Here is a 55,457-nt window from a genome sequence, read left to right as displayed (position 1 = left end):
ATCCAGCCGTCGACCGGCGACGTCCTCGCCGTCGCGCAGAACACGGCCGCGGACCGGGACGGTCCGGTGGCACTCACCGGCCTGTACCCGCCCGGTTCGACGTTCAAGATCATCACCGCCGGCGCGGCGATCTCCTCGGGTATCGCCACCCCCGACACGATGGTGCCGTGCCCCGGGCGCATCGAGATCGGCGAGCGCAGCGTCCCGAACTACAACGAATTCGCGCTCGGCACGGTGCCGATGGCCACGGCATTCGCCCGCTCGTGCAACACGTCGTTCGCGAAACTCGCCAGCGAGATGCGGCCCGACGCGCTGACCGTCGCGGCGTCGCAGTACGGAATCGGCCCCGACTACGAAGTGGTGGGCCTGCCCACGGACTCGGGTTCCGTGCCGCCCGCCGACGACCTTGTGCAGCGGACGGAGGACGGGTTCGGGCAGGGCAAGGTGGTGGTCAGCCCCTTCGGGATGGCGTTGGCTGCCGCGACCATCGCCCATGGTTCGACGCCCGTGCCCCGGCTGATCGCCGGGCGGGAAACCATGATCGACGGGGATCATCCGCAGATCAGCCCGGAGATGGTCGACGGGCTGCGCGGCATGATGCGGCTCGTGGTGACCAGTGGAACCGCCGAGCGGATCGAGGATCAGGGCGAGGTGTACGGCAAGACGGGTGAGGCCGAGGTCGAGGGCGGCTCGCACGCCTGGTTCGTCGGCTACCGCGGCGACCTCGCGTTCGCGACGCTGGTGGTGCGCGGCGGAAGTTCCGACAACGCCGTCGCCGTCACCCGCGACATGTTCGCCGCGCTGCCCGAGGGGTACTGACACCGCCGCTGTCCACCGATCGGGGGACGGGGAATTCATCCTGTTCAGGAGCCGATCGGTGGACAGACGCTGCCGCCGGGGCGGTCCATAGTTGGTTGCAGACGGAAGAACCCGCACAGGCGGGATCGAAAAGCCAACGTGGACAGGAAGTCAGACCATGACGATCAGTGCAGACGTGAACTGCGTGGAGACCAGGAACGGCACCCGGCGGGTGTTGTTCGTCGGGAGCCCGGGCACCGGTACCGAGCTGACGCAGTGGGCTGTGTTGCGGCAGTGGGCTTCCGACCGCGGTATGGAATCGATCAGCGAATATGAGGGCGACGTTGTCTGCGCGATCGCGACCGAGGACGTTCTGGACGGACTCTGCACGCCATCGGATGCGATGGCCATGCAGCTGGCGCGGGCTCGAGGGGTGCCCTGCGTCGGCGTTCGCGACGCACATCTTCTCGAGGCGGCGATCTGACATGGCCTTCGAGATCATGGAGCGCGGCGAGACCCTGGTGGCCGGTCTGCCGGTACGAAGTCCTCAGCGGGCGCTGGGCAAACTGAGCGACCCGCGCCTGGACCGGGCGTGGACGAGGGTCCTCCACCACGAAGTCGGGGGACCGCTCGCGTCCACCTACATCGATTTCGCGCCCGACGTCGAGTCCTACTACACCCAGATCGTCGGGTACGAGTGCGCGACCGTGGACGATGCGACTCGGGGGCATGTCGTTTCGCGGATACCGCCCGGCACGTACGCCAAGTTCTCCGCCAGGGGAATGTTTCCCGACGTGATGTTGCGGCTGTGGGCGCAGGTCAGCGAGGCGGAGTCGAACGGCGACATCGAGCGGGCGTATACCGGCGACCTCGAAGCGTATCCCCACGCCTACGCCGTGGATCTGTACATTCCGATTCTCGTGGACGAGTCCCACGGTCCGTCGAGCGCACAAGGTGAGAAGAAATGATCGAGATCGTCAAGAGGCAGACCGAATCGTTTGTGGGCCTGACCATTCCGGAGGGAAAGCCAGGTCGTCCCGGACCGGGCCGGGAACTCGTCGACTACACGGTGGAGCGGATCAGGGATCGGGGGATCTCCGAAATCTTCGTCGTGTACGCGGCGTCCCCGCCTCCGCGCACGTTCACGGTGGTCGTCGGGTACCCGTGCGATTCGACCGACAAGATGGAGCCCGGTGACGTCCTGGTGCGGGTGAACTCCGGCTACTTCGCGCGATTCGTGTGCGAGGACGAATCCGAACCGGAAGGGCTCGCCGAGACCTGGAGCGTCGCCGACTACGCCGCGGCGCGCGGTCGGATCGAACGAGGTTTCGCCGAGGACCTCGAGGTGCACCATCCGGACGGATCCGCCGAACTGTTCCTCTCGCTCTGCTGAACCGCAACCGGGTTACTCGTGCTCGGCGAGTTTCTCGGGGTCTATTTCGGGACCGCCCTTGCCGAGCCTCTTGTTCACGAGGACGGTCCCGGCCCACAGCACCACACCGATTCCGAGGAGGATGCCCGCGATCTGGTATTGCACCGCCGGGCGGTCGGCGATAGGAGTGACGAGGAAGCCACACGTGAGGGCGCCGATGATCGGCAGGATGGTCGGCACCCGGAAATGCTTGTGCTCCACCGGCTGCTTGCGCAGGACGAGCACGGTGATGTTGACGATGGTGAACACGCCCAGCAGCAGCAGCGCGGTGGTGCCGCCGAGTTCGGGGACCTCACCGACGAACGTGATCAGGCCGAAGGCGAGGATCGTGGTGAAGACGATGGCGACATACGGCGTGCGCCGCGTGGCGTGAACCTTGCCGAGAGGGGGAGGCAGGACGCCCTCGCGGCTCATGCCGTACAGCAACCGGCTCGCCATCAGCATGTTGATCAGCGCCGTGTTGGCGACGGCGAACATGGTGATGAACGCGAAGATCCCGATCGGGAACGCGGGCGCCCCGGCCTGAACGACCTTGAGCAGCGGAGTGTCACCCTCGCCGAGTTCGGCCACCGGCACGAGGGCGATCGCGGTGATCGACACGAACACGTAGATGCAGCCGGTGACGATCAGGCCGGTCAGCAGGACCTTGGGGAAGATGCGGCTCGGTTCCTTGCATTCCTCGGCCATGTTGACCGAGTCCTCGAAGCCGACCATCGCGAAGAACGCAAGGGCGGTTCCCGCGACGACCGCGCCGAGTGCGGATCGGTCGCCGGTGTCGAACGTGGCCACCCGGGAGAAATCGCCGTCGCCGACGCCGAGGGCCCACAGCCCGATCATGATGATGATCAAGAGACCGGACAGCTCGACGCAGGTGAGTACGACGTTGGTCTTGACGCTCTCGCTGACCCCGCGGAAGTTGACGAGCCCCACCAGGGTCATGAAGCCGAGACCGAGCAGGGTGATGCCGATTCCGGTGGAGAAGTCGAGGTGGAACGCTTCGACGAAATTGGCGGCGAACGCCCGCGACGCCGTCGACGCGGACGTGATTCCCGAGCACATCACCGCGAACGCGACCATGTACGTGAGGAAGTGCACCCCGAACGCCTTGTGCGTGTACAGCGCGGCGCCGGCAGCCTTCGGGAACTTGGTGACGAGTTCCAGATAACTGAATGCGGTGATGATCGCGACGACGAACGCCACCAGGAACGGCAGCCATACCGCGCCCCCGACCTGGTTGGCGACCTTGCCGGTGAGCGCGTAGATCCCGGTGCCCAGGATGTCGCCGACGATGAACAGCAGCAGCAACCCCGGGCCCATCACCCGTTTGAGGCTCGGCTGTTCGGGCGAATTCGAATCGGGCGCGTTCGAACTCGTGGCGTCCGCTGTCGATCCCATGACCCACCGCCTTTCGCTACCGCCTGCGTCCCTCGTTCGAGTGGACACGTGTCGCTAGGGGAGCAGCCCGAGCCTGCGCGCGGTGACCACCGCCTCGTGCCGCGACCGGGCGTCGAGCTTGCTCATGGCACTGCGCAGGTAGCTCTTCACCGTCTCCGGGCCCACCGAGAGGCGCTGTGCCGCTTCGCTGTTGGTGCATCCCAGCGCAACGTGGGACAGTACGTCGATCTCGCGCGGAGCGAGATGGATGCCGGGGTCGTCGTCGGCGCCGTCGTCGGTGCCGGGCCGCAGAATCCCCGCCAGTCGCTGCGACAGCCCGCGGAGGCGGGCCTGCAACGACGAATCGGTGACGGTCTGCGCGACGCTGCGCAATTCCGCGTGGATGTCGCGGAGTTCCTCGGAAGTGGCACCACCCGCGGCGTTCACGTCGAGCGTCGTCATCATCTCGAGGCGGCGATCGACCTCGTCGCGGATGGCGATCTCGGTGCCCAGCCGCCGCGACGCCGCGACGACGATGTCGGCGGTGCGGTCGCCGATCGGCGCGCAGTCGCGGATGGCGGCGTACAGGACGGCGCGCGAACTCCCCCGCACCATGACGGGCACCGCGAGGATGGACCGCAGTCCCTCGCTGAGGACGGGCCGGTCGTAGTGGTGGGTGATGGTCGAGGAGTTGCCGTAGTCGTGGACCGACACGGGTGTGCGCTGGGCGACGACCCGACCGCCCAGTCCGGAACGCGGGGGGATGGCCAGGCCCTTGAGGTTGTTGGTGCGGGTGCCGACGAACTCGCTGAGGTGCAGGGTGTCGTCCTGGACCTCGCCGCCGAAGAGGACCGGCGCGACGCCGTGAGCTGCGATGGAGCGCAGCTCACCACGGAGTGCGTCCCCGTCCCGGGGGCGCAGCAGCGAGGGTGCACGAGCAACCAAGTCGGTCACCCCTTTCCGGGGGTAGTCACGGCGGTCTGTGAGCTAGATCATAACCGTAGAGAGTTCGGGCGACGGCCCGACCATCTGTACCGGGCCATGAGAACACAAGGAGTACCGCATGACCACCGATCCCACCGCACGCGTTCGTGAGCTGCTCGACCAGTACGACACACCGACTGCGTCCGCCGCGGAACTGCTGTGTGATCGTCACCCCGCAGACGACGTGGCGTTCACCGTCGTCGAATCGGACCTGTCGTCGACAGACCTGACCTTCGGATACCTTCGCGAACAGTCGACGCGGTTCGCGGCCGCGCTCGCGGACCTCGGCGTCGAGCCGGGCGATCACGTCGCGACGCTGATGGGCAAGTCCGCCGAACTCGTCGTCGCGCTGCTCGGCATCTGGCGGCGGGGCGCCGTCCACGTCCCACTGTTCACTGCGTTCGCACCGCCCGCGATCGCGTTCCGGCTGGGTGCGAGCGGTGCGAAGGTCGTCGTCTCCGACGCCAACCAACTCGACAAGCTGACCCCCGGGGAGGACATCCCCGCGGATGCGTCCTGGCAGGTCGTCGTCGTGGGTGGAACCGGCACCGATGCTCTCGAGTTCGCGACGCTCGTGGACGCGCACGACGCCGCGGACGCGACGGGTGCGGCGGTCACGGTGGGCGGCGACGGGCCCCTCGTCCAGTTGTTCACCAGCGGCACGACCGGAACCCCGAAGGGTGTGCCGGTGCGGCTGCGGGCCCTCGCTTCCTTCCACGCCTACCAGGAGTTCGGCCTCGACGTCCGCAAGGACGACGTGTTCTGGAACGCTGCGGACCCCGGCTGGGCGTACGGCCTCTACTACGCCCTGCTCGGTCCCCTCGCCGCGGGCACCCGCAGCATCCTTCTGCACGCCGGGTTCTCCGCGCCGCTGACGTGGCAGGTGATGGAGCGTTTCGGCGTCACCAACTTCGCCGCCGCGCCCACGGTCTACCGCAGCCTGCGGGCCGACCCCACGCCGATCCCCGAGACGGTGAAGCTGCGCCGCGCGTCGTCGGCGGGTGAACCGCTCACTCCCGACGTGATCTCGTGGGCCGAGGCCAACCTGAATGTGTTCGTCCGCGACCACTACGGCCAGACCGAGCACGGGATGTTCATCGCCAACTCCTGGGCCGACGGACTGCGGGAAGAGGTGCGTGACGGGTCCATGGGTAAACCGCTGCCGGGGTGGGCGTGCGCCGTCCTCGAGGACGACTCCGACGCGATCGCGTCGCCGCGCACGCCGGGGCGGGTCGCGATCGACACACACAACAGCCCACTGATGTGGTTCACCGGCTACGTCGACGCCCCGGAGAAGACCGCGCAGCGGTTCACCGCCGACGGTCGCTGGTACCTCACCGGCGACGCCGGGCAGACCGACGAGGACGGCTTCTACTTCTTCTCCGCCCGCGACGACGACGTGATCATCATGGCCGGCTACCGGATCGGGCCCTTCGACGTCGAGAGTGTGCTCGTCATGCACGACGAGGTGGTCGAGGCTGCGGTCGTCGGGATGCCCGACGAGTTGCGGGGTGAGGTGCTCGAGGCGTTCGTGGTCCTGCGCGACGGCGTCGACGGGACCGACGAACTGGAGGTCGAGCTGCAGACGCTGGTGAAGAAGAAGTTCGCGGCGCACGCCTACCCGCGCACCGTGCACTTCGTCCCCAACCTGCCGAAGACCCCCAGCGGCAAGGTGCAGCGCTACCTGCTCCGCAAGAAGTAGGCGGCTACGCCGCCCGTGCGTGGTTGACGAGTCCAGAGACCCGTCGACCACGCACGGGCGCGTCAGCGCCTGCGGAGGCGGCCGACGACCAGCAGGGCCAGGAGCGTGACCGCCAGCAGTAGCGTGGTGTCGGCCGCGGCGAGGAACACCTGCCCGCGGTCGGTGAGCCCGAAGATGCTCACCGGCAACGTCTTCCAGGTCGCCGGGTACACCATCACGGTGGCGCCCAGTTCGCCCATCGACAGTGCGATCGCCAGGCCCGCGGCGGCGCCGAGCGCGGGGAGCAGGAGCGGCAGTGTGATCCGCAGCAGGACGCGGGTGGGACCGGCGCCGAGGGATTCGGCGGCCTGACGGTAGGCGGGATCGAGTCGGTCCAGCGCCGCGGAGACGGCGCTGAACGCGAAGGCGAGCACGAGAACGGTGTGCGCCAGGATCACGATCCATGTGGTTCCGCCGAGCAGGATCGGGCGCTCGTTGAAGGTGATCAGCAGACCCAGTCCGACGGCCACCGACGGGACGGCGATCGGCAGGTGGAACACCGCATCGGTGAGGCGCCGCAACCACGCCGGCGCCTCCCGCGCAGCCAGTGCCGCCCACGTCCCGATCACGAGCGCCAGTGCGCCCGCGATGAACGCCGTCTGCAGGCTGACGGTGAGACTGGCGAGATTCTCGTCGGACAGCGCTGCCTCGAAGTTCCGGCCCCCGAGGTCCGCGGGCAGCGGGCCGGTCCAGGAACCGGCCAGCCCGGCCGCGACCACGGTGGCGATCGGTGCCGCGAACACGACGGTCACCACGAGGGCGAACCCGCCCAGGACCAGCGCCCTAGATCTTCTCGTCCACAGCAGCACGGCTGCCTCCCGTCAGTCTCGCGAACACGAATCGGTACGTGCAGTACAGGCTCAGCGACAGCGCCAACTGGACGGTGGCGATCACGGCCGCGCCCGGCAGGTCGAACGTGACGATGCCGCGCGTGTAGATCAGGACGGGCAGCGTCACCACCTCCTTGGCGCCCGTGAACAGGACGATGCCGAACTCGTTGAGGGTGAGCAGCAGCACCAGTGAACCGCCGGCCAGCAGCGCGGGCCACGCCTCGGGCATCACCACGGTCCGCAGCACCCGCAGCGGCGACGCCCCGAGGCCGGCGGCGACGTCGAGTTGCTCACGGGGGATCTGGGTGAACGCGGCGAGAAGCGGCCGGACGACGAACGGGGTGAAGAACGTGATCTCGGCAGCGATCACCCCGAGCGGGGTGCTGAGGAAGTTCAGCGGTCCGGTGTCGTCGCCCGTGATCCCCGAGACGAGCGCATTGACCGCCCCGGCCGTGCCGTAGAGGAACGTGAACGCCAGGGTGATCAGGAACGACGGAAGCGACAGCACCGCGTCGATCAGCCGTCCCATCACCTTCGATCCCGTGAACGGCACGAACGCCAGGACGAGTGCGAGGAAGGTGCCGAGGATCAGGCAGCCGAGGGTGGACAGGGCGGCGATCTGCACCGTTCGCCACAGCGCTGTGCGGAACAGTTCGGAACCGAGCACACCGGACCACGTGTCCAGACCCGAGCCGGTGTCGGAGTGGAGTGATTCGGTGAGGACCCGCGCCATCGGGTAGACGGCGAACCCGAGGACGAGCAGCAGCGGCGGAAGCGTCCACGCGATGCTCCGCCAGCCGAACGGTTCGGGCCGGGGTGGCGCGGTCGCGGCGGGTGGACGGTCGAGGGTAGCGGTCATGTCGCGGGCACCAGGACGCAGCCGTCGGACGGGAACTGCACGCCGACGACGGTGCCGGGTGCGCGCCGGTCGTGACCGGACACGGCGACGTCCACCTGCACTCCGGCGACGTCGTCGACGGTGGCGCCGGTGTCGACGGTGTCGACGGTGTCGACGGTGTCGACGGCGAGCGTGATCCGCGTGGTCGACCCGCGCCACACGCTGGAGACGATCCGCGCCGAGAACGAACCCCGAGATCCGGGTGCCGTCACGGTCACCTCGTGCGGCCGGACGCAGAGGAACGCGCGCAGGTCCGATTCCCACTCGACGCGCCCGATGTCGGGTTGCGGGGCGGTGGCGGTGACGGGAATTCCGCCGACCGACACGAGTGCCGACGTTCCGATCACCCGGGTGACGGTGCACGGCAACAGGTTGGCTCCGCCGAGGAACTGCGCGGTGAAACTGCTCGGCGGCCGCTTCCAGAGGTTCTCGGCGGTGTCGACGTCGGCGAGCCGGGAGTCCCGCATGACGGCGATCCGGTCGGCCAGCGCCAGCGCCTCGCTCTGATCGTGCGTGACGTAGAGCATGGCGGTGTCCGGCAGGGCCGCACGCAATCCCGCGAGCTCACCGAGCATGCTCTGCCGCAGCTGAGCGTCGAGTGCGGCGAGCGGTTCGTCGAGCAGCAGGACCGCAGGCCGGATCGCCAGCGCCCGTGCGATCGCGATGCGCTGCTGCTGTCCGCCGGACAGCTCGCGCGGCAGACGCTTGCCGAACGCGGCCATGCCGACCATGTCGAGGGCCTCTGCCACCCGTGCACCGATCTCGGCGCGTGGCACCCGGTGGGAGCGGAGCCCGAACGCGACGTTGTCGGCGACCCGCATGTGCGGGAACAGCGCGTACGACTGCACGACGACGCCGATTCCCCGTTTGGCGGGCGGTAGGTCGGTGACGTCACGGGTTCCGAGGCGTACGGAACCCGAAGCGGGACGGACGAATCCGGCGAGCGCCTTGAGTGCGGTCGACTTTCCGGAGCCGCTCGGGCCGAGCAGGGCCACCGTCTCGCCGCGGGCGACGCGCAGGTTGAAGTCGATCAGGGCGTGGGTGAGTCCCTTGCCGCGGCCGTAGCCGACGGTGACGCGGTCGAAGGTGATGGCCGGTGCGGAGTGGTCGGTTGCCCCGCGGACCGCAGGGGTGTGTGACGGGTGTGCCCGGCTGGATCGAATTCCCGACACGATCAGCTCCCGGTGACCTTCTGGTATGCGGCGACGTCCGAATCGAGTTCGGTGAGAACGTCGTTCCAGTTCGGCGACCACACCTGGACGCCCTGCAGTGCGCGCGCCGGTGCGTTCTCGCCTGCCGCGGCGCGCACGTCCTCGCGGACCGACACGCCCAGTGCCTCGTCGGCGATCGTCTTCTGGGATTCCTCGGACAGCAGGAACTCCATCAGTTTCGTGCCCTGCTCGCTGCGCGGTGCGCCCTTCGCGAGGCCCATCACGTAGGGCAGGGCGACGGTGGTGCGGGTGCCGTCGGCGGCGGCGGGGAAGAAGAGGTCGAATTTCGAGCCGTCCTCGGCGATCGAGGTGAGATTCATCTGGACGTCGCCGTTGGCCACGAGCAGCTCGCCGTTGCTGACCTTCGGCTGCAACTTGCCGGTCGACGACGACGGCCCGACGTTGTTGGTCTGCAACTGCGCGAGATAGTCGAGTGCGCCGTCCTTGCCCATCAGATGCTGGAGGAGCAGCAGGACCGCGGTGCCGTCGCCGGCCTGTCCGGGCGTGGAGTACTGGAGTTTGCCCTTGAACTGGTCGGACAGCAGGTCGTCCCAGGTCCGGGGAGCGGGCGACGCAGCGGGGTTGGCGATGAACGACAGGTAGTTCTCGACGACGGGAATGTAGTGACCGGCTGCGTCCTTCTCCTCCGCAGGAACGGCGGACGTGTCGACACCGCTCGGCACGAGCAGTCCCTGGGAGTCGGCCTTCTGGATGAACGGCGGCAGCGTCACGACGACGTCGGCTTGGGGGTTGGACTGTTCCTTCTCGAGACGCGACACGACCTCGCCGGATCCGGCCTCCACGAGGTTCACGGCGATCCCGGTCTGTGCGGTGAAGGCGTCGAACCGTGACTGGTACCAGCCGGACAGGCCGTCGGCGCTGTACACGGTGACGGTGTCGGTGCCCGAGTCGGCGGCGGTGCCCGTTCCGCCGCACGCGGTTCCGAGGGTGAGGACTGTCGCGGCGAGGGCGGCCGCGGCGATCCGGGGGCGAAGACGCATGGCGTGCTCCTGACGATGAGGGGGACTGTGCGAGGAAGCTTGCCGTTTGGTCTAGACCATTGGGCCACCGTGAGGAGAACAGCCGGTGAACAATTGGTATAGACCATTTTTCGGGTACGCTCTGCCGCATGAACGACGACCGCATCGGGTCCGGGGAGTCCGTGCTGATCGATACTGCAGCGGCGCTGCGGTCGCTGCGCGACGTCTACGACGGGGAGGCGATCGACGAACTCGACCACGCCCTCCAATCCGCGGGGCGGGCGATGGACGACGGCGCCGACGACGAGCTGGTCCTCGCCGCCGCGCTGCACGACATCGCCCGCAGCCCCGCACTCGGATTGCCGGCCGATTGTGCGCACGACCGCGAGGCGCGCGACTGGCTCACCCCGCGCTTCGGGGCGCGGGTCGGATGGCTCGCCGGGGCGCATGTCGCCGCCAAGCGGTATCTCGTCGCCACCGAATCCGGTTATGCGGCAACCCTCTCCGCGCAATCGGTGACGACACTGGAAGTCCAGGGCGGCGCCGCCGTGGACGCCGCGTTCACCGGCCACCCGTACTGGCCCGACGCCGTCCGGCTCCGGCGCTACGACGACGCCGCGAAAGTCCCCGGGACTCAGACTCCGACCGTCGACGACGTGATCGCCGTCGCGCGCCGAGTGCGGCAGACGGTGATAGCCACGCGATGACGGAGACGCCGAACGTCCCCAAGTACTACCGGGTCCGCACCGAACTCGAGGCGATCCTGGCCGAACTCGAGGTGGGGGATCCCGTTCCGGCGGAGCGGGAACTGGCCGTGAGGTGCACGGTGTCCCGGGAGACGGTGCGGCAGGCGATCCACGAACTGCTGGTCGAGGGTCGCGTCGAGCGTCGCGGCCGCGGCACCGTCGTCGCCAGCCCCAAGCTCGTCCAGCCGCTGTCGCTGAAGTCCTACACCGAGGGTGCGGTCAGTCAGGGCCGGGTGCCCGGACGTGAACTGGTTGCGTTCGAGGAACTCGGGGCGGACGCGGACCTCGCCGAGGCGCTCGGCCTCGCGGTCGGGGCGCCGGTGATCCACCTCGAACGCGTCCTGCTCGCCGACGACGAGAAGATCGGCCTCGAGAGCACCCACCTGCCCGCCGACCGGTTCGCGGAGATGGCGCGCAGTTTCGATCCGGGCACGTCGCTGTACGCCGCGATCCGCGAGACGGGCGTGGTGTTCGCGTCGGCGACCGAGCGGATCGAGACCGTGCTGGCGTCCCCGCGGGAGGCCGCCCTGCTCGACTCGACCACCGCGATGCCGATGCTGCGCCTGCACCGCGTCTCGCTCGACACCGACGGCATCCCGATCGAGCGAGTGCGTTCCCTCTACCGCGGCGACCGGATCGCGTTCCTCACCACACTCCGGGAGTGACGCCGTTCGCACGACGGGTCCGGACGCGCCCGGGCCGCGCACGGGTCTAACCTGGTACCCATGTCTGTCCGCACAGCACTGAGCCCCGGAACCGTGTCTCCCGTCCTCGCCGTACCGGCGGGCATCGAGCGTCCCGAGTACGCGTGGAAGCCCACGGCGAAGGAAGGCAACGAGCCGTGGGTGCAGACCCCCGAGACCATCGAGGCCATGCGGGTGGCGAGCAAGATCGCCGCGCAGGCCCTGCAGGAGGCAGGTAAGGCGGTGGCGCCCGGCGTCACCACCGACGAACTCGACCGGATCGCGCACGAGTACATGATCGATCACGGCGCCTATCCGTCGACGCTCGGCTACAAGAGTTTCCCCAAGTCGTGCTGCACGTCGCTCAACGAGGTGATCTGTCACGGCATCCCCGACTCGACCGTGATCCAGGACGGTGACATCGTCAACATCGACGTCACCGCGTACATCGGCGGCGTGCACGGCGACACCAACGCCACGTTCCTCGCGGGGGACGTGAGCGAGGAGAACCGGTTGCTGGTGGAGCGCACTCACGAGGCGACGATGCGCGCCATCAAGGCCGTCAAACCGGGTCGCGCGCTCAACGTCATCGGCCGCGTGATCGAGTCGTACGCGCACCGATTCGGCTACGGCGTGGTCCGCGACTTCACCGGACACGGCATCGGCACCACGTTCCACAACGGTCTCGTCATCCTCCACTACGACGAGCCCTCCGTGGACACGGTGATCGAACCGGGGATGGTGTTCACGATCGAACCGATGATCAACCTCGGCGACATCGGCTGGGAGATCTGGGAAGACGACTGGACCGTGGTCACGAAGGACCGCAAGTGGACGGCTCAGTTCGAGCACACCATCGTGGTCACCGAGACCGGCAACGAGATCCTCACCCTGCCTTGAACGAGAGCCGGTGGAAGGGCGCCCTGCTCGTCGCCGGCACCACGTCCGACGCCGGCAAGAGTGTGCTCGTGGCGGGGCTGTGCCGGATGCTGGCGCGGCGCGGTGTCCGGGTGGCGCCGTTCAAGGCGCAGAACATGTCGAACAACTCCGTCGTCACGCTCGACGGGGGCGAGATCGGCCGCGCGCAGGCCCTGCAGGCCGCGGCCTGCGGACTCGCGCCGAGCGTCCGCTTCAATCCCGTGCTGCTGAAACCGGGCAGCGACCGCACGTCGCAACTGGTGGTGCGCGGCCGCGCGGTCACGTCCGTCGGCGCCCGCGACTACATCGAGCACCGCGAGCACCTGCGCACGGTGGTCGCCGAGGAACTGCAGTCGCTGCGCGCCGAGTACGACGTGGTGATCTGCGAGGGGGCCGGCTCTCCCGCCGAGATCAACCTGCGTGCCACGGACCTGGCGAACATGGGACTCGCCCGGGCCGCCGACCTCCCGGTGATCGTCGTCGGCGACATCGACCGCGGCGGGGTACTGGCCCACCTGTTCGGCACCGTGGCCGTCCTCGCACCGGAGGACCAGGCGCTGATCGCGGGATTCGTGATCAACAAGTTCCGCGGCGACGTGTCGCTGCTCGCGCCGGGTCTCGAGCAGTTGACGGCGATGACGGGACGCCCGACGCTCGGTGTGGTTCCCTTCGCCGAGGACCTGTGGCTCGACGCGGAGGATTCGCTCGGCGTGGTCGGGGACGCACCGGTCGGGCGTCCGGCACCCCCGGTCGGCGACGACTGGTTGCGCGTGGCGGCCGTCCGCCTGCCCCGCATCTCGAATTCGACGGACGTCGAGGCGCTCGCGTGCGAGCCGGGGGTGTCGGTGCGCTGGGTCACCGATCCGTCCCGGCTCGAGGACACCGACCTGATCGTTCTGCCCGGCAGCAAGTCGACGGTGTCGGATCTGGAGTGGTTGCGCCGCAACGGCATCGCCGACGCGATCGTGGCACACGCGAAACGCGGCGGCCCGGTGCTCGGCGTCTGCGGCGGCTACCAGATGCTCGGATCCGTGATCGTCGACGACGTCGAATCCGGCCGCGGTGCGGTGACCGGGCTCGGACTGCTCGACCTCGAGGTGGAATTCGCGCCGGATAAGGTGCTCGCGCAGGTGCGCGGCAACGCCTACGGAGTCCCGGTGTCCGGGTACGAGATCCATCACGGCCGGGTCCGGCGCAACGGCGACGCACCGCTGCTCCACGCGAGCAGCGGCGCCGCGGAAGGCAGCATCCGCGGCGCCGTCTACGGCACGCACTGGCACGGTCTCCTGGAGACCGACCGCTTTCGCCGGATCCTGCTGGACGACGTGGCCGAACACGCGGGGAGAACCGGCTTCGTCACCGCCCCGGACACGGACGTCGCCGCGATCCGGACCGCTCAACTCGACCTGCTCGCAGACTTGGTGGAACAGAATCTCGATCTCGGCGTCCTCGAGGCGCTGATCGGCGCCGGCGCCCCGCAGGGCCTCCCTGCTATTTCGTCGGATCTGGGACGTTAGGCCGTCGCGCGGCGGAGGATCGCCCACGCCGCGGTGATTCCCGCCGCCGCGACCAGCGCCGGCAGCCACACCATCGGCACCGACCGGGGCACGTCGGTGAACCAGTGGCCGATGTCCGGCCACCACTTCTGCCACGTGATCACGAACGCGGCGGCGCCTGCGGCGAGCAGGGTTCCGACGCCGAGTGTGAAGAGCCCCACCACCCGCCACCGGTGATGCAGTGCGCCCAGGAACATTCCGGCCGCCGCGGTCAGTGCCAGGAAGGCGAAGTACGTGGCCAGCTGAATCACCGGTGCGGAGGTGAAGTAGTGGGGAATCGCGAACATCCGCATCCCCACACCCCAGCCGCCGGTGGCCTCCTCGATCAGCGACAGCTCGTAGAGCAGCACCCCGAACACGACCACCTGCACCGCGGCGACCAGCAGGGTGGCCGCGAAGTAGTCGCGTCGGGTGACGCTCATTCCCAGGGCGAACGGGAACGTCTGCGTCATGGCCTGCAGGTAGAACACCAGCGCGAATCCGAACAGTGAGAAGACGCCACCGGTGAAGTTGGTGTCGCTGCCGGTGTCGCCGACCATCGCGAAGATGGCGGCACCGATCGTGAACGACGCGATCAGTATGCCCAGCGGCCAGGCGACGAGCAGGGGCCAGGCGACGGTGTGAATGCGGGAGACGGTCAGGACCCGGTTCGTCATCGTGCATCCTCCTTGGTGGCCGTGGTCTCGGTGGACGTGGTGCTGCGGACCACGAGTTGCTGAAGGCTGAGCGGTTCGAACCGCAGACCGTCGTCCACCGCCCGGTTCCGTTCGAGATCCGACAGGGTGGTCTGCACGGTTGCCCGTGCGTGATTGCCCAGCGATTCGCGGTGCAGGACAGTCTTGTTCGACGTGAAGTCCTCGACCAGCTGCGTCAGGCCGGAGACGACGAGTGCGCCCCCGCGGAGTGTGTCGGCGTCCTCGTCGAGAACGATCCGCCCCTTGTCGATGAGGATCACGTGTTCGATCAGGTCGCTGACCTCGTCGATGAGGTGGGTGGAGAGCACAACCGTGCGAGGGCGTTCGGCGTAGTCGGCGAGGAGCCGGTCGTAGAAGAGGTGCCGGGCCACCGCGTCGAGACCCAGATACGGCTCGTCGAACAGCGTGAGCGGGGCCCGGGAGGCCAGACCGACCGTCACCCCGAGCGCCGACGTCATGCCCCGCGACAGCTTCTTCACCTTGCGGCATACCGGCAGGTCGAAGTCCTTGAGAAGCGTCTGCGCCAGTTCCTCGTCCCAGTGGGGGAGCAGGTGACGCGCGGCCCTGAGGACGTGCCCGACCCGGAAGTCATCCGGGTACTTCTGGCTCTCCTTGACGAAGCAGACGTCGGTGAGTACCCGGGAATTCTCGTGCGGAGCCTGCCCGAAGATCTCGACCGTGCCCCAAGTCTGGAACTCCTGGCCGGTGAGGATCTGCATGAGTGTGGTCTTACCGGCGCCGTTACGGCCGAGGAGGCCGTATATCTTGTTCTCCTGCAAGGAGAAATCGATCCCGTCGAGTGCGACGAAGTCGCCGAATCGCTTGCCGAGGCCCCGCGCCGAGGCGACCGTCTTCGTGTCGAACGCTGTGCCGATCATCGTGCTCCCTCCCGTTGGTTGAGCATGGTCTTGAGTTCCGCGATGCTGACGCCGAGTTTGTCCGCCTCGGTGACGAGCGGATCGATGAACTGGCGCGCGAACCGCTCGCGTCGCCGGAAGCGCAGCGCGTTCCGGGCGCCGGAGGTGACGAACATGCCGATTCCCCGCTTCTTGTAGAGGATCCCGTCGGCGACGAGCTGGTTCAGTCCCTTGGCCGCGGTCGCCGGGTTGATCCGGTGGAAGGCGGCGAGCTCGTTGGTGGACGGCACCTGGCCGTCCTCGGGAAGGGTTCCGTCGATGATCGAGTTCTCGATGAGCTCCGCGATCTGCTGGAACAGCGGTCTGCCGTTGTCGATCATCGACGCCGGCCCCGTCGGTTGATCGGTTCATTACTCATGTAATGAACCATAGAACTAGGGAGGTCCGAGCGCAAGACGTCCCCCATCGCGTAGTTTTTAGCCATGGAACTGACGCACGTGGCGGTGGGAAATGGAAACTGCACGGTCCGGATCGACGGGCCGGCGAGCAAACACACCGTTCTCCTGCTCCCGGGGGCCGGCGACGGACCGGATGTCTACGACGGCGTCTGCGAGCGCCTGCACAATTCGGACCTGCGCACGATCGTGCCCGAGGACATCACCGGTCTCGACGAATCGACGGTCATGGCTCTGCTCGACGAACTGAAGGTGGGGTGGGTGAACCTCGTCGGCAGCCGGGAAGGGGCCGAGCTGGCCTGGTCGCTTGCGGCACGACAGTTCGGCCGCTTCGCCAGCCTGGTGGTGGCCGACCGAGGCCATCCGGCGGCACCCGACGCGCAGGGCGCGGTGCGCGGATCCGATTGTCCGGCGGTCGAACTCCCCACCACCGTCATGGTCGCCAGCCCCGACCGGCGCGCAGAGGCGGACGCGAGCGGACGCTTCGTCTACTCCGACTTCCGCGTCGTGCAACTCGACGGCGTCACCAACGTTCCGGCCTCGGCGGCCGCCGAGCTGGCCACCGAGATCGTTCTCCGCACCAGCCCCTGGTGAAACCCTGCCTCTAAAAACCTGGTAAATCCGGCCCCACGCCGGGCACGACCGTGCTCAGCGTGGGGCGTACATGATGACGGCCATACCCAGCAGGCAGATCAGGGCACCCGACACGTCCCAACGGTCCGGCCGGAACCCGTCGGCCACCATGCCCCAGATCAGCGAGCCCGCGACGAACACCCCGCCGTACGCGGCGAGGATGCGGCCGAAGTTTGTGTCCGGCTGCATCGTCGCGACGAACCCGTACGTCCCGAGCGCCGCCACACCGGCGCCGATCCAGATCCAGCCCCGGTGCTCGCGGACCCCCTGCCAGACCAGCCAGGCGCCGCCGATCTCGAACAGCGCGGCGACGGCGAACAGCGCGACCGACTTCGCGACCGTCACTCTGGCGGCAGGTCGAGACCGAGGAGAGCGTTCTCGACCACCTCGGGCAGACCCGGGTGAATCCAGTACTGCCCCCGCGCCATCTGCTGCGCCGTCTGGCCGAAGCTCATCGCCTGGATCAGCGGCTGGATCACCGTGGGCGCCTGGGCGCCGATCACGTGCGCACCCAGCAGTCGCCCGGTGCCGCGTTCGGCGATGACCTTGCAGAGACCCTCGTCGTCCTCCATGGCCCACCCGTAGGCGACGTCGCCGTATGCCTGCACCTTCACCGTGATGTCCCAGCCGGCCTCCCGGGCCTCCGCCTCGGTCAGCCCGACGTGCGCGATCTGCGGGTCGGTGAACACGGCCGCGGGAACGAACCGGTGGTCCGTCGAGCGCAGCCCCGAGGTGTCCTTCCACGCATCCTGCAGCAGATTGTGCTGGACGACGCGCGCCTCGTGATTGGCGACGTGCTTGAGCTGGAAGGGGGAGGAGACGTCGCCGAGCGCGAAAACGCCTTCGGCACTGGTGCGTTGGAATTCGTCGACCACGACGCGTCCCTCGTCGTCGAGGTCGATACCGCCGGCGGCGACCCCGAGGGCGTCCCCGTTCGGTTGCCGCCCGGTCGCCACCAGGAGCACGTCACCCGAGACGACGGTGCCGTCCTCGAGTTCGACCGCGACCCCGTCAGCGTCCCGGCGCACGGCCGCGACGGCGTGGCCGCGATGCACATCCCATTTCCTCTGGGCCAGATCCGTGAACCGGCGGGAGACGTCCGCGTCGAGGTGCCGCAGCAGGTGCGAACTTCGCGCGATCAGCGACACCCGGGTGCCCAGCGCGGAGAACACGTGCGCGAACTCGGCGGCGATGAATCCCGCACCGATGATCACCATGCGCTCCGGCAACTCCGGCAGCCGCATGATGTCCTCGTTCGTGTAGTACCGCACGCCCGACTCGCGCACCACGTCGGGAATGATCGGTCGCGACCCGGCGGCGATCACCACCTGATCCGCGGTGACGACCTCCCCGGTCCCGGTGTCGAGGGTTCGCGGTCCCACGAACGTCGCGTGCCCGCGGAACAGTGTGGTGTTGGGGCTGTCCTCCGCGCGGTAGCGCTCCCCGCCGGCCGAGATCGGATCGATGCGGCCGAAGACCCGCTTCACGATGTCGGGCCAGCGCACACCCTCGAGTTGCGCGTCGATGCCGTACTTCGAGGAACCCGTGACCGTGCGGGCCACCTCGGCGGCGTAGACGAACATCTTGGTCGGGATGCAGCCCACGTTGAGGCACGTTCCGCCGTACGTGCCCTCCTCGAGGATCGCGATCTTCTTGTCCGCGAACCGGTCGTCGGGCAGCGAGTTGCCGGACCCCGAACCGATGATGGCGAGATCGAAATGCGTCACCGTGTGGCCTCCGCAGAGTTGTGGCCGTGCAGCCAGTCGAGCCAGAGGTCCACCTCGGCGAACGCCTGGGCGCGGGGCTCGTCCGAGGACAGGAACACGTCGTGCCGGGCGCCCGGGATGGGCACGATCGTGGTGCGGTCGCCGAGGCATCCCGCCCAGCGCGCGATCTGCCGGACGTCGAGGACGGCGTCGGCCGTGTCGACCCGGGGGTCGTATCGCGGGGCGAAGTACGACGCCTTGGACCGGAGGATCAGGGCGGGAACACCGATGTCGAGTCCCCGGTGCAGCTGCGCGTGCCCGCGGCGCACCGCGCGCAGCCACCCGAACGTGACGGGGAAACCGCTCAGCGGCTTCCAGTCCAGGTTGTAGTTCCAGATGCCGTTGCCCTCGACGTGCAGGCTGACGCCGTACGTGTCGAGACCGGTCTTCGGGATGATCGACTTGCGCTTGACGCGACCGACCGCGTCGACCGCCACCGTGCCGACGTTCCGCAGGTACGACGGGCCCTGAAGATCGAACCACGGGCTGTTGAGGATGACCCCGCTGATGCCGAGGGCGGCGGTGCCACCGGACTTGCGCTGGAGGCGATGCAGCCACAGCGGCAGCACCAGACCGCCGGTCGAGTGCGCCACCAGCAGGACCTCGCCGTCACCGGTCTGTTCGCGGACCACTCGCAACGCCTCGTTCAATTCGGCGTCGTACAGCGAGAGGTCGGAGACGAAGTGCGCGGTCTGCCCCGGTTCGAGCGAGCGCCCGCACTTGCGGAGATCGAGCGCGAAGAACGCGTAACCCTGTTCGGCGAAGTGCTCGGCGAGGTGTTTCTGGAAGAAGTAGTCGGTGAATCCGTGGACGTACAGCACGGCGCGACCGGTCTTCTTCGTCTCCTGCGCCGGCTGGTAGCGGATCAGGGTGGCCTTCACCTCGCCCTCGCCGTCGGGGTCGGTCCCGAGAGGGATGGTCAGCTGTTGATATCCGTCGCCGAGGACGTCGGGAGCCCAGGTAGTCACAGATCACAATCTAATGTGCGTTTCGAGGGCGCGGGGAGGCGCACAATTGGGGCAGGTGATTCTCGCTCATACGCGCGGGTAACCTATCCGGCGAACACGGCAGGCGTATGCGCGTACGGCTATGGACAAGGAAGTCGATACTCCAGTGTCAGATCAGAATGCGGTAGAGACGAAAACGGATGTAGTGCTGGTTGGCGCGGGCATCATGAGCGCGACGCTGGGAGCGATCCTGCGTCAGGTGCAGCCCGATTGGTCGATCACCACATTCGAGCGGCTCGACGCAGTAGCCGCCGAGAGCAGCGACCCGTGGAACAACGCGGGCACCGGCCACTCTGCGCTGTGTGAGCTCAATTACACCCCGCAGAACGCCGACGGCACCGTGGACATCACGAAGGCCGTCAACGTGAACGAGCAGTTCCAGGTGTCGCGGCAGTTCTGGGCGCACGGCGTCGAGAGCGGTGTGCTGACGCAGCCCAAGGAGTTCATCAACCCGATCCCGCACGTGAGTTTCGTGCACGGCGAGGCCAACGCGAAGTACCTGCGGGCCCGCTACGACGCCCTCGCCGGTCACCCCCTGTTCGCGGGCATGGAGTACATCGACGCCCCCGACGAGTTCACCCGTCGCCTGCCGTTGATGGCGAAGGGCCGCGACTTCAGCGATCCCGTCGCTCTCAACTGGACCCAGGACGGCACCGACGTCGACTTCGGCGCCCTGACCAAGCAGCTCCTCGGTTACGTCGGCGCGTCCGGCGGCGTTGTCCACTTCGGGCACGAGGTCACCGACCTCACCAAGCAGTCCGACGGCAGCTGGGTGGTCAAGGTCACCAACCGCCGCAACGGTGCGAAAAAGGTCGTGCGCGCCAAGTTCGTGTTCGTCGGCGCCGGTGGCGGTGCGCTGCACCTGCTGCAGAAGTCCGGCATCGAGGAGGCCAAGGGCTTCGGCGGGTTCCCCGTGAGCGGCGCGTTCCTGCGCTGCACCAACCCGGAGCTCATCGACCAGCACCGCGCCAAGGTCTACGGCAAGGCCGCGGTCGGCGCACCGCCCATGTCGGTTCCGCACCTCGACACCCGCGTGATCGGCAACAAGCCCGGACTGCTGTTCGGCCCCTACGCCGGCTGGTCGCCCAAGTTCCTCAAGCAGGGGCGCGTCACCGACCTGCCCAGTTCGGTCAAGCCGAACAACCTGCTGTCGATGCTCGGGGTCGGCGTCAGCGAACTCGGACTCGTCAAGTACCTGATCAGTGAGCTCGCCATGTCCGAGGCCGGCCGGATCGAGACCCTGCGGGAGTTCGTCCCGAAGGCGCTCGGCAAGGACTGGGAGCTGATCACCGCGGGCCAGCGCGTCCAGGTCATCCGTCGAGCCAAGGGCAAGGGCGGTGTCCTCGAGTTCGGCACCGCGGTCGTCAACGCCGCCGACGGCAGCATCGCGGGACTGCTCGGCGCCTCGCCGGGCGCCTCGACCGCGGTGCCCGCCATGCTCGACGTGCTGCAGCGGTGCTTCCCGACCCAGTACGAGTCGTGGAAGCCGAAGCTCCAGGAAATGGTGCCGTCGCTGGGTGTGAAGCTCTCCGACGACACCGAACTGTTCTCGCAGGTGTGGGACTGGACGTCGAAGGTCCTGCAACTCGACACCAGCAAGGTGGAGGACGCGTCGGTCGCGGTCTGATGCACCGCCCGGCCTGGGTCGGCGGGCGCGCACACTCGCCGGCGCTGTGCGATAGTTGCCTGTCATGACGGCAACCGCAGCACTCAAGCGTTCGTGGGCTCTCGATCTCGACAACAAGACGCTCTACGAGTTGCTCCAGCTTCGCGTAGAGGTCTTCGTCGTCGAGCAGGCGTGCCCGTACCCGGAACTGGACGGTCGTGACCTGCTCGTCGAGACCCGCCACTTCTGGTTGGAACAGGACGGGCAGGTGGTGTGCACCCTCCGCCTGCTCGAGGAGCACGCCGACGGCAACAAGTCGTTCCGCATCGGGCGGCTCTGCACGTCGCGGCCGGCCCGGGGCCAGGGGCACACCACGCGTCTTCTGCGCGCCGCCCTTGCCGAGGTCGGGGACGCGCCGTGCCGGATCAACGCACAGACATACCTCGTGGACATGTACGCCAAGCACGGTTTCAAGCCGGACGGTGAAGAGTTCGTCGAGGACGGCATCCCGCACGTCCCCATGCGTCGCGGCGGCGGTGCCGCCTATGGGGTCGGCGGCGGTGCCGCGTACGAGGTGGGGGAGGCGGCCCCGTCGAGCGCGGGGAAGTGAGCGCCGACTAGGGTCGTCAGGTGAATGTCCGCGGGGAAGTCCTGTTCGAATCAGGCGCGGTCCCGCCACTGTGACGGATCCCCGTTTCGGCTGCCAGCACCCTGGTCGCCGTCCCGGCCTCCCAGCCAGATTGCCGCGGCGTTCGTACCGGCCAAAGCTCTCGGCGAGGAAACCGGGACGTGAAGGGATGCAGCGTGCGCACGGATCGTGAAGTGGACCAGGCTCGACCCGACTTTTCGTGGGGATTTCCGTTCAGTGCGGTGGTCGGTCAGGACCGGTTGCGGCTCGCGCTCGTCCTCTGCGCGGTCCACCCCGGAATCGGCGGTGTGCTGGTGCGCGGAGAGAAGGGCACGGCCAAGTCGACGGTGGTCCGTGCGCTCACCGCGTTGCTGCCCGCGGTGCACGACGAGAACGGGTCGCGGCCGGCGCGCCTGATCGAGTTGCCAGTCGGTGCCACGGAAGACCGGGTCGTCGGTTCCCTCGACCTCGAGAAGGTCCTGCGCGACGGCGAACGAGCTTTCCAACCCGGACTTCTGTCGGCCGCCCATCAGGGTGTCCTCTATGTCGACGAGGTCAACCTCCTGCACGACCACCTGGTCGACGTCCTCCTCGACGCGGCGGCGATGGGCCGTGTCCACGTCGAGCGTGACGGCATCTCGCACTCGCATGCCGCCCGGTTCGTGCTGGTCGGCACCATGAATCCCGAAGAGGGTGAACTCCGGCCGCAGCTTCTGGACCGGTTCGGGCTGGCCGTCGACGTGTCGGCGTCGCGGGATGTGGACGTGCGGATGGAGGTGGTCCGGCGTCGGCTCGACTTCGAGCGGGACCCGGCCCGGTTCGCCGAGCGCTACGCCGGGCAGGACGCCGCGCTCGCCGCCGCCATCCTGGAGGCCCGCGACCGGCTCGACTCCGTCGAACTCGACGATGTCGAATTGCGCCGAATCGCTTCTCTCTGTGCATCATTCGATGTGGACGGCATGCGCGCCGATCTCGTCCTCGCCCGGACCGCCACCGCACACGCCGCGTGGCGGGGCGCCGGGGCGGTCACCGCCGACGACGTGCGGGTGGCCGCGGAACTGACCCTGCCGCACCGTCGTCGCCGGGATCCGTTCGACGAACCCGGTCTCGACGAACAGCAACTGGACGACGCTCTCCGCCAGGCGGACGAGGACGCCAGGGCCGGTGCCGGCGAACCGGAGGAACCGGAACCCGGATCTCCGCCCGACAGCCCTCCGGGCGCCGAGGCCCCGGACCCGGATACCGACCCCGAGGGGCCCGACGACCCCGGACCCGGCGGCGGCGCCCCACCACCGCCGGAGCGTCCGGCCGGGCCGACCGGCACCCAGTTCACCACCAAGCTCCTCGAAGTACCCGGCGTCGGTGAGGGCGCACCGGGCCGGCGTTCCCGCTCGCGTTCGTCCCGCGGTCGCGCGGTGCGCTCCACCGCCGAGCAGGGGCACGGCCTCCATCTGGTCGGCACGCTGTTCGCGGCCGCAGGCCGGCAAGTGGACCGCGGCCGGACCAGCGGCCGGATGATCCTGGACTCCGCCGATCTGCGTGGGGCGATCCGTGAAGGTCGCGAGGGCAACCTCGTGGTGTTCGTCGTGGACGCGTCCGGGTCGATGGCGGCCCGTGATCGGCTGTCGGCCGTCACCGGTGCCGTCGTCTCGCTGCTGCGCGACGCCTACCAGCGCCGCGACAAGGTGGCCGTGATCACGGTTCGCGGACGAAGCGCGGAACTGGTCCTACCCCCGACGTCGTCCGTCGACATCGCGGTCCGGCGCCTGCGCGGAATGAAAACGGGCGGCAAATCGCCACTGGCAGAAGGTTTCCTGCGCGCCCGCGAGGTCGTGCTGCGGGAACGACTCCGGGATCCGCAGCGCCGCGCTCTCGTCGTCGCGCTGACGGACGGGCGGGCGACGGGCGGCAAGGACGCGCTGCACCGGGCCAAGGTGGCCGCGGGACTGCTCGCCGACAGCTCAGTCGCGTCGGTGGTCGTCGACTGCGAGACCGGCATGGTCCGGCTCGGACTGGCCGCGGAACTGTCGCGGCAGCTGCGAGGCGGGTACGTCCGCCTCGGCGAACTGTCCGCGCAGCAGGTCGCGGGTGTCGTTCGCGCCGCTGCATGATTCGGACACGAATTCGGTAGGAGAGAGACGAGACATGCCCAAGGGTGTTCCCGAGAACGTTCCCAACGACGGCCTCACCACACGACAGCGGCGCAACGCTCCCGTGCTCGCGGTCCACACCGGACCGGGCAAGGGGAAGTCGACCGCCGCGTTCGGCATGGCGCTGCGGGCCTGGAACCAGGGATTCGACGTCGGGGTGTTCCAGTTCGTCAAGAGCGCCAAGTGGAAGGTGGGGGAGGAAGCTGCCTTTCGCGCGCTCGGTCAGCTGCACGACGACACCGGAGTCGGCGGTGCGGTGCAGTGGCACAAGATGGGCGAGGGCTGGTCGTGGACGCGCAAGCACGGCAGCGAGGAAGACCACGCCGCCGCGGCCGCCGAGGGATGGCGCGAGATCGCGCGCCGGTTGGGCGCCGAGGAGCACCGGTTCTACGTGCTCGACGAATTCACCTACCCGCTGAAGTGGGGGTGGGTCGACGTCGACGAGGTGGTCGAGGTCCTGCAGAACCGGCCGGGCAACCAGCACGTGGTGATCACCGGGCGCGACGCCCCGCAGGCGCTGATCGACGCCGCCGATCTGGTGACGGAGATGACCAAGATCAAGCATCCGATGGACGCAGGCCGGAAGGGCCAGCGGGGCATCGAGTGGTGACGACGCTCCCCGCCGTGCCCGCGGTGGTGATCGCCGCCCCGGCATCGGGTAGCGGAAAGACCACCGTCGCAACCGGTGTGGTCGGAGCCCTGCGTGAGTCGGGCTGCGCGGTGGCACCGTTCAAGGTCGGACCCGACTACATCGACCCCGGGTATCACGGGCTCGCCGCGGGACGTCCGGGCCGAAACCTCGACCCGGTCATGGTGGGGGCCCGCCGGATCGCCCCGCTGTACCGGCACGGCAGTGCGGGCTGCGACGTTGCGGTGGTCGAGGGCGTGATGGGTCTGTTCGACGGCAAGATCGACGCCGCCTCGCACGAGCCTTCGGCGGAGGGGTCGACGGCGCAGGTGGCTGCACTCCTCGGCGCACCCGTCGTGCTCGTGGTCGATGCCCGCGGGCACAGTCAGAGCCTCGCCGCGGTCCTGCACGGCTTCTCGACGTACGACTCCGGGGTCCGCATCGGCGGGGTGATCCTCAACCGGGTGGGAAGCCCACGGCACGAGCAGGTGCTCCGGCAGGCGTGCGAGCGCGTCGGTCTACCCGTGCTCGGTGCCGTGCCGCGGATGGCGGAACTGGAGGTCCCGTCCCGCCACCTGGGGCTGATCCCGGCGGCCGAACACGGCGCCGACGCGGTGACCGCCGTCGACGCGATGACCCGGCTGGCCGCCCGCCACCTCGACCTGCCCGCCATCCGCGCGCTGGCCTCCTCGACCGTCGACGGCCCGGCGTGGGACCCGGCCGTCGAGGTCGGACCACCTCCGTCCGGTCCGCGCCCCACTGTCGCGATCGCCGGGGGCCGGGCGTTCACGTTCGGGTACGCCGAACACCGCGAACTCCTCGACGCCGCCGGTGCGCACGTGACCACGTTCGACCCCCTGCGCGACGCGTTGCCGTCCGGCACGAGCGGCGTGGTGCTGCCCGGTGGTTTCCCCGAGGAGCACGCCGTCGGCCTCGCGGAGAACTCCGCGCTCCTGACACAGATACGCGCACTCGCGACGGCGGGGGCGCCGATTCACGCCGAGTGCGCCGGGTTGCTCTATCTCGCGCGCAGCCTGGACGGTCACGCGATGGCCTCGGTGGTCGGAGTCGACGCGTCCTTCGGCTCACGACTCACGCTCGGGTACCGCGAGGCGGTGGCGGTGACGGACTCCACACTCTTCTCGGCGGGTGAGCGCGTGGTCGGCCACGAGTTCCACCGCACGTCGCTCGACACGGCCGAGGCGGTCGGCTTCGCTCCGGCCTGGGGCTGGCGGCCCTGGGACGGTGTCCCCGCCCGCGAGGGGTTCGTCCGCGGCGGCGTGCACGCCTCGTACCTGCACACGCACCCCGCGGGTCACCCGGAGGCGATCGCACGGTTCGTGGCCGCGGCCCGCGCCTTCTCCGCGCATGGTTGACGTCTGCGTCGGCGTCGGGTTCCGCGCGGCAGCACGCAGCGAGGACATTCTCGCCGCTGTCCGGCAGTTGCTGGTGTCCGCGACCCTGGACGCGGTGACGACGCTGCACTGCCTGAACACCCTCGACCGGAAGGCGGGGGAACCGGCCCTCCTGGACGCCGCGTCGGAGTTGGGCGTCCCCGTCCACGGATTCGCCGCCGGGGAACTCGCCGCCGTCGACGTGGCGAACCCGTCGGAGCGGGTGCGCTCGGCGACCGGATCGCCGAGCGTCGCGGAAGCGGCGGCGGTGCTCGGCGCGGGCGGCGGGCCCCTGATCCTGACCAAGTGGTCCGCGAATGGCGTCGTCGTCGCGGCAGCCCGTAAAGTTTCGTAGGTTCGAGACGAGACCTGCACGAATTTCTGGAGAAACGGGGAGAGCGCGTGACTGCTGCCACCGGAGACGAGACCAACTACCTGGTCGGACTCAACCTGGCCGATCGTCGTGTGGTCGTGGTCGGTGGCGGAACGGTAGCGCAGCGCAGGCTCGGTCTCCTCATCGCGTCGGGTGCGCGGGTGCACCTGATCAGCCGGGCGGTCACGCCGGCGGTCGAGGGGATGGCCACGGCCGGACAGATCACAGTGGAACTTCGCGAGTACCGGGACGGCGACCTCGCGGACGCCTGGTACGCCATCGCGTGCACCGACGAGCCGGACACCAACGCGGCGATCGTCGCCGAGGCCGAGCGGAACCGAGTCTTCTGCGTCCGCGCCGACAATGCCCGCTACGGCACTGCCGTCACACCCGCGAGCGCGAGCTACGACGGCATGAGCATCGGCGTGCTGGCGGGCGGCGACCACCGGCGATCCGCCGCTGTGCGCACCGCCCTGGTGGAGGGCCTGCAATCGGGTGCGATCGCGGACACCGCCGAGTCCCCGGCGGCCGGTGTCGCACTGGTCGGCGGCGGCCCCGGCGATCCCGACCTCATCACCGTGCGCGGCCGTCGACTGCTCGCCCGGGCCGATGTCGTGGTGGCCGACCGCCTCGCCCCACCGGAGTTGCTCGCCGAACTGGGCTCGGACGTCGAGGTGATCGACGCGGCCAAGATCCCGTACGGCCGCGCGATGGCGCAGGAGGCGATCAACGCCGCCCTCATCGACGGCGCGAAGGCCGGGAAGTTCGTGGTGCGGCTCAAGGGCGGCGACCCGTACGTGTTCGGTCGTGGCTACGAGGAACTCGAGGCGTGCACTGCGGCAGGTGTGCCCGTCACCGTCGTGCCCGGGATCACCAGCGCCATCTCGGTGCCGTCGGCCGCCGGCATCCCGGTCACCCACCGCGGCGTCACCCACGAGTTCGTCGTCGTCAGCGGGCACGTCGCGCCCGACCACCCGGATTCCCTCGTCGACTGGGCCGCGCTGGCCCGGTTGAAGGGCACGATCGTGTTGCTGATGGCCGTCGAACGCATCGAGGCATTCGCGACCGTTCTGATGCAGGGTGGCCGTCCCGTGGACACACCGGTCACCGTCATCCAGGAGGGGACGCTGCGGACGCAGCGCACCCTGCGCGCCGATCTGCAGTCCGTCGCCGCCCGGGTGAAGGAAGAGCAGATCCGTCCGCCCGCCATCGTGGTCATCGGGCCGGTGGCCGGGTTTTCTGTGGACGCTGGGTAACGTGAACGATCGTGTCTGATTCCGGAATGCCCGAAACCACCTCAGCGTCGAAGAAGTCTGCGGTGATTCCGACTCCCGCCACCCGTGTGATGGGCCTGGCGATCATCGTGCTGAGCGGGCTGCAGATGATGGTGGTTCTCGACGGCACCGTCGCCAACCTCGCGCTCGCACCGCTGCAGGCCGACCTCGGTCTCAGCGACAGCGGCCGCAACTGGGTGCTCACGTCGTACGCGCTGGCGTTCGGTGGCCTCATGCTCCTCGGCGGCCGGCTCGGTGACGCGTTCGGCCGGAAGAAGATGTTCGTCGGCGGTGTCGCCCTGTTCACCGTCGCGTCGCTGCTGTGTGGTCTCGCGGTGGGGGAGTTCATGCTGATCGCCGCGCGGTTCCTGCAGGGAGTCGGCGCGGCGGTGGCATCACCGACGGCGCTGGCGCTCGTCGCGACCACGTTCGCGGCCGGCCCTGCGCGCAACCAGGCCATCGCCATCTTCGCTGCCATGACGGGCATCGGGTCGATCGCAGGCCTCATCATCGGCGGCGCGCTCACCGAGGTGTCGTGGCGACTGATCTTCCTGATCAACGTGCCCATCGGTGTCGTCATCGTGGGGTGCGCGTTCGTGGCGTTGAAGGAGACGGCGGGCGAGCGCCTGGCCCTCGACGTTCCGGGCGCGGTCCTCGCGACGGTCGCGGCGACCGGGGTGGTCTTCGCGCTCACCGAAGGTCCGGAACTCGGCTGGGACAGTCCGTACGTGATCGGTGCGCTCGTCGCCGGCCTGGTGCTGTTCTGCGCGTTCCTGTACGTCGAACGCACCGCGGACAACCCGCTGCTGCCGTTCTCCCTGTTCACCGACAAGAACCGGGTGGCCACCCTCGTCGCGATCTTCTTCGCCGGTGCGGTCATGTTCACGGTCGCCGCGTTCGTGGCGTTGTTCGTCCAGGACATCCTCGGCTACAGCCCCCTCGAGGCCGGCCTCGCGTTCATCCCGTTCGCGTTCGGTCTCGGCAGTGCGGCGGCCGTGGCGTCCAAGCTCGCCGTGCGGATCCAGCCCCGGTGGCTCGTGGTCGCCGGCGCCGCCATCATGGTGGTCGGGCTGCTGTACGGCTCCACTCTCGACAGTTCCGCTACCTACCTCGGCAACCTGTTCGTGCCGGTCATCGGCATCGGATTCGGTGTCGGACTCGCCGTCGTCCCGCTCCCGCTGTGTGCCATCGCCGGTGTGTCGGAGACGGAGATCGGACCGCTCGCCGCCATCGCCCAGGTGGCGCAGACTCTCGGCGGGCCCCTCGCCCTCGCGGTCATCGGGGCGATGGCCACCTCGCGCACGCTGTCGCTCGGCGGCGTCTCCGGGAAGGTCGCCGACATGAATCCGGCGCAACTCGAGGCACTGGGCAACGGGTACACCTTCGCCCTCGTCGGCAGCGCCGGCTGCGCCCTCATCGCCGGGCTGGCCGCCCTGTTCATCCGCTTCACACCGCAACAGGTGGCCCAGGCGCAGGCCGCGGAGAAGGCTGCGCAGCAGGGGTGAGTGCGGTCGGGCCGGTTTCGGCCCCGTAGTCGGAGGCCGTCGATAGCATCCGGTCATGGACTACAAAATCGAGCTGATCATCCTGCCGGTGTCGGACGTGGACCGGGCCAAGGCGTTCTACGCAGACCAGGTCGGCTTCGTCGTCGACCACGACCACCGGGTGAACGAGAACGTGCGGTTCGTCCAGCTCACCCCAACCGGCTCGGCCTGCTCGATCGCCGTCGGCGAGGGCCTGGTCGACACCCCGCCCGGCTCGGTGCACGGGTTGCAGATCGTCGTCGCCGACGCCGACGCCGCCCACGCCGAGTTGTCCGCCCGCGGCGTTCCGGTCAGCGAGGTGAAGGATCTGGCGTGGGGGCGTTTCGTGTATTTCGCCGATCCCGACGGAAACGAGTGGGCGCTGCAGCAGCTTCCGCAACGCGGCTGACCCGGCGGCGCGTCCCGAATTCGGCCCGCCCGGTCACACGGAGCGGAGCATGATGGTCCTGTGGCCACGCCCTCCCGCACGAATGTCGCCGGGGCAGCCGCGGTGGGGTTGCTTCTGGTTGTCTGTGTGGCCGGGGGACCGGCTGCCGCCGCGCCTGTGTCCGCCGCACACGACCCTCGCGTCGGTCCGCTGTTTCTGGCCGGCACACCGATCCACGTCTGCACCGGATCGGTTCTGGACAGTGCGGACGGCGACCTCGTGCTCACCGCCGCACACTGCATCGCGGGGTCCGGGGGTGCGCTGTCGTTCGCGCCCGGCTACGACCGCGGCGTGTCGCCGTTCGGACTGTGGACCGTGTCCCAGATCTACGTCGACCCGGAGTGGCTGGAGTCGCAGGACCCGCAGCACGACTACGCCGTCCTGCGGGTGGCCCCGGCCGGGGTCACCCTGCCGACATCCGTCGAATCGGCCGTCGGCGGGGGATTCGAGTTGGCCACCACCCCGGCGACCGCGAGCACCGTGACGGTGACCGGCTATCCGACGCTCGGCGACGGTCCGGTGTCCTGCACCGCCCCCACCACATCGACGGACAGCTATCCCACGGTGGTCTGCGACGGTCTCGGCGAGGGAACGAGCGGTGGCCCGTGGGTGATGGGCTCGAGGGTCGTCGCCCTCGTCGGTGGCCTCGACCACGGGGGGTGCACCGATTCGGTGTCCTTTTCGCCGATGTTCGGTCCGGGAGCGCTCGCACTGCTCGACCGCGCGGAGAGCCGCGGCGCAGGCGATTCGACACCGTTCGCCCTCACCGGTGCCTGCACCCGATCCTGAAACGGAGCGTGTCAGCGTGGGACGGGTCGATACCGGCGCACGGGCCGGCCGGCGCCCCCGTATTCGAGCCGGACCTCCAGCAGTCCCTCGGACAGGTAGTGCTCGAGATACCGGCGCACACTGACCCGGGACAGTCCGGCGAGCTCGGCGCATTCGGTCGACGACAGTTCGCCTTTCGACCGCAGGATGTCGAGCACCAGGCGTCCGGTTTCGGCGCTGAGTCCCTTCGGGAGCCTGCTCGGTTCCGGGGTCTTGCTCTTGCCCCCGAACAGGGAGTCGATCAGGGATTGGTCTGCACCGGACTGCGATTCGAGTGCGCGGGCGCGGCGTCGGAAGTTCTCGAGTTTCTCCTGCAGCTGCGTGTAGTCGAACGGTTTGACCAGATAGTCGGAGGCGCCGCCGTGCAGTGCCCGGCTGACGGTGTCGATCTCCCGGGCGGCGGTGATCATGATGACGCCGACGGCGTTGCCCTCGGCGCGCAGTCGCTGCAGGACGTCCAACCCGGACATGTCCGGCAGGTAGACGTCGAGAAGCACGAGGTCGGGGTTGCCGGTGCGCACCGATTCGAGGGCCTCGGCGGCGGTACGTGCCACGCCGACGGTGGTGAACCCCGGTGTCTTGTCGACGAATCGGCGGTGGATTTCCGCGACCATGAAGTCGTCGTCGACGACCAGGACCTCATACATCGCCACGCCGTCCCGTCATGATCGGAGAGTCTAACTACGCGGAACGTGGACGGTGAACAAGGCACCGCCGGTGCCGGGCGCGTCGGAGACGGCCGCGGACCCACCGTGCTGGGAGCTGACGAGCCGGACCAGGGCGAGCCCGATTCCGCGGCCGCCCGGCGTGCCCGGCTTCGAGGTGACGCCTCGCGAGAAGATCTCCTCCCGCATCGTCTCGGGAACCCCGGGCCCGGAGTCGGCGACCTCGATGAGGATGCCGTCGTCGTCGGTGATCCGGATCGAGATCCGGGCGTCCTGCCCGCCTTCCGACACGTCGACGGCGTTGTCGATGAGATTGCCGACGACGGTGATGACGTCGGTGGCGAGCTCGGGGTCGAGGGCGTGCAGGTGCGAGTCGGGTTCCAGCATCAGCGACACCCCGGTCTCGGCGGCCAGCGACGTCTTCGCGATCAGTAGCGCTGCAACGGCGGGGTCCGAGATGCGTTGCGTCACAGCGTCACTGATCTCGGCGCGGCGGCGGGTGAGGGTGCCGACGAACTCGGTGACCGCGTCGTAGTCGCCGAGCTGGGTCAGGCCGGAGATGGTGTGCAGCTGGTTCGCGAACTCGTGCGTCTGCGCCCGCAGGGTGTCGGTGACGCTCTTGTGCGAGGAGAGCTGGCTCTGCATCGACGCCAGTTCGGTGCTGTCGCGCATCGTGGTGACGGTGCCGATCTTGTGGCCCTGGCTGGTGGCGGCGCGCCGGCTCAGCGCGAGCATGCGGGACGACGTCGACAACACCACGTCGCGGCCGTCCTCCCCGTTGAGGAGGTATTGCCGGACGGCGGGGTCGAGCGCGACGTCGTCGACATGTCTGCCGACGGCGTCGCCGGTGAGGTCGAGGAGTTCCTGGGCACTGTCGTTGAGGACGGTGATCACGCCGTCGGTGTTCACCGCGACCACCCCCTCGCGGATGCTGTGCAACAGGGCCTCGCGATGGTCGGCGAGGCTTGCGATCTCGGCGATTTCGAGTCCGCGGGTGTGGGTCTTGATCCGGCGGGACAGCAGCCACGAGCCGAGAAGCCCCAGACCGGCGCCGATTCCCAGGTACAGCAGCAGGCGAGCCCCGGCGCTGCTGAGCAGGTCCCACACGGACGGGTAGTCGTCGCTGACGGTGACGACAGCGAGCACGTCGCCGGTGGCGGACAGGATCGGGACGTGTCCGACGATGGCGCGGCGCCCGTCGACGTCCACGTCGCCCGACCAGGCGCGTCCGGTCATCACATCGCTGGCGCCGAGTTCCGCGGGTGCCCCGAGCCGGGTCGGATCGGACGACACGGACACGGTCCCGTTCGGCGCGACGATCTCGGCGAGCGTGGCGCCCGACAGGTTGACGGCGCGGTCGACCTCGGGTGCGAGCACCCGCTCGACCGAGCGGTCTGACAGCTGGTCGCGCACGACCGGCGTCGAGGCCACGTTCTCGGCCACCGCGATCATGCGTTGTCCCTGGAGGTCGCGGAACTCCACGGTCGACTGGTGGACGGACACCGCGGCGACGGCGAGCAGCACCACGCCGACGACGACGAGCTGAAGGAGCAGAACCTGGCCCGCGAGGCTACGTACGCGGGGGTGACGTGGTGACCACAATGAACTTAAGTTCCGTTTCGTTCGCATAGGTGACGTGCATCACCAATCGGGTCCAGTATTGCCGAAGATCACATTCATGGCGAAATGGGGAACGATGTCGAGAACAGGTAGCGGGAGCAGCGTACGCGCGCTGCTCCTGCTCGCGCTCGTAGGCCTCCTCGTGGCCGGCTGCGGCGTCACCCGCGGCGAGGACGAGGGCCTGCACAGGGTGCGGATGATGGTTCCGAACAGTCCGGGAGGCGGCTACGACCTCACGGCGCGGACCGCGGTGAAGATCATGGAAGACGAGGGCATCACCGGCCGCGTCGAAGTCTTCAACGTCATCGGCGCAGGTGGAACGGTCGCGATGGCCAGGCTGATGAACGAGGCCGGCAACGACGACCTCATGATGATGATGGGCCTGGGCGTCGTCGGCGCCGGCTACACCAACGGCTCCACCGCGCGGGTGTCCGACGCCACCGCCCTGGCGAAGGTGGTCGAGGAGCAGGAGGGCATCCTCGTGCCCGCGGATTCACCGTTCCGGACCGTCGACGACTTCGTCGCCGCGTGGCGCGCCGACCCGGCGTCGATCACCATCGGCGGCGGTTCGTCGCCCGGCGGACCGGATCACCTGTTCCCGATGGAGACGGCGCGCGCGGTGGGAGTGGACCCGAACGCGGTGAACTACGTGTCCTACGACGGCGGCGGCGACCTGCTGACCGCCCTTCTCGGCCAGAAGATCACCGCGGGCACGTCGGGACTCGGCGAGTACGTCGACCAGATCGAGGCCGGTCAGGTCCGGGTGCTCGCCGTGTCGGGGAACGAGCGGGTCGAGGGCATCGATGCGCCGACCCTCACCGAGGCGGGCGTGGACCTCACGTTCACCAACTGGCGGGGTGTGCTCGCCCCGCCCGGACTGTCGGACGGCGCCAAGGCCGACATGGTCGAGGCGCTCGAAAAGTTGCACGACACACCGGAATGGAAGGAGGCCCTGGTGAAGAACGGCTGGAGTGACGCCTTCACGACGGGACCGGAGTTCGAGCAGTTCCTCCGGGACCAGGACGAGCGGGTCTCGTCCACCCTGGCCGAATTGGGGCTGACATGACCGCGCCCGCAGAACCGTCCGCCGCCGCGGCGGACACGGCTCCGGCCCCGAAGCGGCGGGACCTTGCGCAGTTCGTCGTCTGCGCGGTGATGGTCGTGATCGGGGTGTTCCTCATCGTCGACGCGCTGTCGCTCAGCGACGGCTTCGCGAAGGTCGACCCGGTGGGTCCGCGACTGTTCCCGCTCGTCATCGGTGGGGGACTGCTGCTCTTCGCCGTAGTGCTCGCCGTCGCGATCATGAGGGGCTCTACCGGGGAAGCCGACAGCGGCGAAGACGTCGATCCGGAGTCCCCGGGTGACTGGAAGACGGTGGGCCTGCTCGTCGGGTTGTTCGTCGTGACCATCGCGCTCGTCGACTTCCTCGGCTGGGCGATCATCGGCACCATCTTGTTCGCCGGGGCCGCAACCATTCTGGGAAGCCGCCACTGGGTGCGGAACATCGCCATCGGGGCCGTGCTCGGATTCGGCAGCTTCTACGCGTTCTACGTCGGGCTCGGAATACCGCTGCCCGCAGGCATTCTGGACGGAATTCTCTGACATGGACAATCTGAACTGGCTGCTGCAGGGGTTCGAGCAGGCGGCCACCCCCATGAACCTGCTCTACGCGTGCATCGGCGTCCTGCTCGGCACGGCGGTCGGTGTGCTCCCCGGCATCGGCCCGGCCATGACCGTGGCCCTCCTGCTTCCCGTCACCTACAACGTCAGTCCGAGCGCCGCGTTCATCATGTTCGCCGGGATCTACTACGGCGGCATGTACGGCGGGTCGACGACCTCGATCCTGTTGAACACCCCGGGAGAGTCGTCCTCGGTGATCACGGCGATCGAGGGCAACAAGATGGCCAAAGCCGGCAGGGCCGCGCAGGCCCTGGCGACCGCGGCGATCGGGTCGTTCGTCGCCGGATCGATCGGCACGATGCTCCTGGTGCTGTTCGCGCCGATGGTGTCGAGTTTCGCGGTCACCCTCGGAGCCCCGTCCTACCTCGCGATCATGCTGCTCGCCCTCGTCGCCGTCACCGCGGTCCTGGGAAGCTCGAAACTCCGCGGATGCATCTCCCTGCTGCTCGGCCTCGCGATCGGCCTGGTCGGCATCGACTTCCTCACCGGCCAGCCGCGGGCCACGTTCGGTATCCCGCAGCTGTCCGACGGGATCGACATCGTCGTCGTCGCGGTCGCCGTGTTCGCACTCGGTGAGGCCCTCTGGGTAGCCGCTCACCTGCGCCGCAAGCCGGCCGAGGTCATTCCCGTCGGCAGGCCGTGGATGGGCAAGAGCGACTGGAAGCGTTCGTGGAAGCCGTGGTTGCGGGGCACCGCCTACGGATTCCCGTTCGGCGCACTTCCCGCCGGCGGCGCCGAACTGCCCACGTTCCTCTCCTACATCACCGAGAAGAAGCTGTCGAAGCACAAGGACGAGTTCGGCAAGGGCGCGATCGAAGGCGTCGCCGGGCCCGAGGCCGCCAACAATGCCTCGGCGGCAGGCACACTCGTGCCGATGCTGTCGCTCGGCCTCCCGACCAACGCCACGGCCGCGGTCATGCTGACAGCCTTCGTGTCATACGGAATCCAGCCGGGCCCGACACTGTTCGAGAAGGAACCGCTGCTGATCTGGACGCTGATCGCGAGCCTGTTCATCGGCAACTTCCTGCTCCTGGTGCTCAACCTTCCGCTCGCACCGCTGTGGGCGAAGCTGCTCCGCACACCGCGCCCGTACCTCTACGCGGGCATCCTGTTCTTCGCCGCGCTGGGCGCGTTCGCCGTCAACCTGCAGTGGCTCGACCTCGCACTGCTGCTGACGTTCGGGCTGATGGGTCTGATGATGCGGAGGTTCGGACTGCCGGTGCTGCCGTTGATCATCGGCGTCATCCTCGGGCCGCGCATCGAACGGCAGCTGCGCCAGAGCCTGCAGCTCGGCGGCGGCGACTGGGGCAGCCTGTTCACCGAGCCCGTCGCGATCATCGTCTACATCGTCATCGCAGTGCTCCTCATCGCACCCCTCGTCGCCAAGGTCGTCCGCGCGCACTACCCCGTCGCGGCGCCCGACTTCCCCGACGGACCGGCCGGCGGCGACTCCACCGACACCAGAGAGAAGGCACACGCATGATCGTCGTCGGATACACCCCCGACCAGTTCGGAGGGGCGGCCCTCGAACACGGCGTCGCGGAGGCACAGCTGCGCGGCACCTCGCTGCTCGTGATCAACACGTCGAAGGGCGACTCCCTCGCCGACCAGTCGTTCGCCGACAACGCGCACCTGCAGGAACTCGAAGGCAAGCTGTCTGCAAGCGGCCTCGAGCACGAGGTCCGGCAGATCGTGGGCGACGAGACCGTCGATGTGATCCTCGAGGCGATGACGGCGCCGAACGCCGAGCTGCTCGTCATCGGCATCCGCGACCGCACCCCCGTCGGCAAGCTGCTGATGGGCAGCACCGCCCAGCGACTGCTGCTGTCGTGCCGCAAACCGGTCCTGGCCGTCAAGCCTGAGTAAAGCTCCTGTGAGTACTTATCAACCGCCCGCGGTTGATAAGTACTCACAGGGGGGTCAGTCGGTGAGGATGATCAGCTCGCGGTCCGACGCCACCTCGACCCGCAGGCCGGCCTTCGACGCCACCCGCGCCACACCCCGGACATCCTGCGGTTCGGCGCGCGAGAGGGTGAGCGCGCGGGCCAGCAGACCCTTGTGATGCTTGTTGAAGTGACTGACGACGGTCCGGGTGCCGTCCGGCTTCTCGGTGAGCACGGTGGCGATCACGGCCTCGGGGATCGGTCCGAGTTGCTGGTACGTCCCCGACCGCAGGTCGACGACGAGTCCGTCCGCTTCCGCGGTGATCGCCCGGCTCAGTTCCGGCTTCCACAACGCCCGGAGCGTGCCCAGGGCGGGAAGCTTCGACCCGCCCGACAGCCGGTAGGCGGGGATCAGATCGCCTGCGCGCACCGCGCCGAACAGTGCGGATCCCATCGCCAGTCGCGACAGCGCCTTGGACTTCTGTGCCTTGGTGAACGACTTCGCGTCGAGCGCGTCGAACAGCACACCGGTGTAGCGCTCGAGCGCGGGGCGGGTGGGGGAGACCCACAGCTTGGCGTTCCGCTCGATCTCGTCGGCCTGCGTGGGGCCGAGGCCGAGCGCGACCTGCGACGCCTCCAGATCCGCCGCCAGCGCGACCAACGCCTGGACCAGCACTTCGCGGGTTTCGGTGAGCTGTGGCATCGACAGCTCGGCCAGGTCGAGGGGCGCGTCGGCGCCGCCGTCGGACTTGGTTTCGGAGGGGGGAAGTAGCACCAGCACGCAGGAAACCCTACCGACGCGCTCGGCTCGGTCCCAGCCGACTATTCTGGTATCCCGTGATTACCCGCCTGTCCCACCTGTTCCTCCGCACTCTGCGCGACGACCCCGCCGACGCCGAGGTCCCCAGCCACAAGCTGCTGGTCCGCGCCGGTTACGTGCGTCGCATCGCGCCCGGCGTCTACTCGTGGCTGCCGTTGGGTCTGCGCGTGCTGCGCGAGGTCGAGCGGGTGGTGCGGGAAGAGATGAACGGGATCGGTGCGCAGGAGATCTCCCTGCCCGCGCTGCTCCCGCGGGAACCGTACGAGGCCTCCAACCGGTGGACCGAATACGGCGACGGACTGTTCCGCCTCAAGGACCGCAAGGGTGGCGACTACCTGCTCGGCCCCACCCACGAGGAACTGTTCGCGCTCACCGTCAAGGGCGAGTACAACTCGTACAAGGATTTCCCGGTCACCCTGTACCAGGTGCAGACCAAGTACCGCGACGAGGAGCGCCCGCGGGCCGGCATTCTGCGCGGCCGCGAGTTCGTCATGAAGGATTCGTACTCCTTCGACCTCACCGACGAGGGGCTCACCGAGTCGTACCAGGCGCACCGCGACGCCTACGAGAGGATCTTCGCCCGGCTCGGCGTCAAGTACGTGATCGTGTCGGCGACGTCCGGTGCGATGGGCGGCAGTGCCTCGGAGGAGTTCCTCGCGGAGAGCGAGATCGGTGAGGACACCTACGTCCGCTGCCTGGAGTCGGGTTACGCCGCCAACGTCGAGGCCGTGAAGACCCTGGCTCCCGAGCCCGTGCCGTTCGACGGACTGCCCGCCGCGAAGGTGTACGACACCCCGGAAACCCCCACGATCGCGACGCTCGTCGACTGGGCCAACGGCGCCGACCTGGGCAGGACCGTCACCGCCGCGGACACGCTGAAGAACATCCTCGTCAAGACGCGGCAGCCCGGTGGCAAGTGGGAACTGCTCGGCATCGGCGTTCCCGGCGACCGCGAGGTGGACGACAAGCGGCTCGGCGCCTCCCTCGAGCCCGCGGAGTTCGAACTGCTCACCGAGGCCGACTTCGCGGCCAATCCCTTCCTGACCAAGGGATATATCGGACCGAAGGCGCTGCAAGCCAACGGAGTTCGCTACCTCGTCGACCCCCGAATCGTGGACGGCACCAGCTGGATCACCGGAGCCGACGAGAAGGGCAAGCACGTGGTCGGGCTCGTGGCGGGCCGCGACTTCACCCCGGACGGCACCATCGAGGCTGCCGAGGTCCGCGGCGGCGACCCGTCGCCCGACGGAGCCGGTGCGCTCGTCGCGGCACGCGGCATCGAGATCGGGCACGTCTTCCAGCTCGGCCGCAAGTACACCGACGTGTTCTCCGTGGACGTGCTCGGCGAGAACGGCAAGCCCGTCCGCCCGACCATGGGTTCCTACGGTGTCGGTGTCTCGCGCCTCGTCGCCGTGATCGCGGAACAGCACCACGACGACAAGGGCCTCCGCTGGCCGGCCGAGGTGTCTCCGGCGGATGTGCACGTGGTGATCGCCAACAAGGACGACACCGCCCGTGCGGGCGCCGAGGGGCTCGCCGCCGAACTCGACAAGGCCGGTCTCGAGGTGATCCTCGACGATCGCAAGGCGTCGCCGGGCGTGAAGTTCAAGGACTCCGAACTGCTCGGTGTCCCGCTGGTCGTGGTCGTGGGCCGCGGCTGGGGCGAGGGCAAGGTGGAGGTCCGCGACCGCTTCACCGGCGAGAGCCGTGAGGTGGCCGCCGAGTCCGCGCTGACCGAGATCGTGAAGACCGTCAGGGGCTGATCAAACCGCCCCATACCTTTCGTCCGGACTGTTAGCTTGGCCTGACACGTCCGGACGAAAGGCCTGTTGTGACGAACTCCCTGCTGTTCGATCCGACCTCCTACGATCCCGAACATTTCGATCCGGAGACGCGCAGACTGCTGCGGGCGCTGATCGAATGGTTCGAGGCGCGGGGCAAGAAGCGGCTGCTCGCGGACGATCTCGAGGCCGTCTGGCCCGACGACTTCCTCGAGTTCGTGAAACGGGAGAAGCTGTTCGCCACGTTCCTCACCCCCGCCGAGCTGTCGGGCGGCGATCCGGACAAGCGCTGGGACGCCGCACGCAACGCCGCCCTCAGCGAGATCTTCGGGTTCTACGGTCTGGCGTACTGGTACGCGTGGCAGGTCACCATCCTCGGTCTCGGTCCGATCTGGATGAGCGAGAACCGCGCCGCGAAGGAACGCGCCGCGAAACTCCTCGACGACGGCGGGGTGCTGGCGTTCGGTCTGTCGGAGAAGGAACACGGCGCGGACGTCTACTCGACGGACATGCTGCTCACACCGGCCGGGAACGACCCGGATCTCGCGTTCACCGCGACCGGCGACAAGTACTACATCGGCAACGGTAACGTCGCGGGCATGGTGTCGGTGTTCGGCCGCCGCACCGATGTAGAGGGCAGCGACGGGTACGTCTTCTTCGTCGCGGACAGTCGCCACCCGGCGTACCACCTGCAGGGCAATGTGGTGCACGGCCAGATGTACGTCAGCACGTTCCGGCTCGAGGACTACCCGGTGCGGGACGAGGACATCCTCCACACCGGGGTCGCGGCGTTCGAGGCGGCGCTGAACACGGTCAACGTCGGCAAGTTCAACCTGTGCACCGGCTCCATCGGCATCTCCGAGCACGCCTTCTACGAGGCGATCACGCACGCGCACAACAGGATTCTGTACGGCAACCCCGTCACCGATTTCGCGCACGTGCGCGGAAACTTCGTCGATGCCTACAGTCGGCTGATCGCGATGAAGCTGTTCAGCGCCCGCTCGGTCGACTACTTCCGCAGCGCGAGTCTCGACGACCGCCGGTACCTGTTGTTCAACCCGATGACGAAGGCGAAGGTCACCTCCGAAGGGGAGAAGGTGATTGCGCTCCTGCACGACGTGATCGCGGCGAAGGGGTACGAGAAGAACACCTACTTCCGGGAAGCCGCCCAGCTGATCGGCACCCTGCCGAAGCTCGAGGGCACGGTGCACGTCAACGTCGGCCTCATCCTGAAATTCATGCCGAACTACCTGCTCGATCCCGTGGAGTACCCGGAGATCGGCACCCGGCTCGACGCCGCCGACGACGCCTTCTTCTGGGCCCAGGGTCCGACCCGTGGTGCGGGCAAGATCCGGTTCCACGACTGGACGACGGCGTACGAGGCGCATTCCGACATCCCCAACGTCGCCCGGTTCCACGAGCAGGCGACCGCGCTGAGAGAACTGCTCACCACGGCCCCGCCCGACGCGGACCAGCAGAAAGACCTCGATTTCCTGCTCGACCTCGGGCACCTCTTCTCGCTCGTGGTCTACGGGCACCTGATCCTCGAGCAGGCCGATATCGCCGGTCTCGACCGCGACCTCCTCGACCAGATCTTCGACTTCCAGATCCGCGACTTCTCCGGCTATGCCGTTGCGCTGCAAGGCAAATCGTCGTCCACCGAGGCGCAGCAGAAGTGGGCGCTCGGGGCGATTCGCCGACCGGTCGTGGACGCCGCGCGATTCTCCCGGGTGTGGGCGCAGGCGGAAAACTACGACGGGGCATACGAAATGCGACCGTAGAGAGGGCTCGACAGGGGTGGGCGGGGGTCATCCCTCGGGGTGCCGGTTGCTCCCCCTGGGGTACCTGTTTCGGTGGGTGAATACACCGCATTCTTATGTGGCAAGCAAAACCCCCACCCACACAGGGAGATTCACACACATGGCACACACCCTCAAGCGCACTCTTTCCGCTCTCGCCATCGCGGGCTTCGCCCTCACGGCCGGAGCGGGAATCGCCTCCGCTGATCCGGCTCCCGGTGGAGCCGGCGGTGCCGGAGGCTCGGGTACCTCGCAGGGCGGCGCCGGCGGCGCAGGAGGCAGCGCCAATGGCGGATCCGCAGATGGCAACGTCGACAACTCCGGCGGCGTCATCATCGGTGGCGCGGCAGTCGGAGACGGTGCCACGGTGAACACGAACGTGGGCAACGGCGGCAACGCCAACGGTGGCAGCGCCAACGGCGGTGCCGGTGGCAGCGCGGGTCCTGCCACCGGTGGTGCGGGTGGCGGCGGCGGGGCAGGTGGAGAAACGACCACCACGGACAACACGCAGAACTGCGGGTTCATCATCTGCTGGTGACCGGGTCGCGATGACGCGATCTTCCTGAACAGTCCGAGGGGCCGTCACCCGAAGGTGCCGGCCCCTCGGGTCCAGTACTGCCCTCCCCGACACCACGCACTGTGAAAGGTTCTTCCATGTCGATGTCCTTCGACTTCTCCACTGCTCTGACACGCACGGGTGCCACCGTTGCGGCCGCGTTCTTCGTCCTCGCCGCCGGCGCCGGCATCGCGTCGGCGGCCCCCGACGCCCCCGCCGACGACCCCTCGGTGAGCAACCTCGCGCCCGGACAGAATCCTCAGGGCGGCACAGTGACCATCGGCGGAGCGGCTGTCGGCACCGTGATCGCCATCGACGGCATCAACGCCGGTCCGGACGGCGCGAGTGTCGGCGGTTACGACTTCGGGGGCGGTCAGGGGCAGCCCTGGGGGTGACGGGTCCCCACCCCCAGGGTGCCTGGCCCCGCCGAGACGGACGCTCCATTCTGAAGTCGCGGCACAGATTGCTCCGGTCGCGAGCGACCCGGACCGGTCGCCGCGTGCTCGACGGTCGGTGCATCGGGCAGTTCCGCCGATGGGAAGCCCCCTCTGCGAGGGGGCTTCGGCGTGTCTGCGTCTACCCACCTCAGGGGTGGAATGGGCAACACCTCAGGGTGCACCGGCCACCACTGGGGGTCCTGTTCGGGGCAGCGCAGGGGCGGCACAGTAGAGGACGAGCAAGAACGTAACGCTTCACCGGCCGCGAGCGAAGAAACCGAGGAGGACCTCATGTCGAACACCCCGGTTGCACACGAGCACGAAGGTCGTCGTCTCACGGTCAGGACCGACGACGGCGTCCCTCTTGCGGTTCGCGAGTTCGGTTCGCCCGATGCGGCCACCACGGTGGTGTTCGTTCACGGTCACTGCCTGCGCACCGAGTCCTGGTGGGCGCTGCGGGAGCAGCTGGTCCGTTTCTGGCGCAACGACGTTCGCATGGTCTTCTACGATCACCGCGGGCACGGCGAGTCCGGGGAATCGGCGGCCGCCACCTACACCATTGATCAGCTGGGCCGCGACCTCGGGTCCGTGCTGGACGCCGTTGCACCGCACGGTCCGGTCGTCCTCGTCGGGCACTCGATGGGCGGAATGACCGCACTGTCCTACACCCGGCAGAACCCGCACACCATCGGTTCGCGGATCGTGGGCATGGCCCTGATCTCCACCGCGGCGTGCGATCTCGCCGAGGCCGGTCTCGGACGGCATCTGCGCAGCCCCGCAGTGTCGCTGTTCCGCACCGCGGTGCGCCGCGCGCCCCGGGTGGTGCACGGATCGAAGCGGGTCGGTCGGACCGTCTGCACGGCGATCGCACGCGCCGCAGGCGCCCGTAATCGGGTGGTCGATCCTCGCCTGGCGGCACTGGTCGCGGCGATGGTTAACACCACGTCCATCGTGACCATGTCGAGTTTCCTCGAATCCCTGCTCGGATTCGACGAGCGGCATTCCCTGGCTGCGTTGGCTCACATTCCGTCGCTGATCCTGTGCGGCTCGGTGGACATGCTCACCCCGTTCCAGCATTCCGTCGCGATGGCCTCGAAGCTCCCCGCTTCGGAGCTCGTGAGCGTCGACGGGGCGGGGCACTCCGTGATCCTCGAGCGTGCGGCCGATGTCGCGCTCGCCATCATCGGACTGGTCGAGCGGATCGCCCACGGTGAGACCGCCGTGCTCGACCGCGAACTGATGGCTGTCGGTTGATCAGAGGTCGCGCTCGTTGATGATGCCGCTGCGCATGGCCCGCTCGGCCAGGCTGACCCGCTTCTGATTCTGGGGGAGATCGCCGACGCCGAACTTCGCGAACAACGCGCGAAGGTGGGTCTTGATCGCGTCGACGCTGAGGAACAGCTCCTGGGCGATCTGCTGATTCGAGGCGGGATTCGCGAACGCGGCGCCGTGCTTGTACGGCCGGCACAGTGCCGTGAGAACCGCCCGCTGGGTGTCGGTGAGCGAGCGGACGTCGGGCATGTCGGAGCCCATCCGGGTGGCCTCGTCGAGTGCGCCGCCGAATTCCAGATACCGGATCTTCGTGCCGCCGATCCGGATGCTGTCGCCCTGCCGGAGTCGTCGACGCCCCGCGAGCCGCTCGCCGTTGACGAAGGTGCCGTTGCGGGAGAGCCCGTCGTCGAGGATGGTCCAGTGCGAGCCGACGCATTCGAGGACGGCATGGAGCCGTGAGACCTCGTCGTCCTCGGTCAGGAGCAGATCGGAATCCGGCGACCGTCCGATCGTGACGCGCGCCGACGTGGGGGAGAGGTCCACGGTGTGGTGGTGACCCTCCCGGTCGGAATAGCTCAGTCGAGACTCAACGGCTCGGTCCACGGCGACGCCCCTTCCGCACGCTTCCATCGTGCCCCGCCGCCTGTCCGATGAGCAAGATCAAGAGCGGAAATCGCCGATCACGGATCAGTTCTCGGAGGCCGCAGCGTCCAGGGTGCTGCCGAACGCGCACACGGCCAGTTCCTCGAGCGCCGGATCCTGCCCGGCATGCTCGGGCACTTGCATGGCGAGCAGGGTGTTGAGCAGCATTCCGTTGGCGATGAAGGTGCGGGCCCGTTCGGGGCTGCACCCCGTTCGTGTTCGGATCTGCGTGTAGAGCCGGGACATCCAGTCGCGCGCCAGGGCGCCGATCTCCGGGTTCGCGCCGGACGTAAAGCCGTGCATCATGACGAGCAGGAGGTCGCGGTCTTCGAGCAGTTCGGTGTACGCGATGCCCATCGGAAGCCACGACTCGTCGTTCTCGGGGTCGGCGGCGACATCGTCGAAACAGGGCTCGAAGGCGTCCATGATCCGACGCATCGCCCGGTCGAAGACGTCGGCGAACAGTCGCGACTTCGAACCGAACATGCGCACCACGTAGGGCTGGGACACCCCCGCCTCGCGTGCGACGGCGTCGGTGCTGGTGCCGTGATAGCCGTCCCTGGCGAACGCGCGGGAGGCGGCTGCCAGTACGAGTTCGCGACGCTCGGTCGCGCTCATCCGGGTCTGTTTCACGGGCGATGCCATGTTGACATGTTATCAGTCGATTACTAGTCTTCGAAATAAGTAATCATCTGATGCTTACAAGACTTCCCGTACGTGCCCGCACCCCCACGACTCGGATATGAGGACCCGTCATGACGACACTCTCCGAACGCCTGGAACACGAATCGGCGCCCCCCTCGCGGCTGGGCCGCAGCCGGGTCGTGCCGGTCTGGCTGGCGATCGTCGCCGCCTCGATACCGATGTTCATGGCGACGCTCGACAACCTGGTGATGACCAGCGCCCTGCCCGTGATCCAGCGCGACCTCGGCGCGTCGGTGGGGCAGCTGCAGTGGTTCATGAACGCCTACACGCTCGCCTTCGCGACGTTGATGCTCACCCTGTCGGCGCTGGGTGACCGGCTCGGCCGCCGTCGCGTATTTCTCTGGGGAATAGTGCTTTTCGCGCTGGCCTCGATCGCGTCGGCGCTGTCGACCACCTCCGAGATGCTCATCGCCGCGCGCGCCGTCCAGGGCGTCGGCGCGGCCGCGATCATGCCGCTCTCCCTGACCCTGCTCGCCGGTGCCGTGCCGCTCGCCAAGCGCGCACTGGCCATCGGGGTGTGGGGTGGCGTGTCGGGTCTCGGCGTCGCGCTGGGCCCCGTGGTCGGCGGCGCCGTCGTCGACGGGGTGTCGTGGCAGGCCGTGTTCTGGATCAACGTTCCCGTCGCGGCGGTCGCGATCCCGTTGGCGCTCTACGCACTCGGCGAGTCGACGGGGAAGCGGCAGCCGCTCGATCCGCTCGGCGGCGTCCTGGCCGGCGCTGCCGTGTTCCTCGGGGTCTGGGGCATCGTGCACGGCAACGACGACGGCTGGACCAGCACCACGGTGCTCGGCGCGCTGCTCGCGTCCGCGGTGTTGCTCGCCGCGTTCGTGGTGCGCGAGCTGCGGACACCCTTCCCCGTGATGCCGCTGCGACTGTTCCGGTCCCGCCAGTTCTCCCTCGCCAACGTCATCGGCCTGACATTCACGCTCGGAATGATGGGTGCCGTCTTCCTCCTGTCGCAGTACCTCCAGATCGTGATGGGGTACTCCCCGTTCGAGGCCGGTCTGCGGACGCTGCCGTGGACGGCCGCTCCGATGCTGGTGGCGCCCATCGCGGGCCTCCTCGCGCCGAGGCTGGGGGTGCGGACGCTCCTCGTCACCGGACTGGTCCTGCAGGGGCTGTCGCTGCTCTGGATGGCGTCGCTCATCGTTCCCGGCGCCACCTACGGCAGCATGATTCCCGCGTTCGTGATGGCCGGGGCAGGGATGGGTCTGACGTTCGCGCCCAACGCGACCGCCGTCCTCGCCGACATGCCCGAGGCCGACCACGGCACGGCCAGTTCGACCAACGCGACACTCCGCGAGATCGGTGTCGCGCTGGGCATCGCGCTCCTGACCGCGGTGTTCCTCGGTGCGGGCGGCAGCCTGACGCCGACCGGCTACATCGACGCCCTCGCACCCGCTCTGTACGTGGGAGCCGGATTCGTGGCGGTCGCGGTCATTGCCGCGGCCCTCATGCCGGGACGGTCGAAGGCGGTGCTGGCGTCGACGTGACCTGTCGGAGGGAGGGCCCGGGCCGTCAGGTCCGGGCCCCCAACCGTTCGAGGATCGGGATGAATGCATCGGAGAGCTCGCCGGGAACGGTGTACTCGTCGATCCCGTACCGCCGACTGCGGTCGATCAGCGCCCACGCGACCCCGTCGGGGTCGCCGGCGGGAAACCCCACGGCACCCGCCTCGACCAACTGGGCCACGTCCATGCCCGACCGCGTGTACCAGGTCGGTAAGTGGTCGCCGAAGCCGACCAGCGATTGGGTGAGATGAACCGGTCGGCCGGTGGAAGACCGAACGCGCGCAATCGCATCGGCAAGTTCGTTCTCCGTGGCCAGGGGGCTCAGTGCCGGCGCGATGCGATCGGCCACTCGCCCCGCCGTCGCCAGCATGCGAGGCCCGCTCGCCGCCACGACCACCGGCACGTCCGGGTCGACCTCGTCGTGCACTGCCCGGACGGCGTCCTCGAGCTGCCGCCGTCGCTCGGCCCCGGACGGCCACGGCAGTCCCAGCCGCCCGGCCTCGCTCTCGGCATCCGGGCGGCCCACCCCGATTCCGAGTTCGAATCGGCCGTCCGAAAGTGTGTGGAGGGCCTTCACCTCGCGGACGAGCGCAGTTCGGCTGCGCAAGGGTGCGGCGAGCACCCAACTGCGTAGTGTCAGCGTTCTGGTCACCGCGCCCGCCGCAGCGAGCGCCGGGAACGGTGAGACCGTCCACAGGGTGTCGGGCACCAGGACGCCGGAGTAGCCCTGGTCCTCGATCCGGCGGACGTCGTCGACCCACCCGGCGCCACTCGCGGCGGGCGCGGCCACCACAGCGACGGCGATCGACGGGGAGTCTGTCGGGTCCTGTGCGGTGGCTGCATCGCCACCGCCGGGCGTGGAAGTGTTCATGTCGTCGAGCCTGCCGCCGGGAGCCTCGTCAGCACATCGGTCCGTAGACGCCGACCGGCATACGTCCGCAGACGTAGTCAGTCCTGCCAGCCCGGCCGTACCAGCCCCCACTCGTACGCCATGACCACCAGTTGCGTGCGGTCGCGGGCGCCGAGTTTCAGCAGAATTCGGCTGACGTGGGTGCGGGCGGTGGCGGGGCTCAGGAACAACCGTGAGCCGATCTCGGCGTTGGTGAGTCCCTCGGCGATCAGGACCATCACCTCGCGTTCGCGGTCGGTGAGGTCGTCGAGGCGGGTGGGCTGCGGCGGCTGTTTGGCGTGGGCCGCGAACTCCGCGACCAGCTTCCGGGTCACCGACGGTGACAGCAGGGCGTCCCCGTCGGCCACCACGCGGACCGCCCGCACCAGTTCGGCGGGCTCGGTATGTTTGACGAGGAAACCCGTCGCCCCCGCGCGCATCGCCTCGAACACGTACGCGTCCAGTTCGAAGGTGGTGAGCACCACCACCCGCACGCCGGACAGCGCGGGATCGGCGGCGATACGCCGGGTCGCCTCCAGTCCGTCGAGCACGGGCATCCGGATGTCCATGAGGACGACGTCGGGGACCAGTGAGCGTGTCAGGCTCACCGCCTGCTCCCCGTTCTCGGCCTGACCGGCCACGGTGATGTCGGGCTGGGCGTCGAGCAGGGCGGCGAAACCCGCCCGCACGAGGGCCTGGTCGTCGGCGACCAACACACGAATCGTCATGTCCGGTCCGCCGTGTCGCCACCGGAGGGGAGTGTCGCCTGCACCCGGAAGCCGCCGCCCGGTCCGGTCCCGACACTCAGCTCACCACCGAGGGCGCGTGCGCGTTCCCGCATGCCGGGGATACCGTTGCCGCCGCCTCCGGGGGACGTGCGAACAGGGCCCCGGCCGTCGTCGTCGATCCGGACGCGCACGCAGGTGGACGCGTACGACACCGTCACGTCGGCCGACGAGCCCCCGGAATGGCGGGCCACGTTGGTCAGCGACTCCTGGACGATGCGCGCCGCGGCCACGTCGACGACAGCGGGCAACGGCCTCGGTGTGCCTTCGACGACGGTCGTCACCGCGAGACCTGCGGCGCGGGCGCGTTCGACCACACCGTCCAGGTCCCCGATTCCGGCGGTCGGCGCGATCGGCGGGTTGCCCTCGCCTCCCCGCAACGACGCGAGCAGCGCATGCACGTCGCCGATCGCGTCGCGGCTCGCGACCTTGATCGCCGACAGCGCCTCCTGCGACTGCTCGGGCCTGCTCTCCCACAGCTCGAGCGCGACCGATGCCTGCACGTTGATCAGCGAGAGGCTGTGTGCCAGAACGTCGTGCAGTTCGCGGGCGATCGCGAGCCGCTCCTCGCTGGCCCGTCGGCGCTGCTCCTCCACGGCACCGCGTTCCGCCGCCTCGGCGCGTTGCCGCCGGGCGTCGAGCGTCCCGCGCCGCTGCCGGATGATCTCGGCCGCGGCGAGGAGCACCAGCAGCCAGGCCGCGATGCCGGTGAGGGCGGGGAACGACGGAGACTCGGCGGGTGAGACAGCCGGCACGGCGAAGACGATCAGGACGTAGCCGATCGCGAGGACCGGATAGGTGAGCCAACGAGACCCGGCTGTCGCGGCGCCGAGAAACGCGACGACGAGCGACAGGAACACCGGGCCGTACCCGTAACCCCGGGCGACGTAGAGGGCCGTGACGGCCAGGACGACGAGCAGGACCGTGACGGGAAACCGTCGCCGCACGATCAGCGCGAGCGGACCGCACACCAGCAACACGACGCCTGCAGCGTCCAACGGCGTCGCCCACGACTGGTTGTGGTTGGCGCCGATACTGCCGACGACCTGCACGATCGCGACGCCCAATGCGATCAGGAGGTCCCGCGGGGCGATCGACGTGTCCCTCCGGTCGGTCTGCATCACCCGAACGTAGACCCGATCCGGCGACCCTGTCATCGTCCGCGACGCGTACATGACGAGACGCGTGCAGACGGATGTGCGCGGCTCGCGCCGGGCCGACGCTGGAGGCATGACTTCCGACATCGTGGTCACCGACGAAGTGACCAAACGCTACGGCGAACATACGGCGGTCGATGCCGTCAGCCTCACCGTGCGGGTAGGGGAGGTGTACGGGTTCCTCGGGCCGAACGGCGCCGGCAAGACCACGACACTGCGCATGCTCGCGGGACTGGTCCGGCCGACGTCTGGGACGGCGACGCTCTTCGGCCGTTCGCCCGGTGACAGCGCGGTGGCGGCACGCACCGGTGTCCTGATCGAGGGGCCGGGGTTCTTCCCCTATCTGTCCGGTCGCGACAATCTGCGGGTCCTGAGCCGATACCGCCGCCTGCCGGACGACGCGGTGGAATCCGCGCTGCACCGGGTGGGACTGCGGGATCGGGGACACGACCGCTTCCGCACCTACTCGCTCGGGATGAAGCAGCGACTCGGTGTCGCGGCCGCACTGCTCGGCGAACCCGACCTGCTCATCCTCGACGAACCCACCAACGGGCTCGATCCGGCCGGCATGGCCGAGATGCGGGAACTGATAGTCGAACTCGCGGACTCCGGGCACTCCGTGATGCTGTCCAGTCACATGCTCAGCGAGGTTCAGGAGATCTGCGATCGCGTCGGCGTGATCTCGCGCGGGGAGTTGATCGCGGAGTCGACCGTTGCGGAACTACGCGGAGACACCAGCCTGCTGGTGCGTGCCGATCCGACGGAACGGGCCGCGGCGGTGCTCGCGGAACTGCTGGGACGCGACATCGTCGACACGGTGGGCGACGCCCTGACCGTTGCGGTGTCGCCCGATCTGGCGCCGAAGGTGGCCCGTGCTCTCGTCGACGCGGGAATCGACCTGCACGAACTGTCCCGGCGGGAGCAATCGCTCGAGGACGTCTTCTTCGACATGACGTCGGACCGCGCCGTCGGCAACCGTGCGGCGAGCAATGATGTGAGGAGAGTGTCATGAACGCAGTGATCGCCAGTACCCGAGCCGAGCTTCTGCGACTCCGGAAATGGCCGTCGATGTGGGTGCTGCTCGCCGCCTGGATCGTGCTCAACCTGGTCTTCCTGTACCTGTTCAACTACATCACCGTCAAGACCGGCGGCACCACCGACATGGCGTCGTCCGCGCCCCCGGACGTGCTGCTCGCGCACATGCTCCCCGCGGCGGTACCGCAGGTGTTCACCCAGGGTATGGCCATGTTCGGGGGCGCGCTGATGCTCATCCTCGGCGCCCTCACCATCGGCAGCGGTTACGGGTGGGGAACGTGGAAGACCGTGTTCACTCAGGGCCCGTCGCGAACGGCCGCGCTCACCGGGACCCTTCTCGCGCTGCTGACCGTGGTGGTCGGGCTGGTCCTCACGGTGGCAGTCGTCGATCTCGGAGTGGCGAGCGTCATCGCCGCGGTCGAGTCGGAGTCGCCGAGTCTGCCTCCGGCGGTGGCGATGCTGAAGGCACTCGCATCCGGGGTGCTGATCCTCGGGATGTGGACCGTTGCCGGCGTCCTCGTCGGCGCGGTCGCGCGGGGGCCGGCGCTGTCGGTCGGGCTCGGACTCGTGTGGGTGCTGGTGGTCGAAAACCTGCTCCGCGGAGTTGCCGCCATTCTCGAACCCGTGTCGGTGGTGACGGACTTCCTCCCCGGCACCGCCGCGGGCTCACTGGCGGGCTCCCTCCGCGACTTCGGCGGCGACACCACCCCCGGCGTCCTGAACATCCTGGGCGGCGGCACGTCGGTGCTCGTCCTGGCCGGATACATCGCTGCGTTCGCGCTGGGCACGGTCTGGCTCGTCCGCCGGCGCGACGTGATCTGAGTGCACGGAGAGCGGCGTCTCAGAACAGGGGGCCGCCGCCGAACGGTTCCCGATGCGACGGCGGGGTGCGGCCCTGCGTGTCGGTGATCCCGTATTCGACGGCGAGTTCCGCCGTCACGAACGTGTGACCGCTGCGCTCCGCGAGGGTGGGGTCCGCGGACAGCGCGCAGATCACCTCGCCGACGAATTCCGGCGATTCGGCGTCGGCGACAGGGAATCCGGCGATGGTCTCGAGGCCGCTCGCGACGATCATCTCGGTCCGCACGATGCCCGGCCACAGTGAGACCGCGCGGACGTCGTGCGGAGCCAACTCGGCCGCCATGTCGCTGGCCATCTTGTCCAGGCCGGCCTTGGACATTCCGTAGAGCACCGAATGCAGATGCCCGCGGGTCCCGAACGACGAGATGTTCGCGATCAGCCCGGACCTTCGCGGCACCATCAGGCGCGCCGCCTCCACGGACGCGACGTAATGGGCGCGCAGACCGACGCCGATCAGGGAATCCCAGTCGTCCAGTGGCCGCTCCCAGAACGGCGTACTGAACCCGCCGAATCCCTCGGGAGCCGCCCATACGTTGTTGACCAGCAGGTCGAGCCGGCCGGCCTGCTCGTCGGAGATGCGGGCGAACAGCGCACGCACATCTGCGTCCTCGCGGTGATCGCAGGCCACCGCGATGCCGGCACCGCCGGCGTCGGTCACCGTCCGCGCCGACACCGACAGGCGGCTGCCCTCGGACAGCGGACCCCGTCCGGTGACGTACACGGTCCATCCGGCCGCGCCCAGCGCCGTGGCCACGCCCTTCCCGACGCCGCGACTCGCGCCGGTGACGAGGGCTACGCCCGCGCTCACTGGACGACCACCGTGTCCGGCGTGAGCGGACGGGTGATCGACCACCGAGTGGTGAAGTGGCACCGCGACATTCGCCACTCGCCGTCCTCGAGGCGGTAGGCGTCGTCGTACTCCCCGGACGACACGGTCTCCGTCCCCTTCGTCAGGTCGACCTGCCGGAACTGCAGCGTCCACGCACCCGACGCCTCGGTGTCGCCGTGCAGCAGGATGTCCGGATGGAAGCCGTGGTGCATGTCGAGGATCACGTGTTTACCGTCCACCTCGTGGAGTGCGATCTTCCGGAAGATGTCGGTGAGCCGGTCGGCGTCGTCGAACCGGCCCAGTGGTCCGAAGTCGATCGACGCCCCGGACGAGACGAAGCACGCACGGAACGCGTCCGGGTCCTTGCCGTCGCACGCTCGCCAGTAGCGGTACTTGAGGGCCGTGATCGCCCTGATCCGCTCCAGGTCTCCCAGACGCTGCTCCACCGAGCGTTCGTCCACGCCGCCGTCCTCTCGTTCCCGTCAGTGGTGTCGGGGGAGACGCTAGGCCGGGAACGCACCGCGTGGGTGCGGAATCCCGGTGGGCGGGAACCTGCGTGTGGTCAGGGCGCGCCGGGGAACGGGTCGGTCACCGGATCGGTTCCGAGAGCCACGCGCCAGGTGGCTTCCCGGATCGCCGCCTCCGTGAGTGCCGTGACCCCGAGCGTGCGCGTGTCCTCCGTCTCACCGTGTTCGACCACCGCCCGCCACGCGACGGCCGTGTCGGCCTCGACCTGGGCCGCGAGTTGCGCTGCCGTGATCGGATCGGTGACCGGAAACGGCAGCGTGTAGCCCGCCTCGGCGACCGGAGCCGCCATGCCGGCTGCCCTCAGCGTGTCGAGAAGCGAATCCCGGCGCGCCCGGTGCGCGGCGGCGGAGGTGGCGACCTGCGTGGCCCGGGTCGGGTTGGAGAAGGCGGCGACCACGCCGTAGGCGAATACGGCGGAATGCTCGGAGGTCAACGCGTCGGCGAGGCTCCGGCCCTCGGCTTCGGTGGGAGTGGTCACGGCAGCACCACCGCCAGATACGTTCCGCACGCAGCGCTGATCGACGCGCAGAGCCCCGCCCGGTAGGCCGTCAGTGTGCGCGCCGAATCGGCTGCGCTGCGCTGCGACTCGGCCAGATCGGCGCGCAGTTGATCGAGACCGGGCGGAGGCGCGGGTTCGGTCGGTGTCGTGGACGGGGACGCGGACGTGGTGGGTGTGGTGCCGTCCGGGTAAGTGCCTGCGGCCCTGGCGATTTCGGCGTCCAAGGCGTCGGCGTGCGCGGTGCGCTGAGCGCGGACCAGTTCGAGTGCGGCGGCGCGGTCAGGATGCAGCGCAATCGTCGCGGCCGCGCCCGCCGCGTCACGGCGAGCCAGCCGCGACTGCGCGACCAGGGAATCGACCTCGACGTCGGAATCCCCGTCGTCGGCGCACCCCGTCAGGAGCGGAACGGTCGCGATACCGAAGGCCGAGGCTGCTGCGAACCGGAGAGCGGCGCGCCGGGACACGGCCGGACCGGATGTCGGGGGCCGGGAGACGGTGGGCATGAGCACCGGTCCATGGTGCCAGGTCGGGTCGCGATCCCGGGAATCGAGCACCGGGGCTGGTCACGGGTGCCTCGAATCGGCGTTACTCTTAGATGCTCGAACCCGTCACGACGGGTTCGTGGTGCTGCGTGCGCGGCACGACACCTGCCCGACCGTACGAACGACAGACCGACGACCGACCGACGACCGACAACTGAAACGAGGAGCGTCCCCGATGCCGGTTCCATCCAAGGAGAGGGTGACGGAGCTCATCTCCGATCTGGTGCAACGCCAGGGCTACGACTTGGAGGACGTTGCGGTCACCCTCGCGGGTAGACACAGCGCGGTCCGGATCATGGTGGACAGCGACGCCGGACTCGAACTCGACGCGGTCGCGAAGCTGAGCCACGAGATCTCCGAAGTCTTCGACTCGGTCTCCGATTTCGGTGAGTCCCCGTACACGCTCGAGGTCACGTCCCCGGGCATCGACCGGCCGCTCACGCACGAGCGGCACTGGCGCCGGGCCCGCGGACGCAAGGCGCGCATCGATCTCGCGCACGAGACCGTCGTGGGCCGGATCGGTGCCCTCGACGGCGATTCGGTCGCAGTGGTGATCGGCTCCCGGACGGGCCCCGACGTTCGCCGCGTCGCGATTCCGGACATTCAGAAAGCTGTTGTGCAGGTGGAATTCTCGAAACCGGACCCGAGGGAACTGGAACTCGCGGGTGGAATTCCCGAGGGGCGCGTGGCGCCCGCGGACGCAGACGCGTCGGAAGATGAAGAAGTAGCAGAGGGGTTGGACAAGTGAATATCGACATTGCGGCGTTGCGTGCCATCGAGGCCGACAAGGGCATCTCGATCGAAACCGTCATCTCGACCATCCAGACGGCACTGCTCACCGCCTATCGGCACACCGAGGGGCATCAGCAGCACGCACGGATCGACGTCGACACCAAGAGCGGCATCGTGCGGGTGATGGCGCACGACGTCGACTCCGACGGCAACATGGTCGGCGAGGAGTGGGACGACACCCCGGAGGGGTTCGGCCGGATCGCCGCGACCACCGCCCGCCAGGTCATCCTGCAGCGGCTGCGCGACGCCGAGCATGAGCGGAGCTTCGGCGAGTACTCCACCCACGAGGGTGAGATCGTCGGCGGCGTCATCCAGCGCGACACCCGGGCGAACTCCCGCGGGATGGTCGTGGTGCGGATCGGTAGCGAAGCCAACGGCGCGGAGGGGCTGATCCCGCCGGCGGAGCAGGTACCCGGAGAGAACTACGAGCACGGCGAGCGCCTCAAGTGCTACGTCGTCGGGGTGTCCCGCGGGCAGCGCGGACCGCAGATCACGCTGTCGCGTACCCACCCGAACCTCGTCCGCAAGCTGTTCGCGCTCGAGGTTCCCGAGATCGCGGACGGTTCGGTCGAGATCATCGCCGTCGCCCGGGAGGCCGGTCACCGGTCGAAGATCGCCGTCCAGTCGCGCGTGCAGGGACTCAACGCGAAGGGCGCGTGCATCGGCCCGATGGGTCAGCGGGTGCGTAACGTGATGAGTGAGCTCGCCGGCGAGAAGATCGACATCATCGACTTCGACGAAGACCCGGCCCGGTTCGTCGGCAACGCGCTGTCACCGTCGAAAGTGGTCTCCGTCACTGTCGTGGATCCGGAGGCCCGGGCCGCGCGTGTCGTCGTCCCCGACTTCCAGCTGTCCCTCGCCATCGGCAAGGAAGGGCAAAATGCCCGCCTTGCTGCGCGCTTGACCGGCTGGCGGATCGACATCCGCAGCGACGCCGCCCCCGCCCCCGAGTCGGCAGGCGGACCCGCCGCGACCACTCGTTGAGCCCGGAATGCGGAGATCGGGGCAAGTCGGCGGTAGAGTGGTCAATGGTTCAGCATGAGCATCCCGATTCCGCGCGCGTTCCTACCGGTTCACCGGTGCGAACATGCATAGGATGTAGGGAGCGCGCGCTGGCTGTCGATCTGCTCAGGGTTGTGGTGGGCGAGAGTGGGCCGCAAGGTCATGTTCTCACTCCGGACCCGAGGCGCAGGCTTCCCGGACGAGGTGCGTGGCTGCACCCCGCCGAGGATTGCCTGAGTCTCGCGGAAAGACGCCGAGCATTCGGCAGAGCGCTGCGAGTGTCCGGAAGTGTCGACATGTCAGAAGTCGACCGCTGGGTACGCGCAGGGCACCCACCCAGAGCAGTACCTCTCGAACAGAACAGGCACAAGCACTCATGAGCACACCGTGAAGCACCAGCGATGATCGTCCATCGGAGATAACCCGAGGTCGTGCGGGCCCCTCTCAGGGGAGCCTCCTGCTCGACCTCATCAGTGAGGAGAGCAGTGGCAGGCAAGGCCCGCGTGCACGAGTTGGCTAAAGAACTCGGTGTCACAAGTAAAGAACTACTCGCAACGCTCAAGGAGCAGGGCGAGTTCGTGAAGTCGGCGTCCTCCACGGTGGAGGCGCCCGTCGCCAGGCGTCTGCGGGAGTCGTTCCCGTCGGCGAAGTCCGCCGATTCCGCAGCCCGTCCGGGGGCCAAGCCCGGTGCGCCCGCCCCGAGCAGCCCGGCGACCGCTGCGAAGCCGGGCGGACCCCGTCCCGGCCCCAA

Annotated in this window: 60 protein-coding genes (1 of these 60 running past the window's edge); 36 read left to right on the top strand and 24 right to left on the bottom strand. The window is 68.8% G+C overall.

Features of this window, described 5'->3' with window-relative positions; translation table 11 throughout:
* From RJ1_RS26580 to RJ1_RS26565, 4 genes are all read left to right on the top strand, one after another.
* Positions 1-819: the 3' portion of a penicillin-binding transpeptidase domain-containing protein gene (locus RJ1_RS26580; protein WP_073365508.1), read on the top strand. Its footprint begins 996 nt before the window's first position; only the last 819 of its 1,815 coding nucleotides appear in the window; its start codon lies beyond the left edge, outside the window; its stop codon occupies positions 817-819.
* Between the two features lie 157 nt (positions 820-976).
* A complete protein-coding gene (locus tag RJ1_RS26575; RefSeq protein WP_073365506.1) occupies positions 977-1,282 on the top strand; it encodes a hypothetical protein in 306 nt (101 codons plus the stop codon).
* A gap of 1 nt (position 1,283) precedes the next feature.
* Positions 1,284-1,766 carry a GyrI-like domain-containing protein gene (locus RJ1_RS26570; RefSeq protein ID WP_073365504.1) on the top strand — a complete coding sequence of 161 codons (483 nt, stop codon included), beginning with the start codon at positions 1,284-1,286 and terminating at the stop codon, positions 1,764-1,766.
* Complete coding sequence (locus RJ1_RS26565) at positions 1,763-2,191, top strand: hypothetical protein (protein WP_073365503.1); 429 nt, start codon at positions 1,763-1,765, stop codon at positions 2,189-2,191. The genes RJ1_RS26570 and RJ1_RS26565 overlap by 4 nt, the downstream gene beginning before the upstream one ends.
* Before the next feature lie 12 nt (positions 2,192-2,203).
* Here the strand turns inward: RJ1_RS26565 and RJ1_RS26560 are convergent, their stop codons facing one another.
* Both RJ1_RS26560 and RJ1_RS26555 read right to left on the bottom strand, forming a co-directional pair.
* Positions 2,204-3,625 (bottom strand): APC family permease, encoded by a 1,422-nt coding sequence (locus RJ1_RS26560; protein ID WP_073365501.1) that lies wholly within the window; start codon positions 3,623-3,625, stop codon positions 2,204-2,206.
* A gap of 54 nt (positions 3,626-3,679) precedes the next feature.
* Positions 3,680-4,558, bottom strand: a complete 879-nt coding sequence (locus tag RJ1_RS26555) for a helix-turn-helix transcriptional regulator (RefSeq protein WP_073365499.1) — start codon at positions 4,556-4,558, stop codon at positions 3,680-3,682.
* Positions 4,559-4,667: 109 nt separating this feature from the next.
* Here RJ1_RS26555 and RJ1_RS26550 point away from each other — a divergent pair, with 109 nt between their 5' ends.
* On the top strand, positions 4,668-6,290 hold the full coding sequence (locus tag RJ1_RS26550) for an AMP-binding protein (RefSeq protein WP_073365497.1): 1,623 nt from the start codon (positions 4,668-4,670) through the stop codon (positions 6,288-6,290).
* Positions 6,291-6,352: 62 nt separating this feature from the next.
* Here the strand turns inward: RJ1_RS26550 and RJ1_RS26545 are convergent, their stop codons facing one another.
* Genes RJ1_RS26545 through RJ1_RS26530 form a run of 4 tightly spaced genes read right to left on the bottom strand, consistent with a single transcriptional unit; the run spans position 6,353 to position 10,269 of the window.
* Positions 6,353-7,138: an ABC transporter permease gene (locus RJ1_RS26545; RefSeq protein WP_073365495.1), complete on the bottom strand. Its 786-nt coding sequence runs from the start codon at positions 7,136-7,138 to the stop codon at positions 6,353-6,355.
* Positions 7,113-8,018: a 2-aminoethylphosphonate ABC transporter permease subunit gene (locus tag RJ1_RS26540; RefSeq protein WP_073365493.1), complete on the bottom strand. Its 906-nt coding sequence runs from the start codon at positions 8,016-8,018 to the stop codon at positions 7,113-7,115. Before RJ1_RS26540 ends, RJ1_RS26545 begins: the two co-directional genes overlap by 26 nt.
* Complete coding sequence (locus RJ1_RS26535) at positions 8,015-9,232, bottom strand: ABC transporter ATP-binding protein (protein WP_378379523.1); 1,218 nt, start codon at positions 9,230-9,232, stop codon at positions 8,015-8,017. The genes RJ1_RS26540 and RJ1_RS26535 overlap by 4 nt, the downstream gene beginning before the upstream one ends.
* Positions 9,232-10,269, bottom strand: a complete 1,038-nt coding sequence (locus tag RJ1_RS26530; protein ID WP_073365489.1) for a 2-aminoethylphosphonate ABC transporter substrate-binding protein — start codon at positions 10,267-10,269, stop codon at positions 9,232-9,234. Before RJ1_RS26530 ends, RJ1_RS26535 begins: the two co-directional genes overlap by 1 nt.
* A gap of 128 nt (positions 10,270-10,397) precedes the next feature.
* On the opposite strand from RJ1_RS26530, the gene RJ1_RS26525 reads away from it, so the two are divergent.
* Genes RJ1_RS26525 through RJ1_RS26510 form a run of 4 tightly spaced genes read left to right on the top strand, consistent with a single transcriptional unit; the run spans position 10,398 to position 14,112 of the window.
* Positions 10,398-10,955 (top strand): HD domain-containing protein, encoded by a 558-nt coding sequence (locus tag RJ1_RS26525; RefSeq protein WP_073365487.1) that lies wholly within the window; start codon positions 10,398-10,400, stop codon positions 10,953-10,955.
* On the top strand, positions 10,952-11,659 hold the full coding sequence (locus tag RJ1_RS26520; RefSeq protein ID WP_073365485.1) for a GntR family transcriptional regulator: 708 nt from the start codon (positions 10,952-10,954) through the stop codon (positions 11,657-11,659). Before RJ1_RS26525 ends, RJ1_RS26520 begins: the two co-directional genes overlap by 4 nt.
* A 60-nt stretch (positions 11,660-11,719) precedes the next feature.
* Positions 11,720-12,577, top strand: coding sequence for a type I methionyl aminopeptidase (gene map / locus RJ1_RS26515; RefSeq protein ID WP_073365482.1), 858 nt, complete (start codon positions 11,720-11,722; stop codon positions 12,575-12,577).
* Positions 12,574-14,112 carry a cobyric acid synthase gene (locus tag RJ1_RS26510; RefSeq protein WP_073365480.1) on the top strand — a complete coding sequence of 513 codons (1,539 nt, stop codon included), beginning with the start codon at positions 12,574-12,576 and terminating at the stop codon, positions 14,110-14,112. The genes map and RJ1_RS26510 overlap by 4 nt, the downstream gene beginning before the upstream one ends.
* Here the strand turns inward: RJ1_RS26510 and RJ1_RS26505 are convergent.
* Genes RJ1_RS26505 through RJ1_RS26495 form a run of 3 tightly spaced genes read right to left on the bottom strand, consistent with a single transcriptional unit; the run spans position 14,109 to position 16,083 of the window.
* The gene (locus RJ1_RS26505) at positions 14,109-14,807 is read right to left on the bottom strand and encodes an ABC transporter permease (RefSeq protein WP_073365478.1); all 699 of its coding nucleotides are present in this window, start codon (positions 14,805-14,807) and stop codon (positions 14,109-14,111) included. The genes RJ1_RS26510 and RJ1_RS26505 overlap by 4 nt on opposite strands.
* A complete protein-coding gene (locus RJ1_RS26500) occupies positions 14,804-15,724 on the bottom strand; it encodes an ABC transporter ATP-binding protein (RefSeq protein ID WP_073365475.1) in 921 nt (306 codons plus the stop codon). The genes RJ1_RS26505 and RJ1_RS26500 overlap by 4 nt, the downstream gene beginning before the upstream one ends.
* Positions 15,721-16,083 (bottom strand): GntR family transcriptional regulator, encoded by a 363-nt coding sequence (locus RJ1_RS26495; RefSeq protein ID WP_073365473.1) that lies wholly within the window; start codon positions 16,081-16,083, stop codon positions 15,721-15,723. The genes RJ1_RS26500 and RJ1_RS26495 overlap by 4 nt, the downstream gene beginning before the upstream one ends.
* A gap of 102 nt (positions 16,084-16,185) precedes the next feature.
* On the opposite strand from RJ1_RS26495, the gene RJ1_RS26490 reads away from it, so the two are divergent.
* Positions 16,186-16,752, top strand: coding sequence for an alpha/beta fold hydrolase (locus tag RJ1_RS26490; RefSeq protein ID WP_073365471.1), 567 nt, complete (start codon positions 16,186-16,188; stop codon positions 16,750-16,752).
* Positions 16,753-16,806: 54 nt separating this feature from the next.
* On the opposite strand, the gene RJ1_RS26485 is transcribed toward RJ1_RS26490, so the two are convergent.
* The 3 genes from RJ1_RS26485 to RJ1_RS26475 are packed head-to-tail and all read right to left on the bottom strand — an operon-like array spanning position 16,807 to position 19,525.
* Entirely contained in the window at positions 16,807-17,136 is a 330-nt protein-coding gene (locus RJ1_RS26485; RefSeq protein WP_073365469.1) for a YnfA family protein, read from the bottom strand.
* Entirely contained in the window at positions 17,133-18,518 is a 1,386-nt protein-coding gene (mtr, locus tag RJ1_RS26480; protein WP_073365467.1) for a mycothione reductase, read from the bottom strand. The genes RJ1_RS26485 and mtr overlap by 4 nt, the downstream gene beginning before the upstream one ends.
* Positions 18,515-19,525 carry an alpha/beta hydrolase gene (locus RJ1_RS26475; RefSeq protein ID WP_073365465.1) on the bottom strand — a complete coding sequence of 337 codons (1,011 nt, stop codon included), beginning with the start codon at positions 19,523-19,525 and terminating at the stop codon, positions 18,515-18,517. The genes mtr and RJ1_RS26475 overlap by 4 nt, the downstream gene beginning before the upstream one ends.
* A gap of 121 nt (positions 19,526-19,646) precedes the next feature.
* Between RJ1_RS26475 and mqo the strand changes: the two genes are divergently transcribed.
* The 10 genes from mqo to RJ1_RS26425 all read left to right on the top strand — a co-directional run bounded on the left by mqo (position 19,647) and on the right by RJ1_RS26425 (position 30,377).
* Positions 19,647-21,191 (top strand): malate dehydrogenase (quinone), encoded by a 1,545-nt coding sequence (mqo, locus tag RJ1_RS26470; RefSeq protein WP_073365463.1) that lies wholly within the window; start codon positions 19,647-19,649, stop codon positions 21,189-21,191.
* A 64-nt stretch (positions 21,192-21,255) separates the two neighbouring features.
* Positions 21,256-21,780 (top strand): GNAT family N-acetyltransferase, encoded by a 525-nt coding sequence (locus RJ1_RS26465; RefSeq protein ID WP_073365461.1) that lies wholly within the window; start codon positions 21,256-21,258, stop codon positions 21,778-21,780.
* 212 nt (positions 21,781-21,992) lie between these two features.
* Positions 21,993-23,909 (top strand): VWA domain-containing protein, encoded by a 1,917-nt coding sequence (locus RJ1_RS26460; RefSeq protein ID WP_073365537.1) that lies wholly within the window; start codon positions 21,993-21,995, stop codon positions 23,907-23,909.
* A 34-nt stretch (positions 23,910-23,943) separates the two neighbouring features.
* The gene (cobO, locus tag RJ1_RS26455; RefSeq protein WP_073365459.1) at positions 23,944-24,558 is read left to right on the top strand and encodes a cob(I)yrinic acid a,c-diamide adenosyltransferase; all 615 of its coding nucleotides are present in this window, start codon (positions 23,944-23,946) and stop codon (positions 24,556-24,558) included.
* Complete coding sequence (locus RJ1_RS26450; RefSeq protein WP_073365457.1) at positions 24,552-25,952, top strand: cobyrinic acid a,c-diamide synthase CobB; 1,401 nt, start codon at positions 24,552-24,554, stop codon at positions 25,950-25,952. The genes cobO and RJ1_RS26450 overlap by 7 nt, the downstream gene beginning before the upstream one ends.
* A complete protein-coding gene (locus tag RJ1_RS26445; RefSeq protein ID WP_073365455.1) occupies positions 25,945-26,325 on the top strand; it encodes a cobalamin biosynthesis protein in 381 nt (126 codons plus the stop codon). Before RJ1_RS26450 ends, RJ1_RS26445 begins: the two co-directional genes overlap by 8 nt.
* A gap of 47 nt (positions 26,326-26,372) precedes the next feature.
* A complete protein-coding gene (cobA, locus tag RJ1_RS26440; protein ID WP_073365453.1) occupies positions 26,373-27,599 on the top strand; it encodes a uroporphyrinogen-III C-methyltransferase in 1,227 nt (408 codons plus the stop codon).
* Positions 27,600-27,625: 26 nt separating this feature from the next.
* Positions 27,626-29,122 (top strand): MFS transporter, encoded by a 1,497-nt coding sequence (locus tag RJ1_RS26435; protein ID WP_073365451.1) that lies wholly within the window; start codon positions 27,626-27,628, stop codon positions 29,120-29,122.
* A 55-nt stretch (positions 29,123-29,177) separates the two neighbouring features.
* Complete coding sequence (locus RJ1_RS26430; RefSeq protein ID WP_073365449.1) at positions 29,178-29,549, top strand: glyoxalase superfamily protein; 372 nt, start codon at positions 29,178-29,180, stop codon at positions 29,547-29,549.
* A gap of 60 nt (positions 29,550-29,609) precedes the next feature.
* A complete protein-coding gene (locus tag RJ1_RS26425) occupies positions 29,610-30,377 on the top strand; it encodes a trypsin-like serine peptidase (RefSeq protein ID WP_073365447.1) in 768 nt (255 codons plus the stop codon).
* Positions 30,378-30,388: 11 nt separating this feature from the next.
* Here the strand turns inward: RJ1_RS26425 and RJ1_RS26420 are convergent, their stop codons facing one another.
* Complete coding sequence (locus tag RJ1_RS26420) at positions 30,389-31,063, bottom strand: response regulator (RefSeq protein ID WP_073365536.1); 675 nt, start codon at positions 31,061-31,063, stop codon at positions 30,389-30,391.
* Positions 31,064-31,093: 30 nt separating this feature from the next.
* Complete coding sequence (locus tag RJ1_RS26415; RefSeq protein WP_073365445.1) at positions 31,094-32,710, bottom strand: sensor histidine kinase; 1,617 nt, start codon at positions 32,708-32,710, stop codon at positions 31,094-31,096.
* Between the two features lie 67 nt (positions 32,711-32,777).
* On the opposite strand from RJ1_RS26415, the gene RJ1_RS26410 reads away from it, so the two are divergent.
* Genes RJ1_RS26410 through RJ1_RS26395 form a run of 4 tightly spaced genes read left to right on the top strand, consistent with a single transcriptional unit; the run spans position 32,778 to position 36,247 of the window.
* Positions 32,778-33,767, top strand: coding sequence for a Bug family tripartite tricarboxylate transporter substrate binding protein (locus tag RJ1_RS26410; RefSeq protein ID WP_073365535.1), 990 nt, complete (start codon positions 32,778-32,780; stop codon positions 33,765-33,767).
* Positions 33,764-34,303 carry a tripartite tricarboxylate transporter TctB family protein gene (locus tag RJ1_RS26405; RefSeq protein ID WP_073365443.1) on the top strand — a complete coding sequence of 180 codons (540 nt, stop codon included), beginning with the start codon at positions 33,764-33,766 and terminating at the stop codon, positions 34,301-34,303. The genes RJ1_RS26410 and RJ1_RS26405 overlap by 4 nt, the downstream gene beginning before the upstream one ends.
* A 1-nt stretch (position 34,304) precedes the next feature.
* Entirely contained in the window at positions 34,305-35,864 is a 1,560-nt protein-coding gene (locus RJ1_RS26400) for a tripartite tricarboxylate transporter permease (RefSeq protein WP_073365441.1), read from the top strand.
* Positions 35,861-36,247 carry a universal stress protein gene (locus tag RJ1_RS26395; protein WP_073365439.1) on the top strand — a complete coding sequence of 129 codons (387 nt, stop codon included), beginning with the start codon at positions 35,861-35,863 and terminating at the stop codon, positions 36,245-36,247. The genes RJ1_RS26400 and RJ1_RS26395 overlap by 4 nt, the downstream gene beginning before the upstream one ends.
* Positions 36,248-36,301: 54 nt before the next feature.
* On the opposite strand, the gene yaaA is transcribed toward RJ1_RS26395, so the two are convergent.
* Entirely contained in the window at positions 36,302-37,045 is a 744-nt protein-coding gene (gene yaaA / locus RJ1_RS26390) for a peroxide stress protein YaaA (protein WP_073365436.1), read from the bottom strand.
* Between the two features lie 56 nt (positions 37,046-37,101).
* On the opposite strand from yaaA, the gene RJ1_RS26385 reads away from it, so the two are divergent.
* From RJ1_RS26385 to RJ1_RS26365, 5 genes are all read left to right on the top strand, one after another.
* On the top strand, positions 37,102-38,847 hold the full coding sequence (locus RJ1_RS26385) for a proline--tRNA ligase (RefSeq protein WP_073365434.1): 1,746 nt from the start codon (positions 37,102-37,104) through the stop codon (positions 38,845-38,847).
* Positions 38,848-38,915: 68 nt separating this feature from the next.
* On the top strand, positions 38,916-40,646 hold the full coding sequence (locus tag RJ1_RS26380; RefSeq protein ID WP_073365432.1) for an acyl-CoA dehydrogenase family protein: 1,731 nt from the start codon (positions 38,916-38,918) through the stop codon (positions 40,644-40,646).
* Positions 40,647-40,785: 139 nt separating this feature from the next.
* Positions 40,786-41,202, top strand: a complete 417-nt coding sequence (locus RJ1_RS26375; RefSeq protein ID WP_073365430.1) for a hypothetical protein — start codon at positions 40,786-40,788, stop codon at positions 41,200-41,202.
* Between the two features lie 116 nt (positions 41,203-41,318).
* Positions 41,319-41,615, top strand: coding sequence for a hypothetical protein (locus RJ1_RS26370; RefSeq protein WP_037245682.1), 297 nt, complete (start codon positions 41,319-41,321; stop codon positions 41,613-41,615).
* 333 nt (positions 41,616-41,948) lie between these two features.
* The gene (locus tag RJ1_RS26365) at positions 41,949-42,911 is read left to right on the top strand and encodes an alpha/beta fold hydrolase (RefSeq protein WP_073365428.1); all 963 of its coding nucleotides are present in this window, start codon (positions 41,949-41,951) and stop codon (positions 42,909-42,911) included.
* Here RJ1_RS26365 and RJ1_RS26360 read toward each other — a convergent pair whose 3' ends face one another.
* The gene (locus RJ1_RS26360) at positions 42,912-43,559 is read right to left on the bottom strand and encodes an FHA domain-containing protein (RefSeq protein WP_073365426.1); all 648 of its coding nucleotides are present in this window, start codon (positions 43,557-43,559) and stop codon (positions 42,912-42,914) included.
* A gap of 57 nt (positions 43,560-43,616) precedes the next feature.
* A complete protein-coding gene (locus RJ1_RS26355; protein ID WP_073365424.1) occupies positions 43,617-44,216 on the bottom strand; it encodes a TetR/AcrR family transcriptional regulator in 600 nt (199 codons plus the stop codon).
* A 110-nt stretch (positions 44,217-44,326) separates the two neighbouring features.
* Here RJ1_RS26355 and RJ1_RS26350 point away from each other — a divergent pair, with 110 nt between their 5' ends.
* Entirely contained in the window at positions 44,327-45,769 is a 1,443-nt protein-coding gene (locus RJ1_RS26350) for an MFS transporter (protein WP_073365422.1), read from the top strand.
* A gap of 25 nt (positions 45,770-45,794) precedes the next feature.
* On the opposite strand, the gene RJ1_RS26345 is transcribed toward RJ1_RS26350, so the two are convergent.
* The 3 genes from RJ1_RS26345 to RJ1_RS26335 all read right to left on the bottom strand — a co-directional run bounded on the left by RJ1_RS26345 (position 45,795) and on the right by RJ1_RS26335 (position 48,582).
* Positions 45,795-46,658, bottom strand: a complete 864-nt coding sequence (locus RJ1_RS26345) for an LLM class flavin-dependent oxidoreductase (protein WP_083400436.1) — start codon at positions 46,656-46,658, stop codon at positions 45,795-45,797.
* Between the two features lie 77 nt (positions 46,659-46,735).
* Positions 46,736-47,404 carry a response regulator transcription factor gene (locus RJ1_RS26340; RefSeq protein WP_073365420.1) on the bottom strand — a complete coding sequence of 223 codons (669 nt, stop codon included), beginning with the start codon at positions 47,402-47,404 and terminating at the stop codon, positions 46,736-46,738.
* Positions 47,401-48,582, bottom strand: coding sequence for a sensor histidine kinase (locus RJ1_RS26335; RefSeq protein WP_240319700.1), 1,182 nt, complete (start codon positions 48,580-48,582; stop codon positions 47,401-47,403). The genes RJ1_RS26340 and RJ1_RS26335 overlap by 4 nt, the downstream gene beginning before the upstream one ends.
* A gap of 109 nt (positions 48,583-48,691) precedes the next feature.
* On the opposite strand from RJ1_RS26335, the gene RJ1_RS26330 reads away from it, so the two are divergent.
* Together RJ1_RS26330 and RJ1_RS26325 are read left to right on the top strand one after the other, a co-directional pair.
* On the top strand, positions 48,692-49,630 hold the full coding sequence (locus RJ1_RS26330; RefSeq protein WP_073365532.1) for an ABC transporter ATP-binding protein: 939 nt from the start codon (positions 48,692-48,694) through the stop codon (positions 49,628-49,630).
* The gene (locus tag RJ1_RS26325) at positions 49,627-50,475 is read left to right on the top strand and encodes an ABC transporter permease subunit (protein WP_073365418.1); all 849 of its coding nucleotides are present in this window, start codon (positions 49,627-49,629) and stop codon (positions 50,473-50,475) included. Before RJ1_RS26330 ends, RJ1_RS26325 begins: the two co-directional genes overlap by 4 nt.
* A 19-nt stretch (positions 50,476-50,494) precedes the next feature.
* On the opposite strand, the gene RJ1_RS26320 is transcribed toward RJ1_RS26325, so the two are convergent.
* The 4 genes from RJ1_RS26320 to RJ1_RS26305 all read right to left on the bottom strand — a co-directional run bounded on the left by RJ1_RS26320 (position 50,495) and on the right by RJ1_RS26305 (position 52,873).
* Entirely contained in the window at positions 50,495-51,322 is an 828-nt protein-coding gene (locus RJ1_RS26320; protein ID WP_073365416.1) for an SDR family NAD(P)-dependent oxidoreductase, read from the bottom strand.
* Positions 51,319-51,804: a nuclear transport factor 2 family protein gene (locus tag RJ1_RS26315; protein ID WP_073365414.1), complete on the bottom strand. Its 486-nt coding sequence runs from the start codon at positions 51,802-51,804 to the stop codon at positions 51,319-51,321. Before RJ1_RS26315 ends, RJ1_RS26320 begins: the two co-directional genes overlap by 4 nt.
* Before the next feature lie 101 nt (positions 51,805-51,905).
* Positions 51,906-52,349 carry a ferritin-like domain-containing protein gene (locus RJ1_RS26310; protein WP_073365412.1) on the bottom strand — a complete coding sequence of 148 codons (444 nt, stop codon included), beginning with the start codon at positions 52,347-52,349 and terminating at the stop codon, positions 51,906-51,908.
* On the bottom strand, positions 52,346-52,873 hold the full coding sequence (locus RJ1_RS26305; protein ID WP_073365531.1) for a hypothetical protein: 528 nt from the start codon (positions 52,871-52,873) through the stop codon (positions 52,346-52,348). The genes RJ1_RS26310 and RJ1_RS26305 overlap by 4 nt, the downstream gene beginning before the upstream one ends.
* A gap of 214 nt (positions 52,874-53,087) precedes the next feature.
* Between RJ1_RS26305 and rimP the strand changes: the two genes are divergently transcribed.
* The 4 genes from rimP to RJ1_RS26285 form a co-directional block, all read left to right on the top strand.
* A complete protein-coding gene (gene rimP, locus RJ1_RS26300; protein WP_073365410.1) occupies positions 53,088-53,660 on the top strand; it encodes a ribosome maturation factor RimP in 573 nt (190 codons plus the stop codon).
* Positions 53,657-54,688, top strand: a complete 1,032-nt coding sequence (gene nusA / locus RJ1_RS26295) for a transcription termination factor NusA (RefSeq protein ID WP_073365408.1) — start codon at positions 53,657-53,659, stop codon at positions 54,686-54,688. Before rimP ends, nusA begins: the two co-directional genes overlap by 4 nt.
* A gap of 44 nt (positions 54,689-54,732) precedes the next feature.
* A complete protein-coding gene (locus RJ1_RS26290) occupies positions 54,733-55,086 on the top strand; it encodes a YlxR family protein (RefSeq protein WP_073365405.1) in 354 nt (117 codons plus the stop codon).
* A 105-nt stretch (positions 55,087-55,191) separates the two neighbouring features.
* Positions 55,192-55,457 (top strand): translation initiation factor IF-2 N-terminal domain-containing protein (locus RJ1_RS26285; protein WP_143169563.1); only part of this gene is annotated, 266 nt, incomplete at its 3' end.

The organism is Rhodococcus jostii NBRC 16295 (assembly GCF_001894825.1).
Classification (GTDB): domain Bacteria; phylum Actinomycetota; class Actinomycetes; order Mycobacteriales; family Mycobacteriaceae; genus Rhodococcus_F; species Rhodococcus_F jostii.
Note: the sequence above shows the minus strand (reverse complement) of the source record. Positions and strands in the feature narration are given on the sequence as shown.

Excerpts from the sequence above, each read along its gene's own strand:
- RJ1_RS26575 (WP_073365506.1), top strand. The coding sequence starts at position 977 with ATGACGATCAGTGCAGACGTGAACTGCGTGGAGACCAGGAACGGCACC.
- RJ1_RS26570 (WP_073365504.1), top strand. The coding sequence starts at position 1,284 with ATGGCCTTCGAGATCATGGAGCGCGGCGAGACCCTGGTGGCCGGTCTG.
- RJ1_RS26565 (WP_073365503.1), top strand. The coding sequence starts at position 1,763 with ATGATCGAGATCGTCAAGAGGCAGACCGAATCGTTTGTGGGCCTGACC.
- RJ1_RS26560 (WP_073365501.1), bottom strand. The coding sequence starts at position 3,625 with ATGGGATCGACAGCGGACGCCACGAGTTCGAACGCGCCCGATTCGAAT.
- RJ1_RS26550 (WP_073365497.1), top strand. The coding sequence starts at position 4,668 with ATGACCACCGATCCCACCGCACGCGTTCGTGAGCTGCTCGACCAGTAC.
- RJ1_RS26540 (WP_073365493.1), bottom strand. The coding sequence starts at position 8,018 with ATGACCGCTACCCTCGACCGTCCACCCGCCGCGACCGCGCCACCCCGG.
- RJ1_RS26530 (WP_073365489.1), bottom strand. The coding sequence starts at position 10,269 with ATGCGTCTTCGCCCCCGGATCGCCGCGGCCGCCCTCGCCGCGACAGTC.
- RJ1_RS26525 (WP_073365487.1), top strand. The coding sequence starts at position 10,398 with ATGAACGACGACCGCATCGGGTCCGGGGAGTCCGTGCTGATCGATACT.
- RJ1_RS26520 (WP_073365485.1), top strand. The coding sequence starts at position 10,952 with ATGACGGAGACGCCGAACGTCCCCAAGTACTACCGGGTCCGCACCGAA.
- map (WP_073365482.1), top strand. The coding sequence starts at position 11,720 with ATGTCTGTCCGCACAGCACTGAGCCCCGGAACCGTGTCTCCCGTCCTC.
- RJ1_RS26505 (WP_073365478.1), bottom strand. The coding sequence starts at position 14,807 with ATGACGAACCGGGTCCTGACCGTCTCCCGCATTCACACCGTCGCCTGG.
- RJ1_RS26500 (WP_073365475.1), bottom strand. The coding sequence starts at position 15,724 with ATGATCGGCACAGCGTTCGACACGAAGACGGTCGCCTCGGCGCGGGGC.
- RJ1_RS26495 (WP_073365473.1), bottom strand. The coding sequence starts at position 16,083 with ATGATCGACAACGGCAGACCGCTGTTCCAGCAGATCGCGGAGCTCATC.
- RJ1_RS26490 (WP_073365471.1), top strand. The coding sequence starts at position 16,186 with ATGGAACTGACGCACGTGGCGGTGGGAAATGGAAACTGCACGGTCCGG.
- mqo (WP_073365463.1), top strand. The coding sequence starts at position 19,647 with ATGGACAAGGAAGTCGATACTCCAGTGTCAGATCAGAATGCGGTAGAG.
- RJ1_RS26465 (WP_073365461.1), top strand. The coding sequence starts at position 21,256 with ATGACGGCAACCGCAGCACTCAAGCGTTCGTGGGCTCTCGATCTCGAC.
- cobO (WP_073365459.1), top strand. The coding sequence starts at position 23,944 with ATGCCCAAGGGTGTTCCCGAGAACGTTCCCAACGACGGCCTCACCACA.
- RJ1_RS26445 (WP_073365455.1), top strand. The coding sequence starts at position 25,945 with ATGGTTGACGTCTGCGTCGGCGTCGGGTTCCGCGCGGCAGCACGCAGC.
- RJ1_RS26435 (WP_073365451.1), top strand. The coding sequence starts at position 27,626 with ATGCCCGAAACCACCTCAGCGTCGAAGAAGTCTGCGGTGATTCCGACT.
- RJ1_RS26430 (WP_073365449.1), top strand. The coding sequence starts at position 29,178 with ATGGACTACAAAATCGAGCTGATCATCCTGCCGGTGTCGGACGTGGAC.
- RJ1_RS26420 (WP_073365536.1), bottom strand. The coding sequence starts at position 31,063 with ATGTATGAGGTCCTGGTCGTCGACGACGACTTCATGGTCGCGGAAATC.
- RJ1_RS26415 (WP_073365445.1), bottom strand. The coding sequence starts at position 32,710 with ATGCGAACGAAACGGAACTTAAGTTCATTGTGGTCACCACGTCACCCC.
- RJ1_RS26410 (WP_073365535.1), top strand. The coding sequence starts at position 32,778 with ATGTCGAGAACAGGTAGCGGGAGCAGCGTACGCGCGCTGCTCCTGCTC.
- RJ1_RS26405 (WP_073365443.1), top strand. The coding sequence starts at position 33,764 with ATGACCGCGCCCGCAGAACCGTCCGCCGCCGCGGCGGACACGGCTCCG.
- RJ1_RS26400 (WP_073365441.1), top strand. The coding sequence starts at position 34,305 with ATGGACAATCTGAACTGGCTGCTGCAGGGGTTCGAGCAGGCGGCCACC.
- RJ1_RS26395 (WP_073365439.1), top strand. The coding sequence starts at position 35,861 with ATGATCGTCGTCGGATACACCCCCGACCAGTTCGGAGGGGCGGCCCTC.
- RJ1_RS26375 (WP_073365430.1), top strand. The coding sequence starts at position 40,786 with ATGGCACACACCCTCAAGCGCACTCTTTCCGCTCTCGCCATCGCGGGC.
- RJ1_RS26370 (WP_037245682.1), top strand. The coding sequence starts at position 41,319 with ATGTCGATGTCCTTCGACTTCTCCACTGCTCTGACACGCACGGGTGCC.
- RJ1_RS26365 (WP_073365428.1), top strand. The coding sequence starts at position 41,949 with ATGTCGAACACCCCGGTTGCACACGAGCACGAAGGTCGTCGTCTCACG.
- RJ1_RS26360 (WP_073365426.1), bottom strand. The coding sequence starts at position 43,559 with ATGGAAGCGTGCGGAAGGGGCGTCGCCGTGGACCGAGCCGTTGAGTCT.
- RJ1_RS26355 (WP_073365424.1), bottom strand. The coding sequence starts at position 44,216 with ATGGCATCGCCCGTGAAACAGACCCGGATGAGCGCGACCGAGCGTCGC.
- RJ1_RS26350 (WP_073365422.1), top strand. The coding sequence starts at position 44,327 with ATGACGACACTCTCCGAACGCCTGGAACACGAATCGGCGCCCCCCTCG.
- RJ1_RS26345 (WP_083400436.1), bottom strand. The coding sequence starts at position 46,658 with ATGAACACTTCCACGCCCGGCGGTGGCGATGCAGCCACCGCACAGGAC.
- RJ1_RS26340 (WP_073365420.1), bottom strand. The coding sequence starts at position 47,404 with ATGACGATTCGTGTGTTGGTCGCCGACGACCAGGCCCTCGTGCGGGCG.
- RJ1_RS26335 (WP_240319700.1), bottom strand. The coding sequence starts at position 48,582 with ATGCAGACCGACCGGAGGGACACGTCGATCGCCCCGCGGGACCTCCTG.
- RJ1_RS26330 (WP_073365532.1), top strand. The coding sequence starts at position 48,692 with ATGACTTCCGACATCGTGGTCACCGACGAAGTGACCAAACGCTACGGC.
- RJ1_RS26325 (WP_073365418.1), top strand. The coding sequence starts at position 49,627 with ATGAACGCAGTGATCGCCAGTACCCGAGCCGAGCTTCTGCGACTCCGG.
- RJ1_RS26305 (WP_073365531.1), bottom strand. The coding sequence starts at position 52,873 with ATGCCCACCGTCTCCCGGCCCCCGACATCCGGTCCGGCCGTGTCCCGG.
- rimP (WP_073365410.1), top strand. The coding sequence starts at position 53,088 with ATGCCGGTTCCATCCAAGGAGAGGGTGACGGAGCTCATCTCCGATCTG.
- RJ1_RS26290 (WP_073365405.1), top strand. The coding sequence starts at position 54,733 with ATGGTTCAGCATGAGCATCCCGATTCCGCGCGCGTTCCTACCGGTTCA.